Source organism: Crossiella sp. S99.2, from assembly GCF_023094165.1.
Taxonomy (GTDB): domain Bacteria; phylum Actinomycetota; class Actinomycetes; order Mycobacteriales; family Pseudonocardiaceae; genus Crossiella.
The window spans coordinates 395,639-452,004 of sequence record NZ_JALMDK010000003.1 but is presented as its reverse complement, the minus strand read 5'-3'; the positions used below and the strand labels follow the sequence as shown (position 1 = coordinate 452,004).

At 71.3% G+C, this 56,366-nt stretch carries 58 protein-coding genes (2 of these 58 running past the window's edge); 40 read left to right on the top strand and 18 right to left on the bottom strand.

What is annotated here, in order from left to right; genetic code table 11:
* From MZC64_RS13385 to MZC64_RS13375, 3 genes are all read right to left on the bottom strand, one after another.
* Positions 1–1,285, bottom strand: partial view of a DEAD/DEAH box helicase gene (locus MZC64_RS13385; RefSeq protein WP_374205742.1) — the 5' portion only. 1,187 nt of this gene lie to the left of the window's left edge; only the first 1,285 of its 2,472 coding nucleotides appear in the window; the start codon lies at positions 1,283–1,285; the stop codon falls past the left edge of the window.
* Positions 1,286–1,375: 90 nt separating this feature from the next.
* A complete protein-coding gene (locus MZC64_RS13380) occupies positions 1,376–2,137 on the bottom strand; it encodes a crotonase/enoyl-CoA hydratase family protein (protein ID WP_247756862.1) in 762 nt (253 codons plus the stop codon).
* Between the two features lie 16 nt (positions 2,138–2,153).
* On the bottom strand, positions 2,154–3,356 hold the full coding sequence (locus MZC64_RS13375) for a lipase family protein (protein ID WP_247756863.1): 1,203 nt from the start codon (positions 3,354–3,356) through the stop codon (positions 2,154–2,156).
* Between the two features lie 59 nt (positions 3,357–3,415).
* Here MZC64_RS13375 and MZC64_RS13370 point away from each other — a divergent pair, with 59 nt between their 5' ends.
* The gene (locus MZC64_RS13370) at positions 3,416–4,150 is read left to right on the top strand and encodes a TetR/AcrR family transcriptional regulator (protein WP_247756864.1); all 735 of its coding nucleotides are present in this window, start codon (positions 3,416–3,418) and stop codon (positions 4,148–4,150) included.
* On the opposite strand, the gene MZC64_RS13365 is transcribed toward MZC64_RS13370, so the two are convergent.
* Entirely contained in the window at positions 4,092–4,676 is a 585-nt protein-coding gene (locus tag MZC64_RS13365; RefSeq protein ID WP_247756865.1) for a TetR/AcrR family transcriptional regulator, read from the bottom strand. The two genes, MZC64_RS13370 and MZC64_RS13365, sit on opposite strands and share 59 nt — an antisense overlap.
* Positions 4,677–4,762: 86 nt before the next feature.
* Between MZC64_RS13365 and MZC64_RS13360 the strand changes: the two genes are divergently transcribed.
* From MZC64_RS13360 to MZC64_RS13330, 7 genes are all read left to right on the top strand, one after another.
* Positions 4,763–4,993, top strand: a complete 231-nt coding sequence (locus MZC64_RS13360) for a hypothetical protein (RefSeq protein ID WP_247756866.1) — start codon at positions 4,763–4,765, stop codon at positions 4,991–4,993.
* 34 nt (positions 4,994–5,027) lie between these two features.
* The gene (locus tag MZC64_RS13355) at positions 5,028–5,960 is read left to right on the top strand and encodes an aminoglycoside phosphotransferase family protein (protein WP_247756867.1); all 933 of its coding nucleotides are present in this window, start codon (positions 5,028–5,030) and stop codon (positions 5,958–5,960) included.
* Between the two features lie 88 nt (positions 5,961–6,048).
* The gene (locus MZC64_RS13350; protein WP_247756868.1) at positions 6,049–6,975 is read left to right on the top strand and encodes an NADP-dependent oxidoreductase; all 927 of its coding nucleotides are present in this window, start codon (positions 6,049–6,051) and stop codon (positions 6,973–6,975) included.
* 44 nt (positions 6,976–7,019) lie between these two features.
* The gene (locus MZC64_RS13345) at positions 7,020–7,553 is read left to right on the top strand and encodes a DinB family protein (RefSeq protein WP_247756869.1); all 534 of its coding nucleotides are present in this window, start codon (positions 7,020–7,022) and stop codon (positions 7,551–7,553) included.
* Positions 7,554–7,679: 126 nt separating this feature from the next.
* Positions 7,680–8,180: a DUF1772 domain-containing protein gene (locus MZC64_RS13340; protein ID WP_247756871.1), complete on the top strand. Its 501-nt coding sequence runs from the start codon at positions 7,680–7,682 to the stop codon at positions 8,178–8,180.
* A 28-nt stretch (positions 8,181–8,208) separates the two neighbouring features.
* Positions 8,209–9,354, top strand: a complete 1,146-nt coding sequence (locus MZC64_RS13335; RefSeq protein WP_247756873.1) for a sensor histidine kinase — start codon at positions 8,209–8,211, stop codon at positions 9,352–9,354.
* Positions 9,351–10,010, top strand: a complete 660-nt coding sequence (locus tag MZC64_RS13330; protein WP_247756875.1) for a response regulator transcription factor — start codon at positions 9,351–9,353, stop codon at positions 10,008–10,010. Before MZC64_RS13335 ends, MZC64_RS13330 begins: the two co-directional genes overlap by 4 nt.
* Here MZC64_RS13330 and MZC64_RS13325 read toward each other — a convergent pair.
* Positions 9,991–10,869, bottom strand: a complete 879-nt coding sequence (locus MZC64_RS13325; RefSeq protein WP_247756876.1) for an NADP-dependent oxidoreductase — start codon at positions 10,867–10,869, stop codon at positions 9,991–9,993. The genes MZC64_RS13330 and MZC64_RS13325 overlap by 20 nt on opposite strands.
* Positions 10,870–10,953: 84 nt before the next feature.
* Between MZC64_RS13325 and MZC64_RS47760 the strand changes: the two genes are divergently transcribed.
* Entirely contained in the window at positions 10,954–11,868 is a 915-nt protein-coding gene (locus tag MZC64_RS47760; RefSeq protein WP_308300997.1) for an AraC family transcriptional regulator, read from the top strand.
* Here MZC64_RS47760 and MZC64_RS13310 read toward each other — a convergent pair.
* On the bottom strand, positions 11,865–12,413 hold the full coding sequence (locus MZC64_RS13310) for an ABATE domain-containing protein (protein WP_247756879.1): 549 nt from the start codon (positions 12,411–12,413) through the stop codon (positions 11,865–11,867). The genes MZC64_RS47760 and MZC64_RS13310 overlap by 4 nt on opposite strands.
* An 85-nt stretch (positions 12,414–12,498) precedes the next feature.
* Here MZC64_RS13310 and MZC64_RS13305 point away from each other — a divergent pair, with 85 nt between their 5' ends.
* The 6 genes from MZC64_RS13305 to MZC64_RS13280 all read left to right on the top strand — a co-directional run bounded on the left by MZC64_RS13305 (position 12,499) and on the right by MZC64_RS13280 (position 18,306).
* Positions 12,499–13,377, top strand: a complete 879-nt coding sequence (locus tag MZC64_RS13305) for an alpha/beta fold hydrolase (protein ID WP_247756881.1) — start codon at positions 12,499–12,501, stop codon at positions 13,375–13,377.
* A 44-nt stretch (positions 13,378–13,421) separates the two neighbouring features.
* On the top strand, positions 13,422–14,372 hold the full coding sequence (locus MZC64_RS13300) for an oxidoreductase (RefSeq protein ID WP_247756882.1): 951 nt from the start codon (positions 13,422–13,424) through the stop codon (positions 14,370–14,372).
* A 120-nt stretch (positions 14,373–14,492) separates the two neighbouring features.
* Entirely contained in the window at positions 14,493–15,068 is a 576-nt protein-coding gene (locus tag MZC64_RS13295; RefSeq protein WP_247756884.1) for an EXLDI protein, read from the top strand.
* Between the two features lie 153 nt (positions 15,069–15,221).
* Entirely contained in the window at positions 15,222–16,187 is a 966-nt protein-coding gene (locus MZC64_RS13290) for an ATP-binding cassette domain-containing protein (protein WP_247756886.1), read from the top strand.
* Complete coding sequence (locus MZC64_RS13285) at positions 16,184–16,963, top strand: ABC transporter permease (protein ID WP_247756888.1); 780 nt, start codon at positions 16,184–16,186, stop codon at positions 16,961–16,963. The genes MZC64_RS13290 and MZC64_RS13285 overlap by 4 nt, the downstream gene beginning before the upstream one ends.
* Before the next feature lie 197 nt (positions 16,964–17,160).
* Positions 17,161–18,306, top strand: coding sequence for a hypothetical protein (locus MZC64_RS13280; protein ID WP_247756890.1), 1,146 nt, complete (start codon positions 17,161–17,163; stop codon positions 18,304–18,306).
* Between the two features lie 9 nt (positions 18,307–18,315).
* On the opposite strand, the gene MZC64_RS13275 is transcribed toward MZC64_RS13280, so the two are convergent.
* Positions 18,316–18,909: a DinB family protein gene (locus MZC64_RS13275; protein ID WP_247756892.1), complete on the bottom strand. Its 594-nt coding sequence runs from the start codon at positions 18,907–18,909 to the stop codon at positions 18,316–18,318.
* 58 nt (positions 18,910–18,967) lie between these two features.
* Complete coding sequence (locus MZC64_RS13270; RefSeq protein ID WP_247756893.1) at positions 18,968–21,082, bottom strand: NACHT domain-containing NTPase; 2,115 nt, start codon at positions 21,080–21,082, stop codon at positions 18,968–18,970.
* Positions 21,083–21,340: 258 nt separating this feature from the next.
* Between MZC64_RS13270 and MZC64_RS13265 the strand changes: the two genes are divergently transcribed.
* The 3 genes from MZC64_RS13265 (at position 21,341) to MZC64_RS13255 (ending at position 23,435) form a co-directional block, all read left to right on the top strand.
* Complete coding sequence (locus MZC64_RS13265; protein WP_247756894.1) at positions 21,341–22,258, top strand: DUF5829 family protein; 918 nt, start codon at positions 21,341–21,343, stop codon at positions 22,256–22,258.
* 15 nt (positions 22,259–22,273) lie between these two features.
* Positions 22,274–22,882, top strand: a complete 609-nt coding sequence (locus tag MZC64_RS13260; protein WP_247756895.1) for a hypothetical protein — start codon at positions 22,274–22,276, stop codon at positions 22,880–22,882.
* A 115-nt stretch (positions 22,883–22,997) separates the two neighbouring features.
* Positions 22,998–23,435: a VOC family protein gene (locus MZC64_RS13255; RefSeq protein ID WP_247756896.1), complete on the top strand. Its 438-nt coding sequence runs from the start codon at positions 22,998–23,000 to the stop codon at positions 23,433–23,435.
* Here the strand turns inward: MZC64_RS13255 and MZC64_RS13250 are convergent.
* From MZC64_RS13250 to MZC64_RS13240, 3 genes are read right to left on the bottom strand one after another with little or no spacing between them, the layout of a single operon-like run.
* Positions 23,428–24,615: a serine hydrolase gene (locus MZC64_RS13250; protein WP_247756897.1), complete on the bottom strand. Its 1,188-nt coding sequence runs from the start codon at positions 24,613–24,615 to the stop codon at positions 23,428–23,430. The genes MZC64_RS13255 and MZC64_RS13250 overlap by 8 nt on opposite strands.
* Positions 24,616–24,661: 46 nt before the next feature.
* Complete coding sequence (locus tag MZC64_RS13245) at positions 24,662–25,291, bottom strand: NAD(P)-dependent oxidoreductase (protein WP_247756898.1); 630 nt, start codon at positions 25,289–25,291, stop codon at positions 24,662–24,664.
* A 6-nt stretch (positions 25,292–25,297) separates the two neighbouring features.
* Positions 25,298–26,167, bottom strand: coding sequence for an EamA family transporter (locus tag MZC64_RS13240; RefSeq protein WP_247756900.1), 870 nt, complete (start codon positions 26,165–26,167; stop codon positions 25,298–25,300).
* Positions 26,168–26,209: 42 nt separating this feature from the next.
* On the opposite strand from MZC64_RS13240, the gene MZC64_RS13235 reads away from it, so the two are divergent.
* The 11 genes from MZC64_RS13235 (at position 26,210) to MZC64_RS13185 (ending at position 36,573) form a co-directional block, all read left to right on the top strand.
* Positions 26,210–26,707 carry a MarR family transcriptional regulator gene (locus tag MZC64_RS13235; protein ID WP_247756902.1) on the top strand — a complete coding sequence of 166 codons (498 nt, stop codon included), beginning with the start codon at positions 26,210–26,212 and terminating at the stop codon, positions 26,705–26,707.
* A 40-nt stretch (positions 26,708–26,747) separates the two neighbouring features.
* A complete protein-coding gene (locus tag MZC64_RS13230) occupies positions 26,748–27,869 on the top strand; it encodes a serine hydrolase domain-containing protein (RefSeq protein WP_247756904.1) in 1,122 nt (373 codons plus the stop codon).
* 19 nt (positions 27,870–27,888) lie between these two features.
* Positions 27,889–29,022: a glycosyltransferase gene (locus MZC64_RS13225; protein ID WP_247756906.1), complete on the top strand. Its 1,134-nt coding sequence runs from the start codon at positions 27,889–27,891 to the stop codon at positions 29,020–29,022.
* A gap of 50 nt (positions 29,023–29,072) precedes the next feature.
* Positions 29,073–29,954 carry a class A beta-lactamase gene (bla, locus tag MZC64_RS13220; protein ID WP_247756908.1) on the top strand — a complete coding sequence of 294 codons (882 nt, stop codon included), beginning with the start codon at positions 29,073–29,075 and terminating at the stop codon, positions 29,952–29,954.
* Between the two features lie 78 nt (positions 29,955–30,032).
* Positions 30,033–30,524 carry a GyrI-like domain-containing protein gene (locus MZC64_RS13215; protein ID WP_247756909.1) on the top strand — a complete coding sequence of 164 codons (492 nt, stop codon included), beginning with the start codon at positions 30,033–30,035 and terminating at the stop codon, positions 30,522–30,524.
* 12 nt (positions 30,525–30,536) lie between these two features.
* Entirely contained in the window at positions 30,537–31,295 is a 759-nt protein-coding gene (locus MZC64_RS13210) for an alpha/beta fold hydrolase (RefSeq protein WP_247756911.1), read from the top strand.
* A gap of 25 nt (positions 31,296–31,320) precedes the next feature.
* The gene (locus tag MZC64_RS13205) at positions 31,321–32,229 is read left to right on the top strand and encodes an ABC transporter ATP-binding protein (RefSeq protein WP_247756913.1); all 909 of its coding nucleotides are present in this window, start codon (positions 31,321–31,323) and stop codon (positions 32,227–32,229) included.
* Positions 32,226–33,806: an ABC transporter permease gene (locus MZC64_RS13200; RefSeq protein WP_247756915.1), complete on the top strand. Its 1,581-nt coding sequence runs from the start codon at positions 32,226–32,228 to the stop codon at positions 33,804–33,806. Before MZC64_RS13205 ends, MZC64_RS13200 begins: the two co-directional genes overlap by 4 nt.
* A gap of 48 nt (positions 33,807–33,854) precedes the next feature.
* On the top strand, positions 33,855–34,406 hold the full coding sequence (locus tag MZC64_RS13195; RefSeq protein ID WP_247756917.1) for an antibiotic biosynthesis monooxygenase: 552 nt from the start codon (positions 33,855–33,857) through the stop codon (positions 34,404–34,406).
* A gap of 95 nt (positions 34,407–34,501) precedes the next feature.
* Positions 34,502–35,032 (top strand): hypothetical protein, encoded by a 531-nt coding sequence (locus tag MZC64_RS13190; protein ID WP_247756918.1) that lies wholly within the window; start codon positions 34,502–34,504, stop codon positions 35,030–35,032.
* Positions 35,032–36,573, top strand: a complete 1,542-nt coding sequence (locus MZC64_RS13185; RefSeq protein ID WP_247756919.1) for an alkaline phosphatase — start codon at positions 35,032–35,034, stop codon at positions 36,571–36,573. Before MZC64_RS13190 ends, MZC64_RS13185 begins: the two co-directional genes overlap by 1 nt.
* Positions 36,574–36,593: 20 nt before the next feature.
* Here MZC64_RS13185 and MZC64_RS13180 read toward each other — a convergent pair whose 3' ends face one another.
* Complete coding sequence (locus MZC64_RS13180; protein WP_247756920.1) at positions 36,594–37,211, bottom strand: LysE/ArgO family amino acid transporter; 618 nt, start codon at positions 37,209–37,211, stop codon at positions 36,594–36,596.
* Positions 37,212–37,277: 66 nt separating this feature from the next.
* Between MZC64_RS13180 and MZC64_RS13175 the strand changes: the two genes are divergently transcribed.
* The 4 genes from MZC64_RS13175 to MZC64_RS13165 are packed head-to-tail and all read left to right on the top strand — an operon-like array spanning position 37,278 to position 41,009.
* The gene (locus MZC64_RS13175; protein WP_374205710.1) at positions 37,278–38,180 is read left to right on the top strand and encodes a LysR family transcriptional regulator ArgP; all 903 of its coding nucleotides are present in this window, start codon (positions 37,278–37,280) and stop codon (positions 38,178–38,180) included.
* A 33-nt stretch (positions 38,181–38,213) separates the two neighbouring features.
* The gene (locus MZC64_RS47755; RefSeq protein ID WP_282105226.1) at positions 38,214–38,342 is read left to right on the top strand and encodes a hypothetical protein; all 129 of its coding nucleotides are present in this window, start codon (positions 38,214–38,216) and stop codon (positions 38,340–38,342) included.
* A 47-nt stretch (positions 38,343–38,389) separates the two neighbouring features.
* Positions 38,390–39,397 carry an adenosine deaminase gene (gene add, locus MZC64_RS13170; protein WP_247756922.1) on the top strand — a complete coding sequence of 336 codons (1,008 nt, stop codon included), beginning with the start codon at positions 38,390–38,392 and terminating at the stop codon, positions 39,395–39,397.
* A gap of 10 nt (positions 39,398–39,407) precedes the next feature.
* Positions 39,408–41,009, top strand: a complete 1,602-nt coding sequence (locus MZC64_RS13165) for an alkaline phosphatase D family protein (protein WP_247756923.1) — start codon at positions 39,408–39,410, stop codon at positions 41,007–41,009.
* Positions 41,010–41,075: 66 nt separating this feature from the next.
* Here the strand turns inward: MZC64_RS13165 and MZC64_RS13160 are convergent, their stop codons facing one another.
* Genes MZC64_RS13160 through MZC64_RS13150 form a run of 3 tightly spaced genes read right to left on the bottom strand, consistent with a single transcriptional unit; the run spans position 41,076 to position 45,996 of the window.
* Positions 41,076–42,662, bottom strand: coding sequence for a 5-guanidino-2-oxopentanoate decarboxylase (locus MZC64_RS13160; RefSeq protein ID WP_247756924.1), 1,587 nt, complete (start codon positions 42,660–42,662; stop codon positions 41,076–41,078).
* The gene (locus MZC64_RS13155) at positions 42,659–44,833 is read right to left on the bottom strand and encodes an acetate--CoA ligase family protein (RefSeq protein ID WP_247756925.1); all 2,175 of its coding nucleotides are present in this window, start codon (positions 44,831–44,833) and stop codon (positions 42,659–42,661) included. The genes MZC64_RS13160 and MZC64_RS13155 overlap by 4 nt, the downstream gene beginning before the upstream one ends.
* Complete coding sequence (locus tag MZC64_RS13150; protein ID WP_247756926.1) at positions 44,830–45,996, bottom strand: acyl-CoA dehydrogenase family protein; 1,167 nt, start codon at positions 45,994–45,996, stop codon at positions 44,830–44,832. The genes MZC64_RS13155 and MZC64_RS13150 overlap by 4 nt, the downstream gene beginning before the upstream one ends.
* Before the next feature lie 86 nt (positions 45,997–46,082).
* Between MZC64_RS13150 and MZC64_RS13145 the strand changes: the two genes are divergently transcribed.
* Together MZC64_RS13145 and MZC64_RS13140 are read left to right on the top strand one after the other, a co-directional pair.
* A complete protein-coding gene (locus tag MZC64_RS13145) occupies positions 46,083–46,688 on the top strand; it encodes a VOC family protein (protein ID WP_247756928.1) in 606 nt (201 codons plus the stop codon).
* A gap of 86 nt (positions 46,689–46,774) precedes the next feature.
* Complete coding sequence (locus MZC64_RS13140) at positions 46,775–47,434, top strand: class I SAM-dependent methyltransferase (protein WP_247756930.1); 660 nt, start codon at positions 46,775–46,777, stop codon at positions 47,432–47,434.
* Positions 47,435–47,676: 242 nt separating this feature from the next.
* Here MZC64_RS13140 and MZC64_RS13135 read toward each other — a convergent pair whose 3' ends face one another.
* Both MZC64_RS13135 and MZC64_RS13130 read right to left on the bottom strand, forming a co-directional pair.
* The gene (locus MZC64_RS13135) at positions 47,677–48,279 is read right to left on the bottom strand and encodes an SRPBCC family protein (protein WP_247756931.1); all 603 of its coding nucleotides are present in this window, start codon (positions 48,277–48,279) and stop codon (positions 47,677–47,679) included.
* Positions 48,280–48,347: 68 nt separating this feature from the next.
* Positions 48,348–48,959: a TetR/AcrR family transcriptional regulator gene (locus tag MZC64_RS13130; protein ID WP_247756932.1), complete on the bottom strand. Its 612-nt coding sequence runs from the start codon at positions 48,957–48,959 to the stop codon at positions 48,348–48,350.
* 83 nt (positions 48,960–49,042) lie between these two features.
* On the opposite strand from MZC64_RS13130, the gene MZC64_RS13125 reads away from it, so the two are divergent.
* On the top strand, positions 49,043–49,945 hold the full coding sequence (locus tag MZC64_RS13125) for an alpha/beta fold hydrolase (protein ID WP_247756933.1): 903 nt from the start codon (positions 49,043–49,045) through the stop codon (positions 49,943–49,945).
* Positions 49,935–50,819: an alpha/beta fold hydrolase gene (locus MZC64_RS13120; RefSeq protein ID WP_247756934.1), complete on the top strand. Its 885-nt coding sequence runs from the start codon at positions 49,935–49,937 to the stop codon at positions 50,817–50,819. Before MZC64_RS13125 ends, MZC64_RS13120 begins: the two co-directional genes overlap by 11 nt.
* A gap of 51 nt (positions 50,820–50,870) precedes the next feature.
* Here MZC64_RS13120 and MZC64_RS13115 read toward each other — a convergent pair whose 3' ends face one another.
* Positions 50,871–53,324: an FAD-dependent oxidoreductase gene (locus MZC64_RS13115; protein ID WP_247756935.1), complete on the bottom strand. Its 2,454-nt coding sequence runs from the start codon at positions 53,322–53,324 to the stop codon at positions 50,871–50,873.
* A 97-nt stretch (positions 53,325–53,421) separates the two neighbouring features.
* Here MZC64_RS13115 and MZC64_RS13110 point away from each other — a divergent pair, with 97 nt between their 5' ends.
* The 3 genes from MZC64_RS13110 to MZC64_RS13100 all read left to right on the top strand — a co-directional run.
* The gene (locus tag MZC64_RS13110; RefSeq protein WP_247756936.1) at positions 53,422–54,339 is read left to right on the top strand and encodes a phosphotransferase; all 918 of its coding nucleotides are present in this window, start codon (positions 53,422–53,424) and stop codon (positions 54,337–54,339) included.
* 95 nt (positions 54,340–54,434) lie between these two features.
* Entirely contained in the window at positions 54,435–55,889 is a 1,455-nt protein-coding gene (gene eat / locus MZC64_RS13105; RefSeq protein WP_247756937.1) for an ethanolamine permease, read from the top strand.
* Positions 55,890–55,902: 13 nt separating this feature from the next.
* On the top strand, positions 55,903–56,366 hold the 5' portion of the coding sequence (locus MZC64_RS13100) for a FadR/GntR family transcriptional regulator (protein WP_247756938.1). The gene runs 286 nt beyond the window's last position; only the first 464 of its 750 coding nucleotides appear in the window; it begins with the start codon at positions 55,903–55,905; its stop codon lies off the right edge, out of view.

Sequence of the window (56,366 nt, the reverse complement as noted above, 5' to 3'; positions counted from 1 at the left end):
GGATCTCCCGCTCCCAGTTGCCCAGCAGCGAGGCCGGGCACACCACCAGCGTCGGCCCGGGAAAGTCGTTGCGGCGGTGCAGGTGCAGCGCGATCACCGTGATCGTCTTGCCCAGCCCCATGTCATCGGCCAGGCAGCCGCCGAGTCCGAGTTCGGTCATCCGGGCCAGCCAGCGCAACCCGCGCAGCTGGTAGTCCCGCAGGGTCGCGGCCAGTTCGGCCGGTGGCTGCACGGGTTCGCGGCCGGTGTCGGGCTCGGCGATCCGCCCGCGCATCTGCTCCAGCCACCCGCCGGCCCGCACCGGCAGCCGCTGCCCGGCCACCACCGCCGACCCGGTGAGCGCGACCTCCAGGGCGTCCATCCCGCCGAGCACCGCGATGGTCGGCTTGTCGGCCTTGCGCCGCAGGTCCGGCGGCACCAGCGTCCACTGGTCGCGCAGCCGCACCACCGGGCGCCGCGATTCGGTGAGCTGTTCCAGTTCGGCCTCGGTCAACGGGTCATCGCCGAGGGCGAGCCGCCAGTGGAAGGCGAAAGCCTTGTCCCCGCCGAAAAACGACGGCCGTTCCGCGGTGGCCGCCACTTCCGCCCGCGCGCTCAGCCCACGCCCCAGCTCCTTGGGCCAGTGCACCTCGATCCCGGGCACTCCGCCGAGTAGCCGCAGCACCTCCTCGTCGGCGAGCTGGATGTCCTCGGGCGCCTCGGTGTCCAGCAGTCGCCCCACCGGTGGCCAGGCCGCCGCGCTGCGCCGGATCGCGGCCAGCACCCCGCCCCTGACCTCCGGCCCCAGCCCGTGCACCCGCCCCGCCCACACTTCGGCGGCATCGGCGACCAGCGCCGGGTCGATGAGACTGTGCACCTGCAGCACCGCGCGGAACAGGCGGGTGCGCCCGAACTCGATCCGCAGCGACACCCGCACCTCGGGCGCCACCGGCGGCTCCGGCTTGGGTTTCCAGGAGGTCAGCTCGGCCAGCGAGGTCAGCGCGGGCAGGGAGGGCAGCACCGGCGCGGCCGCGTTCATGCCGTCGGCCACCGCGTCCAGGAACTCCCGGACCAGGTCCACCGGATCGCCGAACCCGGCCCGTTCCGGCATCGCCTCGGCAAAGCGCCGCACCCGCTCCTCATCGGCCGGGGTCAGCGCGTTGGCCCGGCCCGCGGTGACCAGTTGCAGCCCGAAAACCGCCACCGTGCCCCAGTAGGCCGCGGCCGGATGCGCCGCCGGGTTGCGCCGGGCCCGGCTGAGCACCGGCAACGCCTCGGCCACCGGCAGCCACTCGTCCTCGGCCAGCCGCACCCGCCCGGTGCGCGGCGGCGAGCCGGGCCGGAACTCCGCCACCCACTGCCCGAGTTCTTCCTCAGTCAGCCGCACAACCGATCCCTACTCGAACTCGCCGTGCCGGCCGGCCCCGGCGCTGAACCGCCGCGCGCCGTCCAGGGTGTCCGCGGCCAGGGAGACCAGGCCGTGTCGCAGTTCGGTGGTGATCGCGGCCTCCTCGGTCAGGCCGTCCTGCTCCAGCATGGACAACCGGTCCTGGCGCAGGCAGGTCTGCGGGAACCGGGCCAGTTGCGCGGCCAGTTCCTCGGCCGCCGCCCGCGCTTGCCCCGGCGGCACCACCCGGTTGGCCAGCCCGATCCGCTCGGCCTCGGCCGCGTCCACCGGCCGTCCGGTGAGGATGAGGTCCATCGCCCGGGAGGCGCCGATCAGCCGGGGTAGCCGGACCGTGCCGCCGTCGATCAACGGCACGCCCCAGCGGCGGCAGAACACGCCGAAGGTGGCATCGGCCTCGACCACCCGCAGATCGCACCACAGCGCCAGTTCCAGCCCGCCGGCCACCGCGTACCCGCTGACCGCGGCGATCACCGGCTTGCCCAGCCGCAGCCGGGTCGGGCCCATCGGCCCGTCCCCGTCCGCGCTGACCTGGTTGCCGCGCTCGGTGCCGATCGCGGTGAGATCCGCGCCGGCGCAGAACGTGCCGCCTTCGCCCCACAGCACGGCCACCGCCGCCGCGGGATCGGCGTCGAACTCCCGGAAGGCCGCGGTCAGCGCCGCCGCGGTCGGTCCGTCGACCGCGTTGCGCTTGTCCGGCCGGGACAGCACCACCGTGCTGACCGGCCCTTGCCGCTCCACGCGCACCGACATGCGGAAACCCTAATGGCTAGCAGGTCGTGCCCGCCGCCACCCCGGCGAAGCGGTCCTTGACCCAGCGTGCCTGCTCGGCCGCGGACTCCGGCAGCACCCCGTCATGCCCGCCCGGGTACTCCCGGTAGGTCACCGCCGTGCCCTGCCGGCACTGCTGTTTGGCCTCCGCCGCGATGGTGTCGGCGGCGACGTCCTTGTCCGTGGCCCCGGCGACGACGAAGATCGGCCCGGCCAGGGGAGCGGTGGCGTAGCGGTTGCCCTCGACAAAGGCGCGGGCGGCCGGGTGCGCGGACCAGTTGGGGCGCAACAACTCCCGCGGCGTGCCGGTGCCGCTGACCACCCGGCCGTAGCCCCAGCAGCCCTGGGTCAGGTACTTGTCATAGTCCCGCAGCCCGGCCTCGGTGAGCATGTCAGCGGGCTTGAAGTCCTTGTGCTGCAAGGCAATCGAGCTGGACACATACGCCAGGTACTGGCCCTGCCCCTGGTTGTCCGCCACCCGCTCCTGCAGCCGGTCATACGGGGTGACCGGGGCCAGCGCCACCGAGCCGAGGAACTTCCCGGTTGGCTCGGCCACCTCCTGCCGCGCCACACCCCACACCGTCTGCCCGCCCTGGGAATGCCCGACCGCGACCCAGCGCGCCCCCAGCTCGGGCATCGCTGTGCGCGCCGCGGCGACCGCGTACCGGACATCGCGGGCGTTGGCGGTCAGCGTCAGGTACTCGTGCCCCTCACCCGCGCCCAGTCCCGAGTAGTCCGCGGCCACCACCGCGTAGCCCTGACCGAGCCAGTCGGCGAAAATTTCCGGGTAGTAGAGGTCCTGCATCAGCGAGGGCGCGCACTGCCGGGCCACTCCGCTGGTGCCGTGTGCCCAGGCGATCACCGGCCAGCCCCCGGCCGGCGGCGTCCCGGCCGGGGTGAGCACCGCCGCCGAGGCCGCCACCGGCCGATCCTGGGCCGACCGCGAGTTGTAGACCAGCCGGGTCCCGGTCGCACCGGCCGGGACCCGCCACCCGGTGAACTTCTCCGCGCGCAGCACCCTGCCCGCCGCACCATCCGGGCTGACCTCGTAGAACGCGTCGCGGGGGAGTGCGTTCGCGGCCTCCTCGGCCTTCGCCTGGCCCACCGGATCCGCCGGCGGCGGGGCGCACCCGGCCAGGAGTCCGCCCGCCAGGAGTCCGCCCGCCAGCACCGCCGCCACCCACCGCGCACCGTTTCGCATGCGCCCCAGGAAAGAGATCACCCACGCTAACGTCAATGCCGTTGACATAAGCTCGCCCGGTGCCAGCCAAGCGTGTCCCCGAGCACCGCACCCGCCGCCGTCGCACCCACTCCGGCCAGCTGCTGTCGCCCGAGTTGATCGTGGACACCGCGCTGCGACTGATCGAGTTGCACGGCCCGGACGGCTTGTCCCTGCGCAGGCTCGGCGCGGCCCTGGGCGCGGACGCCACCGCCGTCTACCGCTACTTCACCGGCAAACACGACCTGTTGCTGGCCATCACCGACGAGCTGATCGGCCGCACCTTCACCGGCTACACCCGCACCGGCGACTGCGTCACCGATCTCCGCGCCCTGGGCATCCGGATCTACGAAGCCAACCGCGCCCACCCCCGGGCCGCTGCCCTGGTCACCGCCAGGATCACCGGCCGCGAACACGAGATCGCCGCGGTGGAGACCATCCTGGGCGTCCTGCGCGGCGCCGGTTTCGACCCGGCCACCGCGGTCCGGCACTACCGCTGTTTCATCGGCATCGCACTGTCCTTCGCCGCCCTGGACTCCGCCGTGCACACCACCGATCCCGGGCAGGCCGAGGTCGAGGCGGCGACCTGGCGGGAGGTCTACGACACCCTGCCCGCCCAGCGCTACCCGAACATCACCGCCAGCGCGGCCGAACTCGTCGCGCAGATGCCGGAAACCCCGTTCTACCTGACCCTGGAACTGTTTCTGAGCACGCTCGCTACCGCAGCACCCGGTCCAGGTGGTAGCGCATCGTGTCACTCGCCTCGGCCGCGTTGAGCTGCCCGCAGGCCAGTTCAATGGTCAGCGCGTCGGCCAGCGACCAGATGATCCGCGCCTCCCGCTCCGGATCCAGCCCGGCCGCCCGGCCCTGGGACTGGGCGATCCGCACCACGTAGGCGGCCAGCGCGCGCAGTTCGGCGTTGTCCTGGAAGAGCACGTCGGCGATTTGGGTGTCCTCCATGGCCCGCCCGAGGAAGGCCACGTTGACCCGGATCGCCTGCCGGGTGTCCTGGTCGTCGCCGAGCACCTCGTCCAATGCGGCCCGCAACAGCTGCTCCGGCGACCCGGCCAGTCCGATCAGCCGGTCCGCGATCCGGGTCTCCATCCGCTGCCCGGCCAGTGTCAGCCCGTAGAGCAGCATCGCGTCCTTGGACCGGAAGTAGTGCTGCACCCGCCCGACCGACACGCCGGCCTCGGCCGCCACCTCGCGCACGCTCACCGCCTCCAGCCCGGCGCGGGCGGCCAGCCGCCACAGCGCCTCGGCGATCTGCGCCTTCTGCTCCTCGACATCGGTCCGTGCCACCGGCCCAGCCTACCAATACGTCCGTATTGAAGATCCACGCGGTCTGCCCTACAGTACGACCGTATTGACCCGAGGGAGGAGAGCACATGGCCAAGAGCGTCAGCGCGATCGACGGTGTCCAGGGGGTGATCGCGCTGGTCGGGATCACCTTGGGCGGGGTGCCACTGGTCCGCTGGTTCATCGAGGGGCAGCACAGCGGGCCGTTCCGGTGGCTCTTCGGCGAGCAGACCGGAACCATGGGTTATGTGGCGCCGCTGCTGGTGATCGGGGTCGCGATCGGCCTGATCGCGGTGCTGGAACGGCGCAAGCGGGCCTGAAAATCGCTTGGCCGGGGTCCAATAATCGGACCTGATGACGTTGATCGAGGTACCGCCCGCCTTCGCCGCCCTGCACGAGCAACACGACGGGGCCGACGGCCTGGCGTGGATCAAGGCCCTGCCCGCCCTGGTCGCGGACTTCCTGGACCGCTGGGACCTGCGCCGCGACGGCGATCCAGCGCACGGCATGGCCTCGCTGGTGCTGCCGGTGCGCCAGGCCGACGACAGCCTGGCCGTGCTGAAACTGCAGCGGGTCAACGAGGAGAACATTGGCGAACCCATCGGGCTGCGGCTCTGGGACGGCGACGGCATGGTGCGGCTGCTCCGGCACGACGAGCCCACCTGCACCATGCTGCTCGAACGCCTGGACGCCGCCCGCCCGCTCTCCGTCCTGCCCGATGACGAGCAGGCCCTGACCATCCTCACCGGCCTGCTCGGCCGCCTGGTCAGCCTGCCCGCCCCGGCCGGGCTGCGGCGGCTGGCCGACATCGCCGCGGCCATGGTCGCCGACACCCCGGCCGCGGCCGCCCAGTTGCCCGACCCCGCCGAGGCCGAACTGCTGCGCGGGTACGCGGCCGCGGTCGCCGAGGTGCTCGACGAGCCCGGCGACCGGCTGCTGCACTGGGACCTGCACTACGACAACGTGCTGGCCCCGCTACCCGGCGCCGACCGCGAACCCTGGCTCGCGATCGACCCGAAACCCCTGGCCGGCGACCCGTGTTTCGACCTGCAACCCGCGCTGAGCAACCGCTGGACCGACCTGGTGGCCACCGGCGACGTGCACCGCGCGCTGCGCCGCCGCTTCGACCTGATGACCAGTCAGCTCGGCCTGGACCGGGCCAGGGCCACCCGCTGGACGCTGGGCCGGGTGCTGCAGAACTGCCTGTGGGACATCGAGGACGGCAAGCTCCGCCTCGACCCGGAACAGCGCGCCATCGCCCAAGCGTTGACCCCATACCGGGGCTGACCACTCCAACCCGATCGTGGCTGGCGTGCCACCCCGGCACAGCGCAGGCTCGGACCAGACCCGCCCACCCAGCCCCGAACGGACCCCCATGCCAGACCGCAACCCCGCCATCGTCTTCACCGAACACGGCGGCCCCGAGGTACTGCACCCCGCCGAGATCGACCGGCCCGAACCCGGCCCCGGTCAGGTCCGCCTCCGGGTGAAGGCCGCGGGCGTCAATCCCTTCGACAGCAAGGTCCGCAGCGGCGCCTTCCCCGGCCTGCCCGCCGCGTTCCCCGCCGTGCCCGGCTCCGACGTGGCCGGGGTGATCGACGCCGTCGGCCCCGGCGTCACCGAGTTCGCCGTGGGCGATGAGGTGCTCGGCTCGGCCGCCACCGGCAGCTACGCCACCTACACCCTGGCCAGCCCGGCCAAACTCACCAGGAAACCCGCCGAACTCGACTGGGCCACCGCCGCCGGCCTGCCCGTGGTGGCCACCACCGCCTACCGGGTGCTCGCCCTGGTCGGCGCGCAGCCGGGGGAGACGGTGCTCCTCGACGGCGCCGCGGGCGGCGTCGGCACCCTCACCGTGCAGCTGGCCCGGCACCTGGGCCTGATCGTGATCGGCACCGCCGGCGAAGCCAACCACGACTACCTGCGCGAACTCGGCGCGATCCCGGTCAGCTACGGCCCCGGCCTGGTGGACCGGGTCAAGGACATCGCCCCACTGGGCGTGGACGCGGCCATCGACCTCTCCGGCCGCGGCGGCCTGCCCGCCCTGCTCACCCTGGCCGGCGGCCCGGACCGGGTGGTCACCATCGCCGACGGCCAAGCCGCCGACTTCGGCGTCCGGGCCAGCTACGGCGGCCCTGCCGAAGAGGTCCCCGAGGCCCTGGCCGGCGCGGTCGCCCTGGTCGCCGCCGGCAAGATCACCCTGCCGATCGCGCGCACCTACCCGCTCAAGGACGCGGCCAGCGCACACCGGGACAGCGACAGCGGCCACGTCCGCGGCAAACTCGTCCTGCTGGTGGACTGACAAATCAAGTTGCCGACCCCGGGCGCCGCCGACACGCTGCACGCATGACTGCCGCCCGGGTCGAACTGCTGCTCAAACAGCTCGACATCGCCTGGTCCCTGTTCGAGCACCACCTCACCGACCTGGACGACGCCGCCTGTCTGTGGGAGCCCGCCCCCAGCAGCTGGTCGGTCCGCCCGGACCAGACCGGAACCTGGCACGCCGACTGGGCCGAACCCGAACCCAGCCCCGCCCCACCCACCACCATCGGCTGGCTCACCTGGCACATCGGCTTCTGGTGGACCACCACCCACGGCCACGTGTTCGCCAACGGCGCCCCGCCCCGCGAGCAGATCACCTGGCCCGGCACCGCCGAGTCCACCATCACCTGGCTCCGTGGCCTCAAAGACACCTGGCGCGCCAGCCTGCTCCCACTCACCGACGCCGAACTGGACTCCAAGGACCGCACGGCGACCCTGCCCTGGGGCCCGGACTTCACCCTGATCGACATCGCCGGCTGGGTCACCGTCGAACTGACCAAGAACGTCGCCGAAATCGGCCAACTCCGCCACCTGCACCAAGCCCGCACCGCGCGCTGACGTACCCCGGCACGTACACCCGTACGTCGAAACGCGTACCCCACCCGAGATCCACAACGGACGCCAACCCGCCCCGAACTCCCTACCGTTCTGGACACCAACACCCAGAACACCCAGGGGGACCCCATGAACCGCGCCCGCCTCGCCAGCACCGTCTCGATCACCTACGTCTGGGTCGCGATGATCGCCTGCGGCGGTGTGCTGGTCGAGACCGCCCTGCTCTACCCCAACATCTTCCGCGACCCACCGGCCTCCCTCGCCGAGTCGATGGCCTTCTTCCAGGTCGTCGGCCCCGGGCACATCTTCCGGCCGCTCGGCATGGCCACCACGCTCACCGCGGTGCTCGCGGCGATCACCCTGTGGCGGCGGCCGCGGGCCCGCTGGTGGTTCGTGGCCAGCCTGATCACCTTGCTGGCAGGGGAGTTCGTGTTCTCCGCGCTGTACTTCTGGCCGCGCAACACGATCATGTTCACCGAGGGCCTGGCCGTGCACTCGGCGGAGTTCCTGCGCCAGACCGCCGCGGAGTTCGTCTTCGGCCACTACTTCCGGATCGCTTTCACCGTCGCCACCGCCGCGCTGGCCTTCACCGGCCTGCTCCGCTTCCAGCGCGGCCGGGACATGGCGTGAGCACCGGCTCTGGTCCACAGTGGACACCATGCTGACCCGCCGCCCGCTGCTGACCGACGCGGCACTGGCGGTGCTGGTGGTGATCGCGGTCAGCGCACCGATCATCGCCAACACCGGCCGCACCGGCCAGCCCAGCCCGCTCGCCTTCGCCTTCGTCGGCGTGCTGGCCGGACTGATGTTCCTGCGCCGCCGCTACCCGGTGCTGATCATGCTGCTCAGCACGGCCACGCTGATCGGCTACTACACCCTGGAACTGCCGCCGATCGGCCTGGCCGTGCCGCTGGCCGCCCCGCTGTACTCCGCCGCCGAACAGGGCCGAACCCGCGCGGCCATCGGCGTGGCGGCCGCGGTGATGGTGATCTCCACGGTGGCCCGGCTCGGCGAGGGCGACGACCCGGCCTACGTGCTGGGCCTGGACTTCGGCGGCTGGATCGCCCTGTTCGCCGCGGTGATCGCCCTGGGCGACGCGGTCCGCTCCCGCCGCGGCTGGCGCGCCGAACTGGCCAAACAAGCCCGCGCGGCCGAGCAGGAACGCGAGCGCGAGGCCGCCGCCCGGGTCGAGCAGGAACGGCTACGCATTGCCCGCGACCTGCACGACCTGCTCGCGCACACCGTCGCGGTGATCTCCCTGCACACCGATGTGGCCAGGGAAACCCTGCGCGAGGACCCCGATCGCGCCGAACGCTCGCTCACCGCCGCCCGCACCGCCTGCAGCGAGGTCGTCCAGGAACTCCGCGCCACCCTGGGCGCCCTGCGCGCGGGCGAGTCCGACCCGGACGCCCCGGTGCCCGGCCTGGCCAGGCTGTCCGAACTCACCGACTCGGCCACCACCGCGGGCCTGACCGTGCGAGTGCACACCGAAGGCACCCCGAGCCCGCTGCCCGCATTGGCCGACGCCACCGCCTACCGCGTGCTCCAGGAAGCACTGAGCAACATCCGCCGCCACGCCGCGGCCCGCACCGTGGAGATCACCCTGACCTACCGTCCCGAACACCTGCACCTGAGCATCCGCGACGACGGCCAGGGCCCGTCGGCCACCACCGACGGCGGCGGCTGGGGCATCATGGGCATGCGCGAGCGCCTGGCCCTGCTCGGCGGCGAGTTGCGCACCAGCGCGCCGAGCAGGGGAGGATTCCTGGTGGAGGCACAGATCCCGGTGCGGGGCAGGCCATGATCCGGGTCGCCCTGGTCGACGACCAGTACCTGGTCCGCGAAGGTCTGCGCGCACTGCTCGACCGCGCCGAAGACATCACCGTGATCGGCGACGCCGACAGCGGCGACTCCGGTCTGTCCCTGGTCCGCCAGGAACGCCCGGACGTGGTGCTGATGGACATCCGCATGCCAGGCTCCGACGGCCTGACCGCCACCCGCAAGATCGTCGCCGACCCGGCCCTGCGCGAGGTCAAGGTCATCGTGCTGACCACCTTCGACACCGACGACCACCTCCTGGAAGCCGTCCGCGCCGGCGCCGCCGGCTTCCTGCTCAAGGACACCGGCCCGGACGAACTCCGCGCCGCGGTCCGCATCGTGGCTGGCGGCGACGCCCTGCTCTCCCCGGCCGTCACCCGCCGCGTCATGCAGGCCGCCGCCGCCAGCCCACCCCGCCCCGACCCCAACCGGCTGGCCACCCTGACCGAGCGCGAACGCGAGGTGCTGGCCAAGGTCGGCGCGGGCTGCTCCAACGACGAGATGGCCGCACTGCTGCACATCAGCCCCGCCACCGCCCGCACCCACGTGAGCAGGCTGCTGGCCAAACTGCACGCCCGCGACCGGGCCCAGCTCGTCGTACTGGCCTACGAAACCGGCCTGATCACCCCGGGCGGCCAGTAGTCAGCAACACCTTCCCCCGCACCAGCCCCGCCGCACTGAGCCGATGCACCTCAGCCATATCGGCCAGCCCGCGCACCGCCCCCACCTCCACCGACACCACCCGCAGCAACTCAGCCAGCTGCCCCCGATCCGGCCGCGCCACCACATGCCGCGCGTTCGGCGCGTCCACCACCGTCGCCGCCGACACCAGCCGCTGTCCCAGCCCCGCCAGCCGAACCCCCTCCGCAGCGCTGACCGGCATCAGGTTCAGCACCACATCCACCGGCACCGCCACCGCCGCCACGGTGTAGTCGACCACCTCATCGGCCCCCAACCGCCGCACCGCCTCAGCACTCCGCGCACTGGCCGTGGCGATCACATACGCCCCAGCCCGCTTGGCCAACTGCACCACGAACCCGCCAATCCCACCCCCAGCCCCGTTCACCAGAACCCGTTGCCCCGCAACAATTCCCGCGGCCTCCACCACCTGCCAGGCAGTCAACCCGGCCAACGGAACCCCCGCCGCCACCACCAGCTCGACCTCGTCAGGAACCCGCACCAACCGATCCACCGGAGCCACCACGAACTCCGCCGCCGCACCCCCATCCACCCACCCCGCGACTCGATCCCCAACCGAGAACTCCGCCACCCCATCCCCAAGCGCCGCAACAACTCCCGAGACATCCCACCCCAGCGTGAAGGGCAGCGGCACCGGGAACAACTCCCGCAACGCCCCACTCCGCAACGCCACCTCAGTCGGATTGAACGAGGTCGCCACCACCGCCACCAGCACCGCCCCCGGACCGGGCGCCGGCGTCGGCACCTCATCCAGCCGGATCACCGACGCATCACCGTGCTCATGCACGCGCACACTCAACACACACCGAACCTAGAAGCCCCACCAAAGACGAACCATGTGCCCAAAGCTCGTTTTCCTACGCGATCGTCTCCTACCCTGACTCGCGTGGACGTACTCAGCGACGTGATCACCGCCCTGCGCACCGGCACCCCACGCTCGGCGCACGTGACCTGGCACGGCCAGTGGCGCCAGCACTACGCCGAGGTCCCCGGCGCGATCGGCTTCCACGTGATCCTGGACGGCACCTGCCAACTCCAGTCACCCGAGACAGTCGACCTGTCCACCGGCGACATCCTGTTCCTACCCCGCAGCCCCGCCCACACCCTGGCGGTCAGCTCCGAAGTCACCCCACCCAAACCCACCGTTCCCGCGACCCCCGCCCCGCTGGTCTCCGCCGCCCCCGGCCACATCCGCGCCACCACCCCCGGCTCCGGCCCCATCACCACCAGCACCCTCTGCGGTGCCTACGAACTCACCCCCACCCAAACCCACCCCCTCCTCCCCACCCTCCCGCCCGTCATCCACCTCCCCGCCACCACCCAATCCCCGGAACTCACCGCCGCCCGCACCCTGCTGGCCCACGAACTCACCACCCCCACCCAGGGCACCACCGCGCTGATCCCCGCCCTACTCGACACCCTGCTGCTCTACCTGCTCCGCGCCACCCTCACCGCCGCCACCACCCCCGGCTGGTCCGCCGCCCTGCGCGACCCCGCGACCGCCGCAGCCCTCCAGGCCATCCACCAGAACCCGGCCCACCCCTGGACCGTCGCAAAACTCGCCGCCGAGGCCAGGCTCTCCCGCGCGCCCTTCGCCCGCCGCTTCACCACGCTGGTCGGCCAGCCCCCGCTGACCTACCTCACCTGGTGGCGGATGACCACCGCCGCCCGCCTGCTGCGCACCTCCGCCGACCCGCTGACCAGCATCGCCGCCCGGGTCGGCTACACCTCCGAGTTCGCCTTCGCCACCGCGTTCAAGCGCGCCTTCGGCACCCCGCCCGGCCGGTACCGCCGCGGCTAACCCTTGTGCCGCTGGTAATAGCGGGCCACCCGGGCCCGATTCCCGCAGCGTTGCGCCGAGCACCACCGCCGCCGCGGATGCGCGGGCAGGAACAGCAGCACGCAGTCCTCGCTCTCGCACTCGCGCACGCTCTCCACTGGCCCGGCGAGCAACTCGGCCACTGCCTGCGCCAGTTCCGCGCCCACCCGCCGCGCCGCCGACCCCGCCCGCTCCGGTGTGGCCACCACCCCGTCAGCCCAGCTCAACGCCAGGAACACCGGCGCGGCCCGCTGCACCTCGGTCAACCCGGTCAGCACCGACTCCGGCGGCGGCTTTCCCTGCCGCAGCGCGGACAACCCGGTCGCGGCCAGCTCCCGCACCGCCAGCACCACCTCGCGCACCGACTCGGCGTCCGCCGGCGCCGACACCCGGTCGGCCTGGATGGCCAGCCATTCGCGCAGTCCTGCCGGGGTGGCCAGCAGATCCACCGGACCCGTTGGCAGCCGCGGCCGGGTGTTGACCAGGTCCAATGCCAGCTGCTCGCCGGTCAGCGGGAAGTCCACCATGCCTCTAATGCTACCGCACCGACTTGACCCATTAGGGGCCCACCGGCTATGACTAATGCATCGGACCACTCGAAAGGCATGTGACATGACCGCGCTGACCCTGCCCCAGATCGCCCACCGCCACGTCGAGGTGGACGGGCTGCGGATCTTCTACCGCGAGGCCGGACCGGCCGACGCCCCGACTTTGCTGCTGCTGCACGGCTTCCCGACCAGCTCGCACCAGTTCCGCCGCCTGTTCGAGTCTCTCGGCACCGACTACCACTTGATCGCCCCGGACCTGCCCGGTTTCGGCCACAGCGACACCCCCGACCCGGCGGAGTTCGCCTACACCTTCGACCACCTCGCCGAGGTGATCACCGGCTTCGTCGACGTCCTCGACCTGCGCAGCTACGCCCTCTACGTCTTCGACTACGGCGCCCCGGTCGGCTTCCGGCTGGCCCAGGCCCGCCCCGACCGGGTCACCGGGCTGATCGTGCAGAACGGCAACGCCTACCAGGAGGGCATCTCCGAACTGTTCCAGCAGCTCCTGGACCTGCGCCCGGACCAGCCCGGCGCGGAGGAGATCATCCGCCGCGAACTGACCAGGGCGGGCCTGGACTTCCAGTACCTCACCGGGGTGCGGAACCCGGAACTGGTCGACCCGGACAGCTCCGCACTCGACCTGCGCCTGCTCGACCTGCCGCTCAACCAGCGCGTCCAGGTCGCGCTGACCTTCGACTACCACCACAACCTGACCCGCTACCCGGACTGGCAGCAGTGGCTGCGCACGCACACCCCGCCCACCCTGATCACCTGGGGCCGGCACGACCCGTTCTTCACCGAGGCCGGCGCCCGCGCCTACCTGCGCGACCTGCCCGACGCGCAGTTCCACCTGTTCGAGACCGGCCACTTCGCCCTGGAAGAGCACCTGCAGGAGATCGCCACCCTGATCGCGGAGTTCCTGGACAAGCTCGCCGCCGGCTGAGCCGGGCTTGCTCTGAAGCGCGCTCCAGCCCCTAGCGTCGAGCCATGACCACCGCCCAGCACAAGATCGGCTCGAGGTTCGACGCGACCAGCACGGCCACCGAAGTCCTCGCCGGAATCGACCTCTCCGGCAAGTTCGCCCTGGTCACCGGCGGCTATTCGGGCATCGGCCTGGAAACCACCCGGGCCCTGACCGCTGCCGGCGCCCAGGTGCTCGTCCCGGCCCGCCGCCCAGCCGTGGCCAGGGCGGCGCTGGCCGGGATCCCCGCTGTCGAGGTCGACGAACTTGATCTCGCCGACCTCGACAGCGTGCGCACCTTCAGTGAACGCCTCCTGGCCACCGGCCGCGGCCTGGACATCGTGATCACCAACGCCGGCCTGATGGCCGCACCCCAGACCACGGTCGGCCCCGGCTGGGAAACCATGTTCGCCACCAACCACCTCGGCCACTTCGCCCTGGTCAACCGGCTCTGGCCGGCGGTGCGACCTGGCGCGCGGATCGTCTCGGTCTCCTCCCGCGGCCACTTCTACAGCGGTATCCGCTGGGACGATCTGCACTTCGAGCAGGGCTATGAGAAATGGGCGGCCTACGGCCAGTCCAAAACCGCGAACTCACTGCTGGCGGTCCACCTGGACGCCCTGGCCAAAGAGCACGGCATCCGCGCCTTTGCCCTGCACCCCGGCCTGATCCAGACCCCGTTGATCCGGCACCTCAGCCGGGAGGAGTTGCGCGCGCACCCGGCCACCGACGAGGAGGGCAACTTCGTCGGCGCGGTCAAGACCGTCGAGCAGGGCGCGGCCACCCAGGTCTGGGCCGCGACCGCGCCCCGGCTCGACGGACTCGGCGGGGTCTACCTGGAGGACTGCGAGATCGCCGGACCCGCTCCGGCCGACGGCACCCGGGCAGGCGTGCGCGACTACGCGATCGACCCCGTCCAGGCCGCCCGGCTGTGGACGCTCTCCGCCGAACTCACCGGCGTGAACGCCTTCGCCTGATCCACTCTCAACCCTCTCACCTGCACTGATGGCTTGGACAGTGCAAGTATTGCGCTGTCCACGCCATCTACGTACACTCATACGTATAGCAAGCCAGGCAATGGGGGCTAGGATGCAGTCGTGCCGAACAAAACGATCTACGTGTCCGGTGAGGATCTGGAGCTGTTCCAGCGAGCACAGGCACTCGCCGGGGGCAGTCTGTCCGCCGCGATCGTGGCCGCCCTGCGGCGGTACGTAGACATCGAAGAGGGCCGGGCCGCGGGCTTCGACGAGATCGTGGTCAAGGTCGGCCCCGGAGTCGGCCGCAAGGTGCGTTTCTCCGGGGTACTGCTCGGGGAGTGGGGTGCGGCCTCCGATCAGCGGATGGAGGTCTACCGCGTCTACCGCTCCCGCACCGGCAAGTTCGTGCTGCACGTGGACCGCTCGCCGGACTGGACCTCCAACTGGACGCCGACCGACCCGACCGGGGCGAGTGCGACCACGGGCGGCTGGCGCGGCCTGATCGGCATGGGCAAGAACCAGAGCTGGACCAGCTTCCTCGGACTCGGCGAGCAGACCTGGGGTTTCGCCGAGGGGGAGGCCACCCTGGAGGTGGTCGAGACCGTGGAGCAGTTGCGGGAGAAGATCCCGGAGGAGCTGTACACGCTGATCGCCCGCGCCGCCGAACACCCGCCGGTCGAGGACCTCGACATCTGATCCGCTGCTACACCAGCGGTTTCTCCACACGGCCGTGAGCACGGCCGATAAACCAGGTTTCTTCGCGCTGCCCTGAGTTCGCCGTGTCCGCACTGGCGACGCCGGTTCAACGCGCCCATCGACATTCGCAAACGTAAACGAAATGGGTTCATCATGACCATCCCGACCGGCCGGTCGGCGATCACCGCCACCGGTCTGCGCAAGTCCTACGGCGACCACCTCGTGCTCGACGGCCTGGACCTGGACGTCGCCGAGGGCACGATCTACGCCCTGCTCGGCCCGAACGGGGCAGGCAAGACCACCGCGGTCCGCATCCTGTCCACCCTGATCAGCCCGGACGGCGGACAGCTGCGGGTGGCCGGGCACGACGTGGTCACCGAGGCGGCCAAGGTGCGCACCGCGATCGGCGTCACCGGGCAGTTCTCCGCGGTGGACAACCTGCTCACCGGCCGGGAGAACCTCCAGCTGATGGCCGATCTCAACCACCTCGCCCCGGCCGCGGGCCGTCGCCGCGCCGCCGGGTTGCTGGAGCGGTTCGACCTGGTCAAGGCCGGGGACAAGATCGTGGCCGGCTACTCCGGCGGCATGCGCAGGCGGCTGGACCTGGCCATGACCCTGGTCGGCTCACCCCGGGTGATCTTCCTCGACGAGCCCACCACCGGACTGGACCCGCGCAGCAGGCACACCATGTGGCAGATCATCCGGGACCTGGTCGCCGACCAGGGCGTGACACTGCTGCTGACCACCCAGTACCTGGACGAGGCCGACCAGCTGGCCGACCGGATCGGCGTGCTCGACCACGGCAGGCTGGTCGCCGAGGGCACCGCGGACGAGCTGAAGCGCCGCATCCCCGGCGGGTTCGTCCGTCTCCAGTTCCCCACCGGCGAGGAGCTGGCCGCCGCCGCGCGGATCTTCCCGGCCGGCAGCAGCGACCCGGACCAGCGCACCCTGCAGATCCCCAGTGACGGCAGCGTGACCGAGTTGCGCGCGGTGCTGGACCGCCTGGACGGCCATTCGGTCGAGGTCGACCGGCTCACCGTGCACACCCCCGACCTCGACGACGTCTTCTTCGCCCTCACCGGCCACCCGGCCGACACTGACAAGGAACTGGCCCGATGACCACCATGTCCTACGCCGTCCGCGATTCGGTGACCATGCTGCGGCGCGATCTCCGGCACGCCCAGCGCTACCCGCTGATGACGGTCATGAGCATCATGATGCCGCTGCTGATGATGCTGTTGTTCGTCTTCGTCTTCGGCAACGCGATGTCCCCAGTCGCCCGCACCGGCAACTACCTGGACTACCTGACGCCGGGCATCATCGTGATGGCCATCGGCAGCGCCAGCGGCAGTGCGGTGGCGATCAAGGTGTGCACCGACATGCAGGAGGGCATCATCGCCCGGTTCCGCACCATGTCGATCAGCCGCGGCTCGGTGCTCAGCGGTCAGGTGCTGGGCAGCCTGATCCGCACCCTCATCAGCGTCACGCTGATCATCCTGCTGGCCGTGCTCATGGGTTTCCGGCCGACCGCGGGCGTGGGGGAGTGGCTGGCCGTGCTCGGCCTGCTCTCGCTGGTGATCATCGCCTTCACCTGGCTCGCGGTGGCCATCGGCCTGGCCACCAAGACCGTGGGCGGCGCCAACACCGCGGCCTTCCCACTCCAGTTCCTGCCGTTCCTCAGCAGCGCGTTCATCCCGACCTCGGCCATGTCCGACGGGGTGGCCCTGGTCGCCCAGCACCAGCCGTTCACGCCGATCATCGACACCCTGCGCGGGCTGCTGACCGGCACGCCGATCGGCACCAGCTGGATCTTCGCCATCGGCTGGTGCCTGCTGCTGACCGGCATCGGCTACTTCTTCGCGCTCCGTCGCTACAACAGTGATACGTCGCAATAACGTTTCGTCACATCAACGAAACGCAAACCAAAGCCAGTCCGGCTGACCACCTCAACCCAGCCCTGGTTGACCCCCGATAATGTTCACTTATCGGAGGTCAACCAGGGCTTTCGTCTGCGTCGCCCACGCCACCCTCATCCGGTTTCGTTTCGTGTCGTTACGTGTATTTGCGACGAAAGTAACGCTACGATTTACCGGTGAACGCCGAAGTGACCCGCGAGGCCGGAATATGCAACTACCCGGGCTGTAGTCGCCCGATCGCCCGCACCGGTGGCCCAGGACGCCCCTCGGAGTACTGCGACCTGCCCGAACACACCCGCTGGCGGGCCTGGCGCGAACGTCAACGCCAGCAACAGGGCGAAGAAGCTGCGGAATCCATCGTCACCGTGACGAAACAAGCCGGACCCGTCACCACGGCCCGACTACGCGCTGACGAGCTTCTCGCGCAGTTCCGCACCCTGGCCGGCCAGCTCAACCAGACCCTCAACTCGGCGGTCACCGAACTGTCCACCCTGGCCGACCCCAGCGCCGCCGAGGCACAGGTGCAGGCGGTCCAGGCCGACGCCGCCCGCCGCATCGCCGAGGCCGAGTCCACCGCGGTCGCCGCCGAAGGGGCCCGCCGCGAAGCCGAGTCAGCCCGTGCCCAGGCCGAAGCCGCCGCCGACGACGCGGCCGGCGCCGCCGAGGCCGCCGAACAGGAGGCGATCACCGCCCTGGCCGCCCGCGACCACGCCGAAGCCGAAGCTCAAACCGCCACCCGCCAGGCCACCGAAGAAGTCCTCGCCGCCCGCAACGAAGCCGAAGTCCTCATCCAGGGCGTGCGCCGGGACGCCGCCGCCGAAATCGACCGCGCCCGTGAGGAATCGGTGGCCCAGGCCGAACAAGCCCGCCGCCAGGCAGCCAAGGACGTCGAACAAGCCCAGCGCGACGCCGCCGCCTCCATCGAGGCGGTGCAACGCGACGCCGCGGCCGCGGTGGACCGCGCCCAGCGCGAGGCCACCAACACCATCGCCCAGATCAAACAGGAAGCCGCCACCGCCACCCAGCACGCCGAACGCACCGCCCAAATCCAGATCACCAAGGCCGAACAAGCCCGCACCGAGGCCATCACCCGGGCCGACCGCGCCGACCAGTCCGCCAAGGACGCCCGCGAGGAACTCGACCACACCCGCGCCGAACTCCGCGCCCTGCGCGAAACCCACACCAGGGACCTGGCCGCCGCGGTCGAGTCCGCCCGCACCACCGCCGAGGAACGCCTGGCCGCCCTGGACGAAGCCCGCGCCCAAACCCTGGCCCGCGCCGAACGCGCCGAACGCCAACTGGACCAGCTCATGGCCAAGTGACCTCGCGCCTCACGCCAAGAGAGTGCCCGGAACCGGTTGGTACGGCTGGAAGAAGTCGTTGGCGCTCGCCCCGGCCAGGGTGAGCGCCAGCGTCGGCACCGCAACCCCGTCGATCTGCTCGCGGATGATGTCGGCGTGCCCCGCGTGCCGGGCAAGTTCCTCGACCAGGTGCACCAGGAAGTAGCGAGCGTGAATCGGCCGGGCGTCGAAGATCCCGTGCCACGGCGCGGGCGGTGCCATGGTGTCGCCGGCCGGATCGGTCGCGGCGACCGCGGCCAGCAGCTCAGCCCGCACCTGGTCGAAATCCTCGATGGTCCCGGCCACCGTTTCGTCCGCGCGCACAGTGAAGCTGTCGGTGAACGCCGCGTACGCCGCCCCGTCGACCGGCTGCTCGGTGACCTCGGTGCGCAACCGCTCCAGCGCTCCGTGCAGGACGTAGGCCGCGTGCTTGATGATGCCCCCGACCGACAGCGCACTCCGGCACGGCGTCTCCCGTGCCTGCTCCTCGGTCAGGCCGAACGCGGCCGCCCGGACGGCCGTGAGCTGCTCGTCGATGTAGTTGACCAGGCCGGTGACCTCGTCGTGCTGGGCAGGTGCGTACATTGCTCGACCTCCAGGCTCCATGATGGTGCTGTGGAGCCAATTCTGCCGACCATATAGGTCAGTTCCTGTCCGCCTTGGCTCGCGTCGAACGCCACCGCGCCTGGTAGGCCTGGGCGAGGTGGTCCTGGCAGCGGGCATGGCGGAACTGGTAGGCCGATCCGGCCTGGCGCAGCACACCCCGGTGGTGGGCGTCGGCCAGGAAGGCGGGCAGTGACCACGGCAGCCTGCCGGTCAGCGGCAGCCACACCCGGGACAGGGCCAGCCACTGCCCCCAGGCGGTCGCGCTGAGCACATAGCCGGACGCGGCGCTGAGACCGGTGCTGGCGCCCACCATCAGTGCGAGGGGGAGATCCCAGAGGACGCCGATCCCGAACTCGGCCGCGGGTGCGCGGATGAGTGCGACCACAGCTCCGGTGCCCAACCCCATCACCAGCAAGAACACCGGGACCACGACGACCAGCCGGATGGTCTCGTGCTCCCGGCAGGTCCGCAGCAGGGAGGTCGGGCTGAGGGCGGCTTTGGCGTCCAGCGGGGTTTCCAGCCAGCCCGTGACCAGGGCCGTGGCCGCACCGGCGAACCCGAACAGCGGCACGTAGACGATCGCGTCCACGACCAGGACGCCGAACGGCTCGAAGGCGCCCAGGACCAGGGCGGTCTGGACCTGGCGCACGCAGGCGGACGCCACGCCGAAGAGCAGCCCGATCGCCAGCGCCCACCGCACGCGCTGGCGGAGTTGCGCGCGCGGCAGGCCGGGCGGCCCGCGCAGTCGCATCCGCACCCGGGCCGGTTCCAGTGCGCCGGGGGCGAGCCACAGCGCCCCCCAGTGCACGACGCCGAACGCGATCCCGGTCAGCAACCCCTGCAACAGCCCGTGGGCCAGTCCGCGCACGCTCCCGGTCCCGAGAGTGTCCATGACCGCGATCATCAGCCCGGTCGCCAGACCGGACACCAGGCCGACCACCAGTGCCCGGGTCCGGCGACGGAGGGAGTCGCCCAGTTGCCACCACTGGAGGTCGGGTTTGCCAAGCCGGTTCAGGTGCCAGGCGAGGTAGCCCAGCCAGTGTTCGGCGAGTTCGGGATCCCAGCGCCGGTGGCCCGGCCCCGGCGGGCGCTGGTAGGCGGCGGTGGTGAAGGCGCCGATGAGGTAGGTCTCGATGGCCTCGCTGGAACCGAACCGGCCGCGGTCCAGCAGTTCGGCCGGGTCCTTGCCGGGCACATCGCTGTAGACACCGCGGACCATCGCGACCATCAACGGGGTGCTCAGCACCGCGGCCAGCTCCGCGCCCGCCGCGCTCCGGGGGTTGCCGTGCAGCACGCGGAGGACCGCCGCCCACCCACCGTCGGTGCGGGCTATCCGCGGCAGGTAGGCGGTCAGGTCCGCTGGGGTCAGGTCGGCCAGCTCGACCACGGCGGCGGCGGAGAGCACCTGGGCACCGGCCACCGCCGCCGCGTACTGCTCGCTGCGGCCGGTGAGCAGCAGCGGTATGGCGGTGGCGTTCAGCTCGGCCAGCGCGGCGGCGTGCAGGCCGTGGGCGATCTCGTCGAACCCGTCCAGCACCGGCAGCACACGGCGATCCTTGACCAGCTCGGCGGCTGATGACTGCCCAGCGGCGAGTACCGGGTAGTCGTTCCGCAGCCGGCTGACCAGCCAGTCCTCCAGCGTGATCGCGGTGGGATCCCAGGCGGCCAGGCTGAAGATGATCGGCACAGCGTCGGCGCCGGTGCGGTTATCCAGCAGGTCCAGGACGAATCGCAGGGTCAGGATCGTCTTGCCCGATCCGGGTTTGCCCAGCACCACCAGCCGTCCGGACGGCACCCGGCGGTAGACCTCCACGATCTTGGCCAGTTCGCCGTCCAGCGGCAGCGGGCCGGCGGTGGCTCCGGCGGGCCGGCAGCGGATGTTGGCCCAGTGGTCGGTCGGCACCTCGTCCGCGCGCCGCCACCGGACCGGCAGTGGGAACGGCGCCGAGATCCGCAGCCGGTTTTCCTCAGCTCGCCACTGGGCCCGCACCGCACGTGCCAGGTCCTCGGCGGCCTCGCGCAGCGGGTCGGCGGGTGCGGGGACCGGCTGGTAGAAGTGCTGGCCACCGTGTACCGCGCCGATCATCCACACATCGGCCACCGTGTTCGCGGTGATCTCGTTGTGCGACCGGTCCGGCTCTGGCTCCGCCACCAAGCGTTTCCCCCTCAGGCCCGCTCAGTTCCATCCTCCCGCCCGCACCCCGGAGCGGGTTGGGCCGATCAGGCGACTCGGGGCACCCACGGGGTGGTTCCGGCTGGTCGCCTGGGTTTCCCCGGAGGGGAAGAAGAAGGCACTCAAGTTCGCGCCGGGCCAAGATCAAGCGCAAGGACTTCGGACTCGGCGCCAAGTAGGGGTCCGGGTTTGCCCGAACCCCCGACAGCGCAGGTCAGCGCGACCTAGCATCCGGCCATGATGCTTCGACGGGTATTACGCGCGTTCACGGCCGCCGCGCTGGCCGTTCCGCTCGCCCTCACCGGTGTCACCGGGACGGCCTCGGCGGAGACCCCGGCACGGCAGCTGTTGTTCTTCAACCACGGTTACGGGGTGCTGGACCGGGAGACCGCTGACGCGATCGAGCACTCCCCGTACATGAAGGAGTTCTCCAACTTCACGGTGCAGACCAACACCGGCGCCGGCGGCCAGAAGTGGACCGGTCGCTACCTGATGGGCCGGGAGACCTACGTCGAACTGTTCGGCGTGGGCGATCTGCCGGGCTCGGACGGCAAGCTCGGGGCCACCGGTTTCGGTGTCTCCCCCGACCACGCCGGCGACCTCAAGACGGTGCGCCAGCGCCTGGTGGACCAGGGGGTCAAGCCGGTCGACTTCCAGCAGACCAGGGACTTCGGCGACGGCAAGCCGGTGCCGTGGTTCGACGCCATCTTCACCAGCCCCGAACCGTATGAGTCGTTGAACGCGTGGGGCATGGAGTACCGGGAGGAGTTCCTGTCCGACCCGCGCACCAAGATCGGCCCGCCCGCCTACCCCGGTGATGTCAGCCGGGACCGCTACCTGTCCGAGAAGTACCGCGACTTCCTGATGCGGGATGTCTCCGCCATCCACCTTGCCATCACCTCGCGGGACCTGAACGTGACGTTGCCGCTGCTCAAGACGGGTGGCTTCGTGGTCGTGCCGACTCCCGGCGGGGTGCTGGCGACCCGTGGCGGCACCACGATGCGCCTGGACGCGGTGCCGCTGGCCGAGATCGGCCTGCGAAGCATCGACTTCACCCTGAACCGGACCGTGGGGGCCCGGCAGGAGCACCGGATCGGCCGCTCGACCCTCGCTGTCGGCCCCGGCGCCCGCGCCACCTGGACCTTCCAGCGGTGATCCGCGATCACTGAGTTGACCGGGGTGGTGGCCGCGCTGGACCGAGGTGCGGCGGTGGTCCTGCCCAATCCGTATCCGTTGACCTCGGTGGTGGCCGCCACCACCGCCGAGGCCGTCAACACCGCCAAGAACCGCCCCGTCGACCAGGCGGTGGCGTTGTGGCTGGTCGAGGACGGGCCGTGGGCGGAACTGGCCGCGGTCCTGGACCTCGATCCGCGCGGTGTCGCCCTGGCCAGGAAGCTCCTGGTCGAGGAGCGGGTGACGGCGTTGCTCCCGATCACCCCGGCCGCGCCGCGCTGGATCCTGGACGCGGCGCGGCACGGGTTCGTGCTGGTGTTCGGCTCGTGCTGGGCGCCGTTGCGGCCGCTGCTCACCCACCCGCTGCGGGTGAGCAGCGCCAACCGCACCGGCCGCCCACCAGTGGCCGGTGCGGCGGCCGCGCGGGCGGAGTTTCCACCGGATGTGTCTGTCCTGGACGCGGGAGACGGCCACCCTGGCCGGGACCGGCGTGCCACCACCACTCTGCGCGTCACCCGGGCCGGGATCGAGCACGTCCGGCCCGGGGCCCAGTGCCACGCCCACGGCGGACCCGCGGCCTACCTCGCCCACCTGAGCGGCAAGTAGGCGTGAGCAGGTCGCCGAAACTTGGTCCGCCGCGGATGTCGAGAATGGCCGGTGGGCTTCGTCCCAGGGACATCAGCGGCCGGCACCGGCCGCGCGAGGCAGGAGGCGAATCACCATGGCGATTCAGCGGATGGACCACGTCGGCGTTGTGGTCGAGGACCTCAAGGCCGCCATCGCGTTCTTCGTCGAACTGGGCATGGAACTGGAGGGCGAGGCAGCCGTCGAGGGCCGCTGGCTGGACGGCGTTGTCGGACTGGAGCGGGTCCAGGTCGAGGTCGCGATGGTGCGCACGGCAGACGGCCAAGGCAAACTCGAACTGACGAAGTTCCGCTCCCCGCGGGTGCGCGCCGGTGAACCGGACGCCCCGGCGAACACGCTGGGCCTGCGCCGCATCATGTTCACCGTCGACGACATCGAGGACACCATCACCCGCCTGCGGGCCCATGGCGCGGAACTCATCGGCGAGGTGACGCGGTTCGAGAACCTGTTCCGGCTCTGCTACCTGCGCGGCCCCGCGGGCATCATCGTCGCCCTGGCCGAGCAGATCAGCTGATCTTGTCGCAGAAGACCAGGTTGACCAGCTTCTCCTGCGCCTTCTGGAACTCCACCGCCGGGTTGATCGCGGCGTCCCCCGCGGTCAGCGATGCCTCCAGGGTCCGGCTGCCGTCGGGTGTGCTGTAGAGCAGCGCGCCGGAGCCGTTGACGCCACCGTTGTGGTACAGCAGGGTGCCGCCGCAGGTCGGGCCCGCCGCCAGCACCCGCAGACCGAGGCCGAAACCGCTCTTGGGGTGCGGAGTCCGCATCTGGGCCAGCAGTGGGGCCGGGAGCAGTTTCCCGCCCAGCAGTCCGGCGAAGAAGGTGCGCAGGTCCTTGGTGGTGGAGATCATGTCACCGGCGCTGGAGATCCAGGACGGGTTCTGCCGGGTGACGTCGATCGTCTTCCACTGCCCGGCATCCTGGTACCGGTAGTAGCTGTGCGCGTGCGGCCCGGGGATCTCCGGCGAGGCGCCCGGCGACACGGTGTCCCGCAGTCCGAGCGGTCGCAGGATCCGCCGCTGCAGCTCCTCGGCGAACGGGCGGCCGGTGACCTGCTCGACCAGCAGCCTGGCCACCACGTAGTTGGTGTTGGAGTAGTTCCAGTCCGCGCCCGGCGCGAACCGCGGCGGCTTGGACAGGGCGAACCGGACCAGCTCCGCGGGCTGGTAGGTGTGGAAGCGCTTGTCCACCCATTCCTTGCCCTGCCAGGGGATTCCCGGCACCACCGTGCCGTCGGGGTAGTACTCGCCGGTGTGGTCGAACAGTCCGCTGGTGTGCGCCAGCAGCATCCGCACGGTGATCCGCCGGTCCAGGGCGAACTGCGGCAGGTACTCCACCGCCGGGGCGTCCAGGCCGATCCGGCCCTCGGCCACCAGGTGCAGCACCAGGGTGGCGGTGAAGACCTTGGCGTTGCTGCCGATCCGGAACCGCCCGTTGGTCGGCGGCTTCGCGGTCTCGCCCAGCTTGCGCACCCCGGCGCTGCCGACCCAGTCGCCGCGCTCATCGTGCACGCGCAGCTGCACTCCGCCGAAACCGTTGTCCACCAGCGATTCGATGGCCTGCTGCAGCTCGGGGCGGTTCGGCTGGGCGGCCGCCGGCAGTGCGCTGCCGACGGCCGCCCCGGCCACCAGGGTGACGGCCAGCGCGGTGGCCCCCACTCGCCGGAAGGTCCGTGAGTTGATGTTGTTGGGTGTCATGCGGTCAGCGTTCAGCTTGACCTTGGGTCAAGGTCAAGCGCAGCGGTCAGTAGGCCACGGTGAACCGGCCGCGATGCCGGGGCTGCTCGGCCTCGTCCAGCAGTGCCACCGCGAAGTCCTCCATGGAGATCGCGGAATCGCCCTGCTCGTCGATCAGCAGGTCGTCCTTGCCGACCCGGTAGCGGCCGGTGCGCACCCCGGGTTCCAGCAGCATGGGCGGGCTCAGGTAGGTCCAGTCCACCCCGGTGCTCGCCTCGGCCACGGCCAGCTGGTCCTTGCAGGCCAGCGCGATCGGCCGCAAGTGCGCGGGGAAGTCGGCGGTGTCCACCAGCAGTTCGCCGGTGGCCACCCGCAGGCTGGCCGAGCCGCCGACCAGCAGCAGCCGGACGCCACGGTCGCGCAGGCCGGTGAACAGGGCTTCGGTGACCTGGACCAGTTCCGGTTCCCGGCCCGGTCGTGGGCGGGTCGCGGTGATCACCAAGTCCTGGTCGGCGGACAGGGCGGCGATGGCGGCCGGGTCGGTGGCATCGGCGGCGCGGTGGGTGGCCTCGGGGTGCAGGTCCGGGAAGCGGGCTGCCGAGCGGGCCACGGCGGTGACCTGGTGGCCGCGGGCAAGGGCCTCGGTGACCACGCGGCTGCCGGTGGCTCCGGTGGCGCCGAAAACGGTGATGCGCAAGGGAAATCAGCTCCTGACGAGAGTGCGGGAGGGGAGTTGGGCGGTGACCACCGCGGCCAGTACGACGAGACCGCCGAGGCCCTGGACCGGGGTGAGCTGCTGGCCGAGCACGAGCCAGCCGAGCAGGGTGGCGACCAGTGGGCTGAGCAGGCCGAGGAAGGTGACCTCGGTGGGGGAGAGGGCGTGGATGCCGCGGAACCACAGCGCGTAGGCGATGGCCGAACCGATGATGGCCAGGTAGGCGTAGCCGAGCAGGTTGGGCCCGGTCAGCACCGCCGGCGGCGGGCCTTCCACGAGCAGGGTGACCGGGACCAGCAGCAGTCCGCCTGCGGCGAGTTGCCAGCCGGTGACCGCGAGCATCGGGGCGTCGGCCCGCCAGCGTTTGCTCAGCACCACGCCCAGGGCCATCACCACCGCGCCGGCCAGTGCGGCCGCGATGCCGACGCCGTCCAGCTCGGCGTCGGCGCGCAGTACCAGCAGGCTGACCCCGGCGAACCCGGCCAGCCCGGCGACCAGGGTGCGGGTGGTGAGCTTCTGGCCGAGCAGTCCGGCGGCGAAACCGGCCACCAGCAGCGGCTGGATCGCGCCCAGGGTGGCCGCGACACCCCCGGGCAGCCGGTAGGCGGCGATGAACAGCATCGCGTTGAACACGCCGATGTTGAGTGCGCCCAGCACCGCCGCCCGCCACCACCACTGACCGCGCGGTAATCGCCGGGTGATCAGGATGAGCAGTAAACCCGCTGGCAGCGCGCGGAGCACCGAGGCCAGCAGTGGCCGGTCGGGCGGGAGCAGTTCGGTGGTGACGAGGTAGGTGGATCCCCAGACTGCGGGGGCGAGTGCGGTGGCCAGCACGACCCCCAGGCGATTGCTTAGCACTAAGACAATGTATCTCATCGCTAAGACATCTAGAATGGACTTGTGACAGATCACGTCGACCGCGTGCTCGCCCAGTGGGCCGCCCAGCGTCCTGACCTCGATGTCTCACCCATGGCCGTGCTCGGCAGACTCGCCAGGGCCAACCGGCTCACCGGCGCTTCGATGGACAAGACCTTCGCCGCCCACGGCCTGGACCGGCCCTCCTTCGACGTGCTGGCCACCCTGCGCCGCAACAACCCGCCGCACCGGCTCACCCCGGCCGAACTCATGCGCTCCTCGATGGTCACCTCCGGCGCGATCACCCAGCGCCTGGACCGCCTGCAGGCCCGCGGCCTGATCACCCGCGAACCCAGCCCCACCGACGGGCGGGTGGTGCACGTCCAGCTCACCGCCGAGGGCAAACAGCTCATCGACCAGGCGCTGCCTGACCACCTCGCCACTGAGGAGTACCTGCTCGCCGCGCTCACCCCGGCGCAGCGCGCCGAACTCGCCGCCATCCTGCGCACGCTGCTGGTCTCCTTGGGCGACAGCGTGTTCTGAGCTGTGAGGGCTCTCAGCAACACCTCGGTAGCGTCGGCCCGTGAGATCAACTCCCCGCCGGCTCGCAGCACTGCTGCTCACCTTCGTCAGCCTCACCGTGGCCCTGCCCGGCACCGCGGTGGCCGGGGTCCGCCCGGAACTCCAGCGGGAACTGGACGGCATGGTCGCCGCTGGGGTGCCCGGCGTGGTGCTCACCGTGCGCGACGGCGACCGGGTGCACCGGGCGAAGGCGGGGGTGGCCGACCTGGACACCGGCGCGCCACTGCCCGCCGACGGGCGGTTCCGGATCGCCAGCCTGACCAAACCGCTGGTCGCCACCGTGCTGCTGGGACTCGTGCACGAGGGCCGACTCGCGCTGACCGACACCCTGGGCCACCGGTTGCCCGGCGTGGTCCCCGGCGGCGACGGCATCCGGATCGAGCAGCTGCTGCACAACACCAGCGGCCTGACCGACTACACGGCCGCGCCCGAGTTCGCCGACCCGGCGGTCTACACCCAGCGCCACCACTCGCCGGCGGCTCTGGTGCGCGCCGCCAACGCCCTGGGCCATGGCCCGCCCGGCGCCTGGAAATACAGCAACACCAACTACATCCTGCTCGGCATGATCATCGAACGGGCCACCGGCGACACCCTGGACAACCAGTTGCGGCAGCGGGTGTTCCGGCCCGCCGGCATGCACGCCAGCGAACTGCCCCGGCACCCGCGCCTGTGGGGTCCGCATGCCTCCGGCCACTACCGGATCGACCCTGGCCCTCGGGTCGAGCTGACCGAGCTGGACCCGTCCTTCGCCTGGGCCGCCTACGGCGTGGTCTCCACCGCGGGCGACCTCCAGCGCTTCCACACCGCCCTGCACAGCGGCGTCCTGCTGCCACCCGGGCTGGCCGAGCGGATGCGCACCGACGCGGTGGCCACCACGAATCCGGTGTGGCCGCGCTACGGCCTGGGCATCGAGGAGATGAGCACGACCTGCGGCGTCCGGTTGTGGGGCCACACCGGCGCGATCCCCGGCTACTCGACCATGGCCTTCGCCACCGCCGACGCGCGCAGGCAGGTGATCCTGTCCAGCTCGCTGTTCAGCCCGAAGGACGGCAAGCAGGTCCTGCACATGGTGAACGTGATCAACTGGGAGTTCTGCGGCGAACCATGGCGGCCGCCGAGCTGAGGCGGCAGGCTGGTCCGTCGTGCGCATCCTGTTCACCTTCGCCGGCGGCAACGGCCACTTCGAACCGTTGATCCCGCTGGCGACTGCGGCACTCGCGGCCGGGCACACCGTCGCTTTCGCCAGCGGTCCCGGGCTGCGCGCGGCGGTCACCGCGGCCGGGTTCACCGCCTTCGCGGTCGGCTCCGGCGGACCGGACAACGCCGCCACGATCACCGCGCTGGCGCCCCTGGACCCGGAACGCGAACGCCGGGATCTGCGGGAGGGCTTCGCCCGGCGGGCCACCGGCGAACGCCTGCCCGGCCTGCTGGCGCTACTCGCGGAGTGGCAGCCGGAGGTCCTGGTCCGGGACGAAACCGACTACGCGGCGGCCATCGCGGCCGACCAGCTCGGGCTGCCCTGCGCCACGATGACCTGCATGCCCGCGGGCGGTTTCGCCACCGACGAGGTCGTCGGCGGTCCCTTGCACGAGTGGCGAGCCGCTCAGGGTCTGCCGCCAGACCCAGGGCTGAGCATGGTGCGCCGCCTGGTCCTGTCCGGGTTGCCGCTGTCCTTCCGCGATCCGGCCGACCCGCTGCCCGCCACCGCCCGCGCCTTCCGCCCGCTCATCCCACGGCAGCCGACCGAGGTCCCGGACTGGATCATCCCCGGCCGGCCGGCCGTCTACTTCACCCTGGGCACGATCTTCAACCGCGAGTCCGGCGACCTGTTCACCCGGGTGCTGGCCGGACTGCGTGAACTGGACGCCGCGGTGCTGGTCACCGTGGGCCGTCAGCTCGACCCGGCCGACCTCGGACCACAGCCCGCGCACGTGCGCGTCGAGCGCTACCGCCCGCAGGCCGAGATCCTGCCGCACTGCGCCCTCGTGGTTTCCCAGGGGGGATCCGGCGCGGTCACCGGCACCCTCGCGCACGGCCTGCCCGCGCTGCTGCTGCCCATGGGCGCCGACCAGCCGTACAACGCCCAGCGGTGCGCCGCACTCGGCTTCGCCAGGGTGCTCGACCCCACCACCGCTACTCCAGACCAGGTGCGTGCCAATGCCGCCGCACTGCTCACCGATCCTGGGTATGCGCGCCGTACCCAGGAGTTCGCCCGGGAGATCGCCGCGTTGCCGGGTCCGGACATCGCCCTGGAATGGATCACCGCACTGCGCTGAGGACGTGTTCAATGGCGGCGACAGTGATCCACAAGGTTAAGGAAGTGCGGATGCGGACCCGGCGATCGTTTCTCGGACTGGCCACCGGCGCGGCCCTGGCCGCCGCCATCCCCGGCGGGATCGCGTCCGCCGCGACCCCGGGCGTGACCGGCCGGCTGCGCGAGCTGGAACGGGCACACGGCGCCCGGCTGGGCGTCTACGGCCGCAACCTCGGCACCGGCCGGACCGTGGCCTACCGGGCCGACGAGCTGTTCCCGCTCTGCTCCAGCTGGAAGCCCCTGGTCTCGGCCGCGATCCTGCGCGACCTGGACCAGCACGGCGAGGTGCTAGCCAAGCGGATCCACTACACCCAGGCCGAGCTGGTCACCTACTCGCCGATCACCGGCACCCCCGAACACCTGGCCAACGGCATGACCATCGCCGAACTCAGCGCGGCCAGCATCTGCTACAGCGACAACTCCGCGGCCAACTTCCTGCTCCGCGAGATCGGCGGCCCCACCGGCATCACGAAGTTCTGCCGCTCCATTGGCGATCACCGCACCCGGCTTGACCGGTGGGAGACCGAGCTGAACTCCGCCGAACCCTGGCGGATCACCGACACCACCAGCCCACGCGCCATCGCCACCACCTACCGCCGCCTGCTGCTCGGCGACGCCCTCACCCCGCCCGACCGGCAGCGGGTCACCGACTGGATGCTGGCCAACACCACCAGCGGCGACCGCTTCCGCGCCGGACTGCCCACGGACTGGAAGCTGGCAGACAAGACCGGCACCGGATCCTACGGCACCAACAACGACGTCGGCATCGCCTGGACCCCGGCAGGCACGCCGATCCTGCTCGCGGTCTACAGCACCAAACCGGAGCAAGCGGCCAAGCCGGACAGTCCCCTGGTCGCCAAGGCTGCCGCGATACTGGCCGACACACTGGGCTGAGTTGCCCGGCACGGGGTGTCGATCTGCGGCAGGCTCGTTCGTCGGGTGAGCGACACCCGAACCCGGAAGGGACCTCCGATGACCGAGCCGCAGATCCAGACCCGCGCCGCCCAGCCCTACCTGGGCGTGACCGCCACCGTCACCATGACCACCTTCCACCTCGTCGCCGACCGGATCGGCGAGATCGTCGGCCTGATCCTGAGCCGTGGACAGGAGATCGCCGGCGCCCCGTTCCTCCGGTACCACGTGATCGACATGGACGCTGAGCTGGTGGTGGAGGCCGGGGTGCCGGTGGCCGAACCGCAGCCCGGCGAGGGCGAGATCAAGCCGGGCGAGCTGCCCGCCGGGCGCTACGTCACCCTCACCCACCACGGCCATCTGGACGGGCTGATCGAGACGATCACCGGCATGTTCAGCTGGGCCGAGGCCCAGGGCCTGCCCTGGGACATGACCACCTCCGCACTGGGTGAGCACTGGGGCTGCCGGATGGAGAGCTACCTGACCAACCCGCAGGTCGAGCCGGACATGAACAACTGGGACACCGAGCTGGCCTACCGGCTCGCGGACTGAAGGCGCCCGAGCATGCCGAACACGGTGACCGTCAACGGCGTCCCCACCTGGTACGACGTCCGCGGCGACGGCGAAGCGCTGGTGCTGCTGCACGGCGGCATGACCGACGCCCGCTGCTTCGCGGGCAACCTGGACGGCCTGGCCGAGCACTTCCAGGTCTACCTGCCCGAACGTCGCGGCCACGGCCACACCCCCGACGTCGACGGGCCGATCAGTCACGACCTCATGGCCGAGGACATGATCGCCTTCATCGACACCGTCATCGGCGCCCCGGTGCATCTGGCCGGGTACAGCGACGGCGCGGTGGTCGCGTTGCTGCTGGCCCACCGGCGGCCGGACCTGGTCCGCAAACTGGTGCTGGTCAGCGGGGTGCACGACCACACGGGCTGGCTGTTCCAGCCCGAACCGGGCGGCGAGATCCCCGAGGTGATCACCCGCGCCTACGCTGAGGTGGCCCCGCACCCACCGGAGCACCTGCACGTCGTGGTGGGCAAGCTCGCCGAGTCCGCCCGGGACGAAACCCTGCTCAGCACCGCGGACCTGGCCGGGATCAGCGCGCGCACCCTGGTGCTGGCCGCCGATGACGACATCATCAGCCTGGAACACACCCTCGCCCTCTACCGCGGCATCCCCACCGCCGAACTGGCCGTGGTGCCCGGCGCCTCGCACGCGTTGCTGGCGGAGAAACCCCTGCTGTGCCGGGAGATCGTCGGCGAGTTCCTGCGTAATGAGGCCGTGTCCACCTGGATACCGATCCGACGCGCGGGCTGAACACGCGAGGTGGATGATCTCGCCCATGGGCGATGTCGCGATCGAGATCGACAGCCTCACCAAGGACTACGGTCGGCGGCGCGCACTGGACGCGCTGACCCTGCAGGTCCGCACCGGTGAGGTTTTCGGTTTCCTGGGTCCCAACGGGGCCGGTAAGACCACCACCATCAGGATCCTGCTCGATCTACTGCGCCCCACGTCCGGCCGGGCCACCGTGCTCGGCCTGGACGTGCGGCGGCAGGCGATGGCCCTGCACCAGCGAATCGCCTACGTGCCAGGCGATGTCGCGCTCTGGCCGCAGCTCACCGGTGGCCAGGCCATCGACGCCCTGCTGCACCTGCACGGCACCCCCGGTGACCAGGCCCGCCGCGCCGAGCTGATCGAACGTTTCCAGCTCGACCCGTCGCTGCGCTGCCGCACCTACTCCAAGGGCAACCGGCAGAAGGTCGCCCTGGTCGCCGCGTTCGCCACCGGCGCCGAACTGCTCATCCTGGACGAGCCGACCAGCGGGCTGGATCCGTTGATGGGGGAGACCTTCCGGGAGTGCGTGCGCGAGGCCCGCGCCGACGGCCGGACGTTGTTCCTGTCCTCGCACATCCTCGGCGAGGTCGAGTCCATCTGCGACCGGGTCGGCGTGGTCCGCGCCGGACAACTGGTGGACAGCGGCACGTTGACCGACCTGCGGCACCTCTCCGCCTACACCGTGGAGGCCGAACTGGCCGGGCCGGTGCAGGTCGACGGTCTGCCCGGGGTCACCGATCCGATCCTCACCGAACCCGAGAGCGGGCGCTACCGGCTCACCTGCCGCGCCCAGCCCGGCACCATGGACCGGTTGCTGGCCGCGCTGACCACCGCGGGCGTGCACACCCTGACCAGCCGTCCGCCCACCCTGGAGGAGCTGTTCCTCGGCTACTACACCGAGGCGGAGAAGTGAACGCGCTGTTGCTGCGGCTGACCCTGGGCCGGGTCTGGGTGCGCACCCTGTCCTGGGGCGCGGCCATCGCGGTGCTGATGATCGTGGGCATCGCCGCCTACCAGGAGGCTTTCCCCGACCCGGCCCAGCGCGAGGCCGCCATCGCCGGACTGGCCAGCCAGCCCGCGCTGTACGCCACCCTGGGCAAACCGGGCGACATCGGCAGCCTCGGCGGATTTGTCAGCTGGCGGATGGGTCAGTTCGAGTGCGTGGTCATCGCGCTCTACGCCGCCCTCACCCTCGCCCTGCTGACCAGGGGCGATGAGGAGAACGGACTGCGCGAGGCGGTGTGGGCCGGATCGGTGCGCCGCACCGCCCCGCTGACCGCCGCACTGCTCGTGGTCGGCGCCGGCACCCTGTTGCTGGGCGCGGTGATCACCCTGGTCATGCTCGTCGAGGGCACCCCCGCGCTGGGCGCGGTGCTCTTCGGCGCGGCCTGCGCCGGGGCCGGACTCGCCCACCTGGGGATCGCCGCGCTGTTCAGTCAGCTGGCCACCTCGCGGCGCGCGGTCAGCGGCCTCACCGGCGGGGCGCTGGCCACCGGGTATGTGCTGCGCGTCCTGGCCGATGCCAACACCGACGTGTCCTGGCTGCGCTGGCTCAGCCCGCTCGGCTGGGCACAGTACGTGGACGCCTACACCACCAACCGCGCCTGGCCACTGCTGTTGCTCTTCGGCCTGGCCGTGCTGACCGCCGCCGCCGCGCTGGTCCTGGAGGCCCGCCGCGATCTGGGCGCCGGACTCCTGCACGCCCGCCCCGGTCCCGCACACGGCCGCTCGCTGCGCACCATCGAACTTCTCACCCTGCGCCTGCACACCGGCATGATCCTGGGCTGGGCCGCCGGACTGGGGGTGCTGGCCGCCTCCATCGGCGCGATCGTGGACGGCGTCTCCACCGTGCTGGCGAGCAACCCGCAGCTCAGCGCCATGCTCGCGGCCGTGGCCGGTGGCGAGCGCCGGTTCACCGAGGCGTTCCTGGCCACCCTGTTCCAGATCATCGGCCTGCTCATCGCGCTGGTCGCCGCCCAGGGCGTGGTCAGCGCCAGGGAGGCCGAACGCACCGGCCAGGCCGAGGTGCTGCTGGCCCGCCCGCTGACCAGGGCCCGCTGGCTCGGCGCCCACCTGCTCACCGGGCTGCTGTCGGCGACCTTGGTGGCCACCCTCGCAGGGTCGGCGGCCGCGTTGTCCTGGTGGGCCACCGGCGGCCACGACACCTCGGTGCTGGTGGCCGCGGCGCTGAACAGTCTGCCCGCGGCCGCGGTCTTCGCCGGGCTGGCCACCCTGCTCATCGCGGTGCTGCCGCGCTGGGCGGTCTCCCTGGGCACCACGCTGCCGCTGGCCGGGTTCGTGCTCGCCCTGTTCGGCCCGCTGATCGACCTGCCGACCTGGCTGCTGGACCTCTCCCCGTTCCGGCACCTGGCGCTGTTGCCAGCCGAATCCTTCGACGGCGCCTCCACGCTGGTCCTGCTGGGAGTGGCGGCGCTGCTCGCGGCCGCGGGCCTGGTCCTGGTGCAGCGCAGGGACCTGCGGATCGGCTGAGCCGGAAACCCGGTTGAGCACCACGGGTGGGGTTGGTTGGCTGCGCGCATGCTCCCCGACCCCACCCGCGCGGACGCCGCGATCACCCTCATCGGCGAATGGACCAGCACAGACCCCACCGCCGAACTCGACCGGCTCGCCGCCGAACCACTGCCCGAGGGCTGCCTGGCCGCGGCCTGCTACCGGGGCGTGGACGGGGTGAGCCTGCTGCACTACTCGCAGTGGAGCACCAGCGCGGCCGCCCGCGCACACGCCGCCACCGCACCGATCCCACTCGCCGAGTACCGGCGCTACCGCAGCCAGGTCGACGCCACCGGACCCGCCGGGTGCGTGGTGATCGCCGCGATCGACAGTCCGATTCCGGACGCGCGGTGGCAGCGTGATTTCGTGGACGGGATGTTCGAGGCGGGCGAGCAGGCCGAGGCCGAGGGCGTGGTCATCCCCGGGCTGCTGGCCGCGCATTTCCACCTCAGCGCCGACGGCACCGGTGTCCGAAACTACGCCGAGTGGACCGACGTGGCCGCCCACCAGGCATTCACCGGAACCGGCCACAGTCCCGCCTGGAAACGCTATCTTCCACACCACGCCCGCACGCTCTGAAAAACAAGCGACCAAAGGGCCATGTTCCGTTCACCTGTTCCCCTCCTACGGTCGGCACAATCCCGCCGTTCCCGACTGGAGGAGGCAGGTAGCAGGTGAATCTCATCGACAACGGCGATGTCGAACGCGGCACCGGCGGCGCGGGGGAGCCAACCCCGGCCGTGCCGGGCTGGCAGACCGTGGAAGGCGCGCCCGCGATCATCCGGTACGCCGCGGGCGGCGGCTACCCCACCGCGCTGGACCCGGGCCCGGCCGAACGCGGCGCCCAGTTCCTCGGCGGCGGCACCAGCCCGCGCACCCGGCTCACCCAGACCGTGCGGCTGCCCGCCGGCGCGGTCTTCCGGTTCTCCGGCTGGCTCGGCGGGTTCGCCACCCAGCAGGACGGGGTCCGGCTGTCGGTGGAGTTCCTCGACCGCACCGGCTACCCGATCGGCCTGGCCGTGCTCGGCCCGGTCACCGCTCAGGAACGCGGCCTGCGCACCGGTTTGTTCGAGCAGACCACCACCGGACCGGTGCCCGCGGGCAGCACGCACGCCCGGATCACGCTGCTGTTCACCCGCTCCGGCAGTGGCAGCTCCAACGACGGCTACGCCGACAACCTCAGCCTGACCGTGGGAGCCCGCTGATGCTGAACCGACGCACCCTGCTCCGCGGCGCGGCCACCGCGGGCGCCCTCGGCGCCGTCTGGCCGCTCTCGGCCGCGCTCAGTCCGGCCCAGGCCTACGCCGCCGCGGCCGACCTCGGCGTCAGCTGGGACCCCAAGCCGTTCACCCTCGGCGTGGCCTCCGGCGACCCGATGCCCACCAGCGTGGTGCTGTGGACCCGGCTGGCCCCGGACCCCCTCGCGGCCGAACAGCCGCTGCCGGCCGCGGTCGAGGTCAAGTGGACCGTGGCCGAGGACCGCGAACTACGCCGCAAGGTCGTCTGCGGCACCGCCCCGGCCACCTCGCTGCTGGGCCACGCCGTGCACGTCCCGGTGCACGGGCTGCGCCCCGGCCGCACCTACTACTACGCCTTCGAGGCCCTCGGCCAGCGCAGCCGGGTCGGCCGCACCCGCACCGCCCCGGTCGGCACGGTGGACAAGGTCCGGTTCGCCTCGGCCAACTGCCAGGCCTTCCACGACGGCCTCTACGCCGCGCACCGCGGCATCGCCAGGGAGAACCTGGACTTCGTGGTGCACCTGGGCGACTACATCTACGAGCACGGCAAGGTCGGCGGCAGCCACATCCGCGACCACGACGGCCCGGAGATCCTCACCCTGGCCGACTACCGCAAGCGGCACGCCCTCTACAAGGGCGACCCGTCGCTGCGCGAGGCGCACGCCGCGCACCCGTGGTTCCTGACCTGGGACGACCACGAGGTGGTCAACGACCACAGCGGCACCACCGGCGACGCCCCGTTCGTCAAGCGCCGCGCCGCGGCCTACCAGGCCTGGTACGAGCACATGCCGGCGCGGGCCGAGACCGGCCTGCCCGACATCCAGATCCACAAGCAGCGCCGCTGGGGCGATCTGCTCGACCTGACCATCCTGGACCTGCGCCAGTACCGCTCGGCGCAGAACCTGCCCGACGGCACCATCCTGGGCGCCGAGCAGCGCGCCTGGCTGGGCCGCCAGATCGACTCACCCAGCGACGCCTGGCACTGCTGGGTCAACTCGATCATGCTCAGCCAGCTGGCCAGAACCGGTGGCGGCTACTACTTCACCGACCAGTGGGACGGCTTCCGCACCGAGCGCGACAGCGTGCTCGGCCAGGCCCACCAGAAGGGCCTGGAGGACCTGGTGGTGATCACCGGCGACTGGCACTCCGCCTTCGTCGACGACATCCGCCCGGACTTCGACAACCCCGAGTCCCCGGTGATCGGCACCGAGTTCACCGCGCACTCGGTCACCTCGGGCGCCTACTCCGCGGAGTGGAACGCCACCAACGGGCCGGTGATGGGCAAGGCCAACCCGCACCTGAAGTACTTCGAGGGCAACCGCTACGGCTACGACGTCTACGAGGTCACGCCACAGCGCTGGTCCACGCACATGCGGGTGATCGGCGACCGGAAGGTGGCCGACTCGCCGGTGAGCACGCTGACCACCTTCCACGTCGACCGCGGCAAGGCGGGCAGCTACGAGGACCCGGCCACCGCAGGCTCGGCCGCGCAGTACCGGCGGCGCTGAACCCCGGGTCACGATGGCCGTCACGCCGAGGCGCGCACGGCCATCGTGACCCCCAGGACCAGCATGGTCACCGCGATCAGCGAGTCCAGCACCCGCCAGGCGACCGGCTTGGCGAACAACCCGGACAGCGAGCGCGCGCCGAAGCCGAGCGCGCCGAACCAGAGCAGGCTGCCCGCGACCGCGCCTGCGGCGAAGATCCAGCGGGCCGCGCCGTAGCCGTTGCCGACCGAGCCGAGCAGCAGCACCGTGTCCAGGTAGACGTGCGGGTTGAGCCAGGTCAGCGCCAGGCAGGTGAGGATCGCCGCGCGCACTGAGCCGCCATCGGTGGTCCCGGCTTGTAAAGCCGACGGACGCAGGGCACGGCGGGCGGCGAGCAGGCCGTAGCCGAGCAGGAAGACCGCACCGGCCCAGCCGACCACGGTCAGCGCACTCGGCCACAGCTGGACCAGGCCGCCGATGCCGCTGACCCCGGCCACGATGAGCACCGCGTCGGAGATCCCGCAGATGGCCACCACCGGCAGCACGTGCTCGCGGCGCAGCCCTTGGCGCAGCACGAAGGCGTTCTGCGAGCCGATCGCGATGATGAGGGACAGGCCGGTGCCCAGACCGGCGGCCAGCGGCGTCAAGTATCCGTACACGTTCTTGACGCTAAGGAGCGAAGATCCAGCAGACCAGCTAAAGATTCTTCACTATCATTAGCTGTTGTGATGGACGAGTTGCCGTTCGACCAGGTCCGCACCCTGCTCGCCGCGGTCGACGAGGGCACCTTCGAGGCCGCCGCACGCGCCCTGCACGTCACCCCGTCCGCGGTGAGCCAGCGGATCAAGGCCCTGGAACAGCGGGTCGGCCGGGTGCTGCTGCAACGCGCCAAACCGGTCCGGCTCACCGAGTCCGGCGAGGTGGTGGCCCGGTTCGGGCGGCAACTCGCGCTGCTGGCCCACGACGCCCGCGCCGAGCTGGGCCTGCCCGAGGACGGACGGCCGAGCGTGCTGCCGGTGGCGGTCAACGCCGACTCACTGGCCACCTGGTTCCTCACCGCGCTGACCAGGGTTCCCGAGCACCTCCAGGTGTGCTTCGCGCTGCGCCGGGAGGACCAGGACCACACCACCGACCTGCTGCGCGAGGGCCTGGTGCTGGCCGCGGTCACCTCCACCGTCGAACCCGTGCAGGGCTGCTCGGTGCGTCCGCTGGGCCGGATGCGCTACCGGGCGATGGCCAGCCCGGCCTTCCTCCGGCGCTGGCTCACCGGCGGCCCGCTGGCCGAGCTGCTGCCCGCGGCGCCGGTGGTGGTCTTCGACGGCAAGGACGACCTGCAGCACCGCTTCGCCCGCGACCTGACCCAGCGCGAGCCGAGCAGTCGTCAGCACCTGGTGCCCGCCTCGGATGTGTTCCTGGCCGCGGTGGTGCAGGGCCTGGGCTGGGGGATGATCCCGGACGGGCAAGCCGGCGAGCACGCCGCCCGCGGCACGCTGGTCGACCTCGCCCCGCCGCACCCGGTGGACGTGCCGCTGTACTGGCAGCAGTGGAAGCTGGACTCGCCCCCGCTGTCCGCGCTGGCCGAGGCGGTGGTCCGCACCGCGGCCGAACACCTCACTCCACTGCCTTGACCTCCACCACGCTGGAGGTAGCACCCTGCTGACATGCCGATTTCCGAGGATCTCCCACCGGATACCCCAGCTGTGGTGGCCGAGTACTGGTTCGCCCTGGAATGCCCCTGGCTCGGCTGGTTCGAGCCCGCGACCGGCGCCGACCTGTCCGCGGTCGCCTGAGTCGATATTGAGCGGCGCCGCCCGCCCGGACTGCCTACGCTGCGGCCATGCGTGATCTGCTGACGCTGCCCAAGACCCACCTGCACGTGCACCTGGAAAGCACCCTGCGCCGGGAGACCCTCCGGGAGATCGCCACCAAACATGGCATCTCCCTGTCGGCCAGTCTCACCAGTGACGGCGCTTCCTTCCAGGGCTTCCGCGCCTTCGCCGATGCCAACTCGCACATCCGCGACTGTCTGCGCGACCCCGCCGACTTCCGCCGGATGGCCCGCGAGTTCTGCGCGGACGAAGCCGCCCAGGGCACCCGCTACGCCGAAATCCGGTTCACCGCCGCCGCGCACGGCGAACGTCTCGGCGACCTGGCCATGCCGCTGACCGCCATGCTCGAAGGACTCGATGCGGGCCAGGCCGAACACGGCATCGAGGTCCAGGTCATCCTGGACCACTCCCGCCGCCGCTCGGTCGAACGCGCCCAGCGCACCCTGGACCTGGCCCGCCGCTTCCCCGGCCGGGTCATCGGCCTGGACATGGCGGGGGAGGAGAGCTACTCCCTCGCGCCGTTCGCCCAGGTCATCGCGGAAGCCAAGGACGCGGGCCTGCACCTGGTGCACCACGCGGGTGAGAGCTGCGGACCGCCCAGCATCCGCGAAGCCCTCACTCTCGGACGCACCGAACGCCTCGGCCACGGCTTCCGCATCCTGGAGGACCGCGAACTCGCCGCCGAGATCGCCGACCGCGGCATCCCCCTGGAAGTCAGCCCCTCCTCCAACGTCACCCTCGGCCTGGTCCCCGACCTGCCCAGCCACCCACTGCCCGACCTGCTGGCCGCCGGCCTGGTCGTCACCCTCAACACCGACATCCCCAACTTCACCGGCGTCACCCTCACCGAGGAGTACCAGCGGGTCCGGGACACCTTCGGCCTCACCGACCCGCAACTGGCCGACCTGGCCCGGGACGCCGCGGACGCCTCCTTCGCCCCGCCGGAGACCAAGGCAGCGCTACACCGCGGCATCGATGCCTGGAGCGCCGCACCACCGGTGACCGCGATGCGATAAACAAGGCGCCGTGCCCAACCTCGTGCTCGGACCGCTGCTGCGCCACGTCGACGACAACTCGGCCACCGTCTGGGTGGAGACCGACGGCCCCGGCACCGTCCGGGTGCTCGACGCCGAAAGCGGCACCTTCCAGGTCGGCGGCCACCACTACGCGCTGATCGTGCTCAGCGGCCTGGCCCCGGACACCGAACACGAGTACCAGGTCCACCTCGACGGCCAAGCGGTGTGGCCGCTGCCGGAGTCCCACTACCCGCCCAGCGTCATCCGCACCCTGCCCGACCGGCCCGACCACCCGATGCGGGTCTCCTTCGGTTCCTGCCGCTTCGCCCGGCCCGAGGACCCGGCCCAGCGCGCCAAGGTCGGCTACTGCGCGCTGTCCGCACTGGCCAACCGCCTGCGCGACCTGCCGGTGCGGGAACGCCCCGAGGCGCTGCTGCTGCTCGGCGACCAGATCTACGCCGACGAGACCACCGACCGCACCCAGCAGTACCTCAAGCAGCGCCGCGACCTGGCCGAACCGCCCGGCATCGAGGTCGCCGACTACGAGGAGTACACCCAGCTCTACCACGAGAGCTGGTCCGAACCCGAGATCCGCTGGCTGTTCTCCACCGTGCCGACCTCGATGATCTTCGACGACCACGACGTCCGCGACGACTGGAACACCTCCGAGACCTGGCGTACCGAGATGGCGGCCAAGTCCTGGTGGGCCAAGCGGGTCCGCGGCGCGCTGGCCTCCTACTGGGTGTACCAGCACCTGGGCAACCTCAGCCCCGCCGCACTGACCAAGGACGAGGTGTACCAGCAGGTCCAGGCCCTGCACGGGGCGGACGCCCAGGAGCTGCTGGAATCGCACGCGCAGCGCTGGGACACCGAGATCGGCGAACACAAGCAGGCCCAGTGGAGCTTCTGCCGCGACTTCGGCCCGGTCCGCCTGCTCATGGTGGACAGCCGGGCCGGCCGCATCCTGCGCGACGGCCGCCGCAAAATGCTCGACGACGCGGAATTCGCCTGGCTCACCGCCCAGCTGGCCGGGGCCGGCACCGAGTACCGCCACCTGCTGCTGGGCAGCTCCCTGCCCTGGCTGCTGCCCCCGGTGATCCACCACCTGCAGGCCCGCAACGAACACGCCGCCACCCGCCCCGGCTGGCGCGGCCGGCTGGCCGAACGCATCCGCCAGCTCGGCGACTTCGATCACTGGGCCAGCTTCCGCGAGTCCTTCGACCAGCTCGCCCAGGTCCTGCACGAGGCAGCGGGCAAGACCGAGGGCACGGTCGCGGTGCTCTCCGGCGACGTCCACCACAGCTACGTCGCCCGCACCACCGGCGACACCCCGGTGCACCAGCTGACCTGCTCACCCCTGCGCAACGCCGAACCCGCGATGTTCAAACCGGCCCTGCACGTGGGCTGGTGGCGCCTGCCCACGGCGCTCATGCACGCCTGGACCCGCCTCTCCGGCGTCCCGGCCCAGCCCACCCGCTGGCGCAAAACCGCGGGCCCCTACTTCGGCAACCTGCTCGCCACCCTGGACCTGACCAGCACCGAGGCCACCATCACCTTCGAACGCGCCACCGAGACCACCCTGACCGAGGTAGCCCGCCTGCCCCTGCGCTGAGACCCAGTCCGGCAGGCCCCGGCAGCTCTGACAGGCCCGGCCACCGTCCACACCGGCCCACCCACCTCAGGCGCGCCCCAGCTCCTCGGGCAGGTGCAGCACTGTCGGCCGGTCAGCCGCGAACGCCCGCGCCAGCTCCACCCGCAACGACTCGGCGTCGGCCACCCGAACCCCGTGGCACCCCAGCGCGCGCCCCAGCGCCGCGAAGTCCGGCGACGGCAGATCCACCGCGTGCACCGGATCCTCCCGCTCCACCATCTCCGCCCGGATCTCCCCGTATCCGGCGTTGTCCACCACCAGCACCGGCAACGCCAGCCCGAGCTGCGCCGCGGTGGCCAGCTCCGCCACGGTGAACATCACCCCACCGTCCCCGAGCAACGCCGCCGTGCGCACTCCCGGGCACGCCACCGCCGCTCCGATGGCAGCAGGCAACCCATACCCCAGGGTGCCGAACCCGGTCGGATACAAAAACCCACCCGGCCGCTGCACCGGCAGATTCGTCAGCGCCCCGTAATAGCAGGCCATCGCACTGTCGGCGCCCAGAATCCCGTCCCCGAGGGCCTCGCCGAGCACCTCCAGCAACCACAACCACCGAGCCCCCTCGGCGCGCCCCTGCTCCCGCAACCGCTCCCGCCACCAAGCCGCCCGCTCCGCCCCGTCCCCGCGTTCTCCTCCGGCGAGCCGGGGGAGTAGCTCGGCCAGTACCGCTCCGACATCTCCCACCACCTCCACCTCCGGCGCGGCGTTGACCCGCAGCTGCCCCGGATCCACATCCACCCGCACCAGGCACCCCGGCCGGGCCAGCGGCTCCACCCAGAAGTCACTGGGCGCCAGCTCACTGCCCAGGACCACCAGCACATCGCAGTCCCGCACGAACTCCACGACCCCCGGCAAGTGCACCCCAGCCCCCAGGCTCAACGGATGCCCCTCAGCCAGGACCCCCTTCCCGTTGGCCGTGCTGACCACCGGTGCCCCCACCAACTCCGCCAGCTCCCGAACCAGCCCCGCCGCCCCCTTGGCCCCACCGCCCACCAGCAGCCCAGGCCGCCGAGCCGCCCCCAGCACCTCGACCACCCGAGCCAGCACCGCCGCTTCCGGCAGCACCCGCCCCACCGCCACCGGCCCCCCGACCGCGACCTCGGCAACCTCCCCCAGCACGTCCACCGGCACCTCCAGGTGCACCGGCCGAGGCCGCCCCGCCCGGAAGTACGCGAACGCCTCCGCCACCGCCCCCGGGATCTCCGCCACCGAGGTCACCCGCAGGCTGTACCCGGCGATCGCGTGCATTGCCGCGGACTGGTCCTTCATCTCGTGCAGGTAGCCGTTGCCCCGGCCCGGATGCCGCAGCGGCAGCCCGGGGGAGATCAGCAGCACCGGCACCGAGTCGGAGTAGGCCTGCCCGATCGCCGCCGCGGCGTTCAAGGTCGCCGGCCCCGAGGTCACCACGCACACCCCCGGCCGCCCACTGGCCCGCGCGTACCCATCGGCGGCATAGGCGGCGCCCTGCTCGTGCCGGGTGCTCACATGCCGCACCCCCTCGGCCGCCAGATGCCGATAGATCTCCAGGTTGTGCGTGCCCGGAATCCCGAACACGGTGTCCACCCCGTGCGCGGCCAGCGCCTGCACCACAGCCTGACCGCCGGTCACCTTCACCGCGTCACCTCCGGCATCCGCTCTCCCGGCCCACTCAGGCCCCCGTCTTCCAGTCCACTCAGCCCCACACCACTCGCCCCAAGCCCAGCCCCGCTCGCCCAAGTCGCGTCCGTCCCACCCTCGTTCGACAGCCGATCCCGCCGTGCCATCGGCACCAGCAGCGCGTCCACCGCGACCGCCCCCAACGGCCCGACCCGCAACGGGTTGATCTCGCCTTCCGCCAGGTCGACCCGCGTCAGCGCCACCCGTGACACCGCGGCCACCACCTGGGCCGCGGCCTCGACGTCCACCGCCGGGCGGCCCCGCCACCCCGCCAGCAACGGCCACCCCCGCAACCGCCGCAGCATCGTCACGGCCAGCTCCGCGTCCACCGGCGCCAGTTCCACCGTGACGTCGCGGTACACCTCAGCCAACGTGCCTCCGATCCCGACCAGCACCACCGGCCCGAACGCCGGATCCCGCCGGAATCCCACGATCAGCTCGACCACACCCGCACGCTGATCCTGCACCTCGACCACGTACCCGTGCTCGCCGAGCCGCCCCGCCAGCTCGTCGTACCCGGCCAGCACCGCCACCGGATCCGCCAGTCCCACCCGCACCGCGTCCTGCTCGGTGCGGTGCTCGATCCAGCTCGCCTTGAGCACGAACGGCCCGCGCAACCGCGCGGTCGCGGCCAGCAGCTCGGTCCGGGAGGCCACTGGTTGAGCGGCCGGATACGGCACGCCGAACGCGGACAGCAACTCCCGGGCACTCCAGTAGGTGATGACACTTGGCACTGAGCCACTCCAGGGGGTGTTCACCGTTGCCGTGGTGCTCCGGGATTCCTCACCCACGGTCCTGGAGTCCGCGCCGCGCGCCGACAGGTTCCGCGCGGCCCTGGCCCGCCACTGGGCAGCCAGGCCGAGGGCCTCGACCGCCATGTCGATCTCGGCGTGCACGGTCACACCGCCGGCCCGCAGCACAGCCACCGCGGGCGCGCGCGGATCGTGGGCGGCCATGCTGTGCACCACCAGCGGACACCCGCCACGACCGAGTTCGACCAGGCGTTGCGCCACCGCGATCTCGGTGGCGGCCAGTCCCGGCGAGTCCACCGCGTACCGGCCGAAGTAGCCGGTCAGCAGCACGGCGTCGATGTCCCCGCAGCCGAGTACCCGCTCGACGGCCGCCGCGTAGCTGCCCAGGTCCGCTTCGCCCGCCCCGGCCAGGTCGACCGGGATGCCCGGCGTCAGTCCGGCCTCGCTCACCAGGTCGGCGGCCAGCGCGCCCTGACCGCCGCTGTCGCTGACCACGCCGACGCGGTCGCCGCGCGGGATCCCCGCGGCGAGCTGGGCGGCGGCCCGCACCGCCTCGGCCGGGGTGCGGGCCAGGATCGCGCCCGCCGAGCGCAGGGCCGCGCGCACCACATCGGTGGTGGAGCTGAGCGCGCCGGTGTGCGAGCGGACCGCGGCCGCGCCGACCGGGCTGGCCCCCGCGGTCAGCACCACGACCGGTTTACCGGCCGCGCGCAGCCGGGCGAGGGCCGCGAGCACCGCGCGGCCGTCCCCGAAGCCCTCCAGGTACAGCAGCACCACCCGGGTGCGGGCGTGACCGGCCAGGCCGTGCAGCAGGTCGGTCGCGGTGACATCGCACTGGGCGCCCACCGAGACGAACCGCGACACCCCCAGCCCCGCCGCGGCGGCCAGGCCGGCCACTTCCAGCCCGAGCTGACCGCTCTGCGAGACGATGGCCAGTGCACCCGGCGCGCATTCGCCCCACAGCAGCCGCAGCTCGGCGTCGGCGTCGTAGAGACCGAGGCAGCTCGGGCCGAGCAGCCGGGCCCCAGCCCGCCGGACCCGGTCGGCCAGAGCCGCCTCAGCCGCGGGGGTGAACCCGCTGGTGATCACCAGGAACGCCCGCACCCCCAGTGCGAGGGCGTCCTCGACCACCTCTGGCACGGCCCGCGCCGGCACGCAGACCGCCACCAGCTCCGGCGCCTCGGGCAGCGCCTGCACACTGGTCAGGCACTCCAGCCCGGCGACCTGGCCACCACGGTGGTTGACCAGGTGCACCCGTCGCCGGTGCCCGCCCGCGAGCGCGCCCAGGGCCAGCCAGTGACCCCATTTGGCCGGGTCGGCCGAAGCACCGACCACCGCCACCGAGGCCGGGTCGGTGAACCGGGCCAGCGTGCTCACCTCGGCCTGGCCAGCGACCTGGCGATGATCAGCCGCTGGATGTCGGAGGTGCCCTCCTCGATCTCCTCCAGCTTGGCGTCACGCAGCCACTTCTCGACCAGGAACTCCCGCGAGTACCCCCAGCCGCCCAGCGTCTGCACCGCCGCCCAGGCACACCACATGGCGTTCTCCGAGGCGGTGACCTTGGCGATCGCCGACTCCGCCGCGACCGGCTCGCCCCGGTCGAACAGCTGGGCCGCCCGCACGGTCAGCAGGTGCGAGATGTCGACCTTGGCCGCCATATCGGCCAGCCGGAAGCCGACCGCCTGGTGCTCGATGATGGGCGTGCCGAACTGCACCCGCTGCCGGGCGTAGTCGGTGGCCGTGTCCAGGGCGGCCCTGGACAGGCCGGTGCAGGCCGCGCCGATGAGGATCCGCGAGGCGTCGAAGGTCCGCATGAGCCCGCGGAATGCCTCGCCCTCCCCACCGAGCCGGTGCTCGACCGGCACCCGCACCTCGTCCAGGAAGACCTCGGCGTTGACGATCGCCCGCTGCCCGAGCTTGCGCATGGGCGGGCCGACCGTCAGCCCCGGCCGGTCTCGTTCCACCACGAAGGCGGTGACGCCGCGCGAGCGCAGCGCCGGGTCCACCGTCGCGAACACCACGAAGAACTCGGCGTAGGGCGCGTTGGAGATCCAGGTCTTCTGCCCGGTCAGCACGTACTCTCCGCCGTCGCGCACGGCCCGGGTCCGCAGGCCGGCGGCGTCGGAGCCGATGTCCGGTTCGGTCACCGCGACCGCGGTCAGCGGCGGGTTCTTCCCGCACAGCGGCGTCAGCCAGCGGGCCTGCTGCTCCGGCGTGCCCAGTGCGAGCAACGGACCGGCGGTGAACCCGCTGGAGGTCAGCAGGTTGCCGATGCCGATGTCGCCGTAGCAGAGTTCCTGCTGGATGAGGGCCTGGGTGAGCAGGTCCTCGATCCCGCCACCGCCCAGCCGGGCGGGCAGCATCAGGTCGGTCAGGCCCAGCGCCGCGGCACGAGTCCACAGTTCAAGCGGGCTCTCCGTGTCAGCCTCATCCACCGTGCGCGCCACCGGACGGATTTCCGTCGCGGCGAAATCCCGGGCGAGGCTGATGAAGTCCCGTTGTTCCGCGGTGAGATCGAGCCCGTCCCGCACCTGCCGCACAGCCACCTCCGCCACTAAGTGACTGATCAATCAGTCAGCAGCAATCTGGTATGGCTGTAGCGGGATGTCAAGAGGGACGGAGACCCATGCTCGACCACCTCGTGCTGGCGACGCCGGACCTGGCCGGCACCGTTGACCTGATCCACCTCCTTTCCGGCGACCGCCCGGTACCAGGCGGTCGCCACGTTGAGTTCGGAACCGCGAACTACTTACTCGGCCTGGGTGAGCAGGCCTACTTGGAGATCATCGGACCGGATCCGGCGCGCGAGGCCGAGCCGACGATCTTCGGACTCGGCACGCTGACCGGCCCCAGCCTGGTGACCTGGGCCGCCCGCACCACCGACATCGATGCGAGCGTGGCCGCCGCCCGTGCCCGCGGCGCCGATCCGGGCACACCGCAGGCGATGGGGCGGCTCACCACCGACGGACGACAACTGAGCTGGCGGCTCACCCCGCCAGGCGCTGGAGTCGTCCCGTTCCTGATTGACTGGGGCGGCACAACACACCCGGCCAGGAACCTTCCGATGGCGACGTTGGTGGAGCTGCACGCGTGGTCTCCGGATCCAGACCCGCTGCGCGCCACCCTGGCTGCACTGGACGAGGCACTGCCGATCCGTCCAGCCAACCGCGTCGGCCTGAGAGCAGTTGTACACGGCCGGAAGGGCCAATTCGACCTGACTACAGCTCCCTGAGCCTTTCCGCCCTGATCGGGTTATTCAGCGTTCACCCTGGGCGGAATGGCAGGCGAGAATCGAAGCGCAGCGTGTTCAGTCGAGGCATGCGCGCCCATTATGATGACATCGCGGACTGGTACGAGCACGACTTCCTCGCCGCCCAGCAAGGCTCCGACCTGCTGGAACTGGCCAGACTGCTGGCCGACCTGCTTGGCCCCGGAAGTGGCCCCTGCCTGGAAATAGGCTGCGGAACCGGTGCGCACGCGGGCCGGCTCCGGGCGCTGGGCTGGAACCCGGTCGGGCTCGACATTTCCTGCGGTATGCTGGGTCACGCGTCGGCGAAATTGCCCGTGGCCCAGGCCGACGCCGAATCTCTCCCGATCGCCGACAGTTCCCTGGCGGCCGTGGTGACGGTGCTGACCCACACCGATATGCCCGGCTACCCGGCGGTGCTCCGCGAGGTGGCCCGAGTCCTGCGCCCAGGCGGCGTGTTCGTCCACCTCGGGGTGCACCCGTGTTTCTGTGGCGGTTTTGCCGACCGGTCTGAGCCGGCGGCCATAGTGATCAACCCCGGCTACCGGGACACCTACTGGACAACCGCGTCGTGGACTGCTGACGGTCTGCGCGACAAGGTCGGCGCCACCCACCGGCCACTGCCCGATCTGCTGAACGAGTTCCTGGCCGCGGGCCTGGTGCTCGAACGTTTCGCGGAGGGCGGCTCGCCGACACCGGTGGTGCTGGGGATACGGACCCGAAAGGAGTGAACTCTGGCCATGACGGCTCTGGCGCCGCGACCCGTAACGGGGTCGGGTGGCCGGTGGTCATGCCGCCGTCCACGGTGAAGGTGCTGCCGGTGAGGTAGGAAGCCGCGTCCGAACACAGCCAGGCCGCGGATCCATGTCGTCGATGGACAGCATGGTGAACTCAGGGACGCACAACCGGTGAGCAGTCCGGCGAATAGACCCGCAATGCCGGCACCGGCTGGTGACGAGATTCCGCCCGCGGTTCAGTCCTTCGCTTCGCGGACGTCCTTTCCGTGCTCGGCGAACGCCTTGAAGTCCTGCATGTGCTGTAGCGACTGCTTGCGGAAGGTGCCGGGCATCAAGAGCGCCACCAGCCGCATCAGCACGCTGCTGAACCGGTACTCGTTCTCGCTCACCCAGAGCGTCGTCTCCAGTTCGGTTTCGGTAAAGCGTTCGCGCGCGGCGCTCCACATGCCATTGCCGACGATCTCGCGGTCGTAATGGACGACGCTCTCCCGCGCGATCCCGTGCAGGTCCACCGGTTCCCGGCGGGTGATGGTCTCGGTGCACTCCATCTGCTGCTGCCCCGTCTGCAGCACAACTCGCGACTTGGTGCCGACCTGCCCGTGCACCCCACTCAGCGGCTCGTGCAGCACCAAGCCCCGCAGCCACTTCGGCAGGTGTTCCGGGTCGGCGAGCAGCTGGACCACCCTCTCCCGCGGCATGGCGATCTCCATCGAGACGGTGTACTTCATGGCGGAGCGCTCCAGTTCTCGAGTGAATGGAGGCACACTAACAGCTTCGCCTTTTATCTGAATTTGCGCTAATTCAGCGTCGCGCTGGCCAAGGCGCCGCTGCACGAGCACGACGCTATAGCGTGGTTCGAGAGGTCTGATCTTGCGGACCGCGGCTCGCCACGAGATTAGGGCACTGATCAACGCTGATCGGGTGTGAACAGGTGGTCCAGGTGATCGCGGAGTACGTGTTCGGCGGCTTCGGCGTCGCGCTGGCCGGCGATCACGCTGGAGACCAGGCCGCCGGTGAGGGCCGTCAGCGCGGTGGCGAGCAGGGCCGGGTCGCGGTCCGGGGCGATCTCGCCTAACTGCTGGGCCTGGCTGATCTGGTCGGTCAGGTAGCGCTCCATCTTGTCCGGAGTGGTGCCGAGGTTGCGGTTGGCGAAGGCCGGGTCGGTGATCATCAGCGTCTGGAAGGCGACGAAGGTGAGCTGGACGCGGTGGCTCTCCTCGTCGGTGGGCAGCAGGCCGGTCAGCGCCGCGTACAGGATGCTGCGCGGAGTCGGGGGCAGGCCCGCGGCGCGGATGCGCTCGATCATGCGGTCGTTGAGTTTGCCGACCAGGCGGGTCATGCCGTCGAGCAGCAGTTCTTCCTTGGTGTGGAAGTAGTACTGCACCAGGCGCAGGGACACGCCGGCCTCGGCGGCGACCTCGCGCATGCTCGCGGCGTGCAGGCCGCGGGTGCCCGCGATGCGTAGCAGTGCCTCCGCGATCTCGGTGCGGCGCTGCTCATGATCAACCCGTTTTGGCACGGCGCACACCCTACGACAACTCGACTTCTGATACGCTCGTATCATAACCGAGAGTGATGGGGGATCACGTGGGCAAGGAGCGAGTGGGACGGTTTACGAGCGAGCGGGCCCGGCAGGAGTTCATCCGGGTCCATGACGAGCTGATGGACGAGTACTGGCCGTCCGCCCGGGATTTTGTGGAGGTCGAGACCTCCTTCGGTCGCACCCGGGTACAGCGCAACGGCTCCGGTGGTGGGGTGCCGGTGGTGTTGCTGACCGGGGCCGGCGGGACGCCGCTGGGGTTCCGGTCGGTCATCCGGCAGCTCAGTGCCGTGCATCCGGTGCTGTCGCTGGAGACCATCGGCGAGCCCGGCCACCACCCGCAGGAGAAGCCGGTGCTCGACTTCGCCGACCTGGCGAGCTGGCTGGTCGAGGTGCTCGACGCGCTGGGCGTCGAGCGCGCGCATCTGGTGGGCTGTTCCTACGGAGCGTTGATCTCGATGCACACCGCGCTGCACGCGCCGGAGCGGGTGGCCTCGGCGACCCTGATCGATCCGCCCGCGCTGGAGCGGTTGGGCTGGCGGGCCATCCGCTGGCTGCTCCTCTGCGCGCTGTGCACCCCGATGCCCAGGCCGATCCGGGCGTGGGCGGCTCGACGGCTGCCCAACGCGACGCTGCTGGAGGGCTGGCTGCCGCGGCTGTTCCCGAAGATGATCGGGTATCGGCGGGTGCTGCCGGACGCGGTGGTCTTCACCGACGCCCAACTGGCCGCGTTGTCGGTGCCGTCGCTGTTCCTCTTCGGTGAGCGCAGTGTTCTGCACGATGCGGCAGCCGCACGGGCGCGAGTGGCCGCCTTTGCGAACATCGCCGGCGCCGTGGTCGTGCCAGGGGCCGGTCACGTGGTGCATATTGATGATCCAGAACGGACGGTCGGGCTGGTGCTGGACTTCGTCGGATCGCGCGTCGGCCGGCCCGGCGACTCAACGGTGGGGACTCATGACGACTGACTACGTGGGCCGGTTTCCGAGCGAGGCCGTGCGGCAGGAGTACATCCGCGGCTACGACCGGCTGCTGGCCGAGCACTGGCCGCCGCTGACAGTGACCACCGACGTGCCGACCTCCTTCGGCACCACCCGGGTGCACCGCAGCGGTCAGGAGTGCGGGGTGCCGCTGGTGCTGCTGCCGGGGTCGGGCGGGGCGCCGTTGCTGTTCCGCGGTCTGGTGCACCAGCTCAGCGCGGCCCATCCGGTGTTCGCGGTGGAGGCGATCGGCGAGCCGGGGCACCATCACCAGGACAAGCCGGTGCGCGATGGCCGGGACCTGGCGGACTGGCTGGTCGAGGTGCTCGACGGGCTGGGCGTGGCGCGCGCCAGTCTGGTGGGGTCCTCCTACGGGGCCTGGACGGCGATCCACACCGCGCTGCACGCCCCGGAGCGGGTGGCCTCGATCTCGCTGCTGGACCCGCCAGGGTTCGAGCAGGTCGGGGTGCGGTTCGTGTCCTGGGCGATGGCCTGCTCGGCGTTTTTCGGGGCGCCGCGGGAGATGCGGGAGTGGGCGGCGCGATCGCTGACCAACGCGGCGCTGACCGAGGACTGGCTGATGCCGTTGGCGCCGGCCATGTTCGCTTTCCGCCGGGTGCTGCCCAACCCGCCGGTGTTCACCGACGAGGAACTGCTGGGGTTGAGCGTGCCCAGCCTGTTCCTGCTCGGGGAACGCAGCCAGATGCACGACTCTGCACTGGCCAGGCAACGCCTGGAGGGGATGTCGAGCGTGACCAGGGTCGAGGTGCTGCCGGGCACCGGGCACTCGATGTCCCTCGATGATCCGGAGACGGTGCTGGCCCGGGTGCTGGAGTTCGTGGGCAGCCTGGTCCGGGCCTGATCCGGACTCGGTTCGGCGCCGCGGGTGGCGTCGAACCGAGTCCAGTCCGGGTCAGGCGCGGATGCGGGTGCCCTTGGGGTCGAACAGCGGGTCGCGTTCGACCACGCCGGGCACCCAGCGGCCGAAGATCTCCACCTCGACCTCGGTGCCGATCTTGACCCGGTCCACCGGCAGGTAGCAGAAGGCGATGGCGCGGCCCACGCTGTAGCCATAGCCGCCGGTGGTCACCCGACCCAGCACCTCGCCGCCGACGCGGACCGCCTCGCTGCCCAGCGGCCAGGCCAGCGGATCGTCCAGGGTGAGGCAGCGCAGGCGGTGGGTGAAGCCGGCTTCCTTGCGGCGCAACAGGGCTTCGCGACCGTGGAAGCCGCCGGGCTTGTCCGGTTTGACGCAGAAGCCCAGGCCAGCCTCATACGGCGTGCGTTCCGGGGTGAGGTCCGAGCCCCAGAGCCGGTAGCCCTTCTCCAAGCGCAGGCTGTCGATGGCCCGGTAGCCGCCGGCGATGACGCCGTGCTCCTGCCCGGCTTCCCACAGCGTGCGCCACAGCGCGGCGCCGTACTCGCTGGAGCAGTACAACTCCCAGCCCAGCTCACCGGCGAAGGTCACCCGCAGCGCGCGGACCGGCACGTCGCCGACGGTGGTCTCCTGGGCGGTGAGGTACGGGAACGCCTCGTTGTCCAGGGCGGCGGGGGTGAGTCCGGCCAGGATCTCCCGGGAGCGCGGGCCCCACAGGGCGAAGCAGGACCAGGCGCCGGTGACATCGGCGATGCGGACCGAGCCGTCGGCCGGGGCGTGCCTGCGCAGCCAGGCCGCGTCGTGCGAGCCGAAGGCGGTGCCGGTGACCACCTGGAACTCGTGTTCGCCCCAGCGGGTGACGGTGAAATCGCATTCGATGCCGCCGCGGGCGTTGAGCGCCTGGGTGTAGGTGATCGCGCCGACCGGGCCGGCGACCTCGTTGGCGCACACCCAGTCCAGCAGCTTCGCCGCGCCAGGGCCGGTGACCTCGATCTTGGCGAAGGAGGACTCGTCGAACAGGCCCGCGCGTTCCCTGGTGCCCAGGTGTTCGGCGCCGATGGCCGGGGACCAGTTGCGGCCTGCCCAGCCGTGCGGGCGCCAGGACTCCTGACCGGCGGCGGCGTTGCGCTCGTAGTGGTTGACCCGTTCCCAGCCGGACTTCTCCCCGAAGCTGGCCTCGTGTTCGCGATGCCAGGGGTAGGCCGAGGACACCCGCAGCGGTCGCCCGGCGCCGCGTTCGCGGTGCGGGAACGGGATGTCGTAGTAGGTCTCGTAGTTCTCCACCGTGCGCTTGCGGGTGTAGCCAGGCGAGCGGTACTGGCGGCCGAAGCGGCGGATGTCCATGTGCGAGAGGTCGAACTCCGGTTCCCCGGCCACGATCCACTCGGCCATCACCTTGCCGATGCCGCCCGCTCCGGCGATGCCGTGCGCGCAGAACCCTGCGGCCACGAAGAATCCGCCGACCTCGGTCTCCCCGAGGCAGAACTCGTTGTCCGGGGTGAACGCCTCCGGGCCGTTGATCATCTTGCGGATGCCGGCGGTGGCCATGGTCGGCACCCGCAGCTGGGCGGCCTCGGCGATCTCGGCGAAGCGGTCCCAGTCCTCGGGCAGCAGCTTGCCGTTGAAGTCCGGCGGCACCGCCTCGAAGTTCGCCCCGGTCTGCGCCCAGGGCGCGGAGTCGCGCTCGTAGCCGCCCATGAGCAGCCCGTCGACCTCCTCGCGGAAGTAGACCAGGTTGTCCGGGTCGCGCAGGGTCGGCAGGTGGCTGCCATCGCGCGGGCGGACCGGCTCGGTGATCAGGTACTGGTGCGACATGGGCACGATCGGCACCCGCACCCCGGCCAGCCTGCCGATCTCGGCGGCGAACATGCCGCCGCAGTTGACCACGATCTCGGCCTCGATATCGCCGCGTTCGGTGCGCACACCGCGGACCCGGCCCTCGCGCACGTCGATGCCCAGCACCCTGGTGTGTGGGAAGATCCGCACCCCACCTGCGCGGGCGCCCGCGGCCAGGGAGTAGGTGAGCTGGGCCGGGTCGACGTAGCCGTCGGTGGCCAGGTAGGTGCCGCCGAGCACGCCGGAAGTGTCCAGCAGTGGGAACAGTTCCTTGGCCTCGGCCGGGCTGATTTCCTGCAGCGGCAGGTCAACGGTGCGGGACCAGCCTATCTGCCGCCGCGCCTCGTCCATCCGCTCAGGGGTGCAGGCCAGCCGGATGCCGCCGCAGGGCACGAACCCGACCGGGTTCTCCCCGGCCTCCAGTTCGGCGTAGAGCTGGGCGGAGTAGATGTTCATCCGGGTCAGGGTCACATCGGCGCGCAGCTGACCGACGAGTCCCGCCGAGTGGAAGGTCGAGCCGCTGGTCAGCTCGTCGCGGTCGAGCAGCACGACGTCTCGTTCGCCGAGTTTGGCGAGGTGGTAGGCGATGCTGGTTCCGCCGACGCCGCCGCCGATCACGACGATGCGGGCGCGGGCTGGGAGCGTTCGGTCCACGGACACGAGTCCTTGGTAGCGCAGGTGGGCCGGTCGGGGGAACCAGGCGGCCGCGTGTCTTGACGGACAAGTGTGCGCGCCAACACACTCGGCGACTATGTCGGCGACCGTGCAGGACGCGATCAGTCAGGTCCCGGCGTGGACGGGGCGGCGGGTGGAGCTGCTGCCGATGACCGGCGGACTCAGCCACCAGGTCGCGCACCTGCGGGTGGACGGCGTCGATCAGGTGCTGCGGGTGCTCGACCCCGCGGTGGCCGAGGCCGGGCTCGGCGTGCCCTTGGAGCAGGAGATCGCCAACACCGTGGTGGCCGCGGAATCCGGTGCGGGGCCGCGGGTTCTGCACATCATCGAGGCGCTGCCCGCGCTGGTGCTGGAGTTCCTGCCCGGTCGCACGCTGAACTTCGACGACACCCGCGAACCCGGCCGCATCCCGCAGCTGGCCGCGGCCTGTCGCCGGTTGCACGCCGCGCCGCGGCCCTTCGTCAACGACTTCGACATCTTCGCCAAACAGCAGCAGCTGCTCGACCTCTGCCGCCGCCACGAACTGACCCTGTTCGAGGACTACCTGACCCACCTGCCGCTGGCCCAGCAGCTGCGGACGGTGCTGAGCGCGGACCCCTTGCCGGTGCGGCCGTGCCACAACGACCTGCTGGCGGAGAACTTCATCGCCGAACCCGGCGGCATCCGGATCGTGGACTACCAGCTCAGCGGCAACGGCGACCCCGGCTTCGAGCTGGGCAACATCTGCGCCGAAGGCCAGTTCGACCCCGACCGGGTGGCCCTGCTCGCCGAGACCTACTTCGGCGGCGGCGACCCACGGCTGACCGCCAGGGTCCGGCTGTTCCAGGCGATGTCGGACTTCACCTGGACGCTGTGGTTCTGCATCCACCACGGCCTGCTCAGCAAGCCCGGCAGCACCTTCGATTACTGGGGTGAGGCCGCGGGCAAATGGGGGCGGGCCAAGGCCGCCCTGACCGATCCAGGGCTGGGCCGGCTGCTGGAACTGGCCCGCTGAGGGCTTGACAGGGTTTGTAACCTCGCTCACAAATATGGGCAATGGTCTGACCGTTGACCAATCAGCCGCTGTCCGGACCGCAGGTGGAGGCGCGCGTGAGCACAGAACAGCCCAAAAGCGGGGGAGTGGACTACACCCACGTCGAGGCGGCCTACCTGGAGCAACGCCAGCTCAAGAAGGGCGCGGCGGGCTGGGTGCTGCTCGCCGGGCTCGGCGTCTCCTACGTCATCTCCGGGGACTTCTCCGGCTGGAACTCCGGCCTGGCCCAGGGCGGGTTCGGCGGTCTGCTGATCGCCACCATCCTGATGGCGGTGATGTACACCTGCATGGTCTTCGGCCTGGCCGAAATGGCCTCGGCGATGCCGGTGGCCGGGGCGGGCTACGGCTTCGCCCGGCGGGCGCTCGGCCCGCTGGGCGGGTTCGCCACCGGCACCGCGATCCTGATCGAGTACACCATCGCGCCCGCGGCCATCTCGGTGTTCATCGGCGGCTACGTCCAGGCGCTCGGACTGTTCGGGCTGACCAACGGCTGGCCGGTCTACCTGGCCTGTTACGCCATCTTCGTCGGCGTGCACCTCTACGGCGTCGGCGAGGCGCTGCGGCTGATGTTCGTCATCACCGCCATCGCCGTGGTCGGTCTGGTGATCTTCGTGGTGGCCATGATCCCGATGATCGACCTGTCCCGGCTCACCGACATCCCGCCCACCGACGCGGCCGGGGCCAGCGCGTTCCTGCCGTTTGGCTACGCGGGGATCCTGGCCGCCTTCGTCTACGGCATCTGGTTCTTCCTGGCTATCGAGGGCGTGCCGCTGGCCGCGGAGGAGGCGCGGAACCCGCGCAAGGACATGCCCAAGGGCATCGTGGCCGCGATGCTGGTGCTGCTGGTCTTCGCCGCGCTGATCCTGATCGCCGCGCCGGGCGGGGCGGGCAGCAACGCGCTGAAGTCCTCGGACAACCCGCTGCCCGCGGCCCTGCGCGCGGTCTACGGCAGCAACGCGGTGATCGCCGACATCGTCAACTACATCGGCCTGGCCGGCCTGGTGGCCAGCTTCTTCTCCATCATCTACGGCTACTCCCGCCAGCTCTTCGCCCTGTCCAGGGCCGGCTACCTGCCGCGGAAGCTGTCGGTGACCGGCAAGCGCAAGACGCCGATCCTGGCGCTGCTGGTGCCCGGCGCGATCGGGTTCATCCTGGCCGCGATCACCCAGAACGGCGCGAAGCTGATCAACATCGCGGTCTTCGGCGCTGCCGTGTCCTATGTGCTGATGATGGTCTCGCACATCGTGCTGCGGGTCCGCGAGCCGAACCTGCCGCGCCCCTACCGCACCCCGGGCGGGGTGGTCACCACGAGCATCGCGCTGGTGCTGGCCGCCGCGGCGGTGGTGGCCACCTTCCTGGTGGACATCCTGGCCGCCGGGGTGATGGCCGGGATCTTCCTGCTGGCCCTGGCCTACTTCTGGTTCTACAGCCGCCACCACCTGGTGGCAGAGGCCCCGGAAGAGGAGTTCGAGGCGGTGCGTCGCGCCACCGCCGAACTGGAGGACCCGTGAGATCGTGGCGCTCATGAGTTCCGAACCGGAGCCACCGGCCACCTTGGCGGACCAGGCGGTCTTCCGCCCGGTCCGCAGTGGCAACGCCTTCGAGGAGGCGGTGGAGCGGATCCTGCAGGCGATCAAGCTCGGCGTGGTCGGCCCGGGTGAGCGACTGCCCGCCGAGCGGGATCTGGCGGTGCGGCTGGGGGTGAGCCGGATGACGCTGCGGGAGGCGATCCGGGCGTTGCAGCAGTCCGGGTACGTGGAGTCCCGGCGCGGGCGCTTCGGCGGCACCTTCGTGGTCAGCAGGGCCGAGGACGCCCCGCGCGGCAAGGCCAGGCTGCGCAAGCTGGTGGTCGGCATGGGCTCGGTCGGGCTGGAGGACACGCTGACCTTCCGCGAGGTGCTGGAGACCGGCGCGGCCTGCGCGGCGGCCACCCGGCCGTTGCCGGAGCCGGAGCGGGCGCTGCTGCGCGCGGTGCACGAGCAGGTCCG

Excerpts from the sequence above, each read along its gene's own strand:
- MZC64_RS13210 (WP_247756911.1), top strand. The coding sequence starts at position 30,537 with ATGCCGAACACGGTGACCGTCAACGGCGTCCCCACCTGGTACGACGTC.
- MZC64_RS13145 (WP_247756928.1), top strand. The coding sequence starts at position 46,083 with ATGCTCGACCACCTCGTGCTGGCGACGCCGGACCTGGCCGGCACCGTT.
- MZC64_RS13140 (WP_247756930.1), top strand. The coding sequence starts at position 46,775 with ATGCGCGCCCATTATGATGACATCGCGGACTGGTACGAGCACGACTTC.
- MZC64_RS13330 (WP_247756875.1), top strand. The coding sequence starts at position 9,351 with ATGATCCGGGTCGCCCTGGTCGACGACCAGTACCTGGTCCGCGAAGGT.
- MZC64_RS13375 (WP_247756863.1), bottom strand. The coding sequence starts at position 3,356 with ATGCGAAACGGTGCGCGGTGGGTGGCGGCGGTGCTGGCGGGCGGACTC.
- MZC64_RS13300 (WP_247756882.1), top strand. The coding sequence starts at position 13,422 with ATGACCACCGCCCAGCACAAGATCGGCTCGAGGTTCGACGCGACCAGC.
- MZC64_RS13110 (WP_247756936.1), top strand. The coding sequence starts at position 53,422 with ATGTCGGCGACCGTGCAGGACGCGATCAGTCAGGTCCCGGCGTGGACG.
- MZC64_RS13290 (WP_247756886.1), top strand. The coding sequence starts at position 15,222 with ATGACCATCCCGACCGGCCGGTCGGCGATCACCGCCACCGGTCTGCGC.
- MZC64_RS13265 (WP_247756894.1), top strand. The coding sequence starts at position 21,341 with ATGATGCTTCGACGGGTATTACGCGCGTTCACGGCCGCCGCGCTGGCC.
- MZC64_RS13185 (WP_247756919.1), top strand. The coding sequence starts at position 35,032 with ATGCTGAACCGACGCACCCTGCTCCGCGGCGCGGCCACCGCGGGCGCC.
- MZC64_RS13360 (WP_247756866.1), top strand. The coding sequence starts at position 4,763 with ATGGCCAAGAGCGTCAGCGCGATCGACGGTGTCCAGGGGGTGATCGCG.
- MZC64_RS13215 (WP_247756909.1), top strand. The coding sequence starts at position 30,033 with ATGACCGAGCCGCAGATCCAGACCCGCGCCGCCCAGCCCTACCTGGGC.
- MZC64_RS13275 (WP_247756892.1), bottom strand. The coding sequence starts at position 18,909 with ATGTACGCACCTGCCCAGCACGACGAGGTCACCGGCCTGGTCAACTAC.
- MZC64_RS13335 (WP_247756873.1), top strand. The coding sequence starts at position 8,209 with ATGCTGACCCGCCGCCCGCTGCTGACCGACGCGGCACTGGCGGTGCTG.
- MZC64_RS13345 (WP_247756869.1), top strand. The coding sequence starts at position 7,020 with ATGACTGCCGCCCGGGTCGAACTGCTGCTCAAACAGCTCGACATCGCC.
- MZC64_RS13255 (WP_247756896.1), top strand. The coding sequence starts at position 22,998 with ATGGCGATTCAGCGGATGGACCACGTCGGCGTTGTGGTCGAGGACCTC.
- MZC64_RS13305 (WP_247756881.1), top strand. The coding sequence starts at position 12,499 with ATGACCGCGCTGACCCTGCCCCAGATCGCCCACCGCCACGTCGAGGTG.
- MZC64_RS13340 (WP_247756871.1), top strand. The coding sequence starts at position 7,680 with ATGAACCGCGCCCGCCTCGCCAGCACCGTCTCGATCACCTACGTCTGG.
- add (WP_247756922.1), top strand. The coding sequence starts at position 38,390 with ATGCGTGATCTGCTGACGCTGCCCAAGACCCACCTGCACGTGCACCTG.
- bla (WP_247756908.1), top strand. The coding sequence starts at position 29,073 with ATGCGGACCCGGCGATCGTTTCTCGGACTGGCCACCGGCGCGGCCCTG.
- MZC64_RS13350 (WP_247756868.1), top strand. The coding sequence starts at position 6,049 with ATGCCAGACCGCAACCCCGCCATCGTCTTCACCGAACACGGCGGCCCC.
- MZC64_RS13250 (WP_247756897.1), bottom strand. The coding sequence starts at position 24,615 with ATGACACCCAACAACATCAACTCACGGACCTTCCGGCGAGTGGGGGCC.
- MZC64_RS13195 (WP_247756917.1), top strand. The coding sequence starts at position 33,855 with ATGCTCCCCGACCCCACCCGCGCGGACGCCGCGATCACCCTCATCGGC.
- MZC64_RS13205 (WP_247756913.1), top strand. The coding sequence starts at position 31,321 with ATGGGCGATGTCGCGATCGAGATCGACAGCCTCACCAAGGACTACGGT.
- MZC64_RS13310 (WP_247756879.1), bottom strand. The coding sequence starts at position 12,413 with ATGGTGGACTTCCCGCTGACCGGCGAGCAGCTGGCATTGGACCTGGTC.
- MZC64_RS13120 (WP_247756934.1), top strand. The coding sequence starts at position 49,935 with ATGACGACTGACTACGTGGGCCGGTTTCCGAGCGAGGCCGTGCGGCAG.
- MZC64_RS13380 (WP_247756862.1), bottom strand. The coding sequence starts at position 2,137 with ATGTCGGTGCGCGTGGAGCGGCAAGGGCCGGTCAGCACGGTGGTGCTG.
- MZC64_RS47755 (WP_282105226.1), top strand. The coding sequence starts at position 38,214 with ATGCCGATTTCCGAGGATCTCCCACCGGATACCCCAGCTGTGGTGGCC.
- MZC64_RS13355 (WP_247756867.1), top strand. The coding sequence starts at position 5,028 with ATGACGTTGATCGAGGTACCGCCCGCCTTCGCCGCCCTGCACGAGCAA.
- MZC64_RS13285 (WP_247756888.1), top strand. The coding sequence starts at position 16,184 with ATGACCACCATGTCCTACGCCGTCCGCGATTCGGTGACCATGCTGCGG.